Origin of the sequence: Priestia sp. JSM ZJ58 (assembly GCF_044383985.1) — a bacterium.
Taxonomy (GTDB): Bacteria; Bacillota; Bacilli; order Bacillales; family Bacillaceae_H; genus Priestia; species Priestia zanthoxyli.
In genome coordinates this window covers 2,178,716-2,235,314 of sequence record NZ_JBISEM010000001.1, presented here as the reverse complement: position 1 = coordinate 2,235,314, position 56,599 = coordinate 2,178,716, and the positions used below count along the sequence as shown (strand labels likewise).

At 37.9% G+C, this 56,599-nt stretch carries 59 protein-coding genes and 2 riboswitches (2 of these 61 cut by a window edge); of the genes, 18 read left to right on the top strand and 41 right to left on the bottom strand.

Features of this window, described 5'->3' with window-relative positions; genetic code table 11:
• Positions 1-1,214 carry the 5' portion of a class I adenylate-forming enzyme family protein gene (locus tag ACH6EI_RS11910; RefSeq protein WP_108674737.1) on the bottom strand. It extends 220 nt beyond the left edge of the window, so the window shows 1,214 of its 1,434 coding nt (coding positions 1-1,214); its start codon is at positions 1,212-1,214; the stop codon falls past the left edge of the window.
• 153 nt (positions 1,215-1,367) lie between these two features.
• Here ACH6EI_RS11910 and ACH6EI_RS11905 point away from each other — a divergent pair, with 153 nt between their 5' ends.
• The gene (locus ACH6EI_RS11905) at positions 1,368-1,925 is read left to right on the top strand and encodes a biotin transporter BioY (RefSeq protein WP_098113014.1); all 558 of its coding nucleotides are present in this window, start codon (positions 1,368-1,370) and stop codon (positions 1,923-1,925) included.
• A 14-nt stretch (positions 1,926-1,939) separates the two neighbouring features.
• Positions 1,940-3,034, top strand: a complete 1,095-nt coding sequence (locus tag ACH6EI_RS11900) for an acetyl-CoA C-acyltransferase (RefSeq protein WP_098113015.1) — start codon at positions 1,940-1,942, stop codon at positions 3,032-3,034.
• Positions 3,035-3,045: 11 nt separating this feature from the next.
• Here ACH6EI_RS11900 and ACH6EI_RS11895 read toward each other — a convergent pair whose 3' ends face one another.
• The 6 genes from ACH6EI_RS11895 to ACH6EI_RS11870 all read right to left on the bottom strand — a co-directional run bounded on the left by ACH6EI_RS11895 (position 3,046) and on the right by ACH6EI_RS11870 (position 10,727).
• A complete protein-coding gene (locus tag ACH6EI_RS11895; RefSeq protein ID WP_099331046.1) occupies positions 3,046-3,702 on the bottom strand; it encodes an MtnX-like HAD-IB family phosphatase in 657 nt (218 codons plus the stop codon).
• A 17-nt stretch (positions 3,703-3,719) separates the two neighbouring features.
• On the bottom strand, positions 3,720-6,926 hold the full coding sequence (locus tag ACH6EI_RS11890) for a DEAD/DEAH box helicase (RefSeq protein ID WP_099331047.1): 3,207 nt from the start codon (positions 6,924-6,926) through the stop codon (positions 3,720-3,722).
• A 132-nt stretch (positions 6,927-7,058) separates the two neighbouring features.
• Positions 7,059-8,276 carry an MFS transporter gene (locus ACH6EI_RS11885; RefSeq protein WP_099331048.1) on the bottom strand — a complete coding sequence of 406 codons (1,218 nt, stop codon included), beginning with the start codon at positions 8,274-8,276 and terminating at the stop codon, positions 7,059-7,061.
• Positions 8,276-8,815 (bottom strand): NADPH-dependent FMN reductase, encoded by a 540-nt coding sequence (locus ACH6EI_RS11880; RefSeq protein ID WP_049164783.1) that lies wholly within the window; start codon positions 8,813-8,815, stop codon positions 8,276-8,278. The genes ACH6EI_RS11885 and ACH6EI_RS11880 overlap by 1 nt, the downstream gene beginning before the upstream one ends.
• A gap of 139 nt (positions 8,816-8,954) precedes the next feature.
• Positions 8,955-9,593 carry a response regulator gene (locus tag ACH6EI_RS11875; protein ID WP_028413199.1) on the bottom strand — a complete coding sequence of 213 codons (639 nt, stop codon included), beginning with the start codon at positions 9,591-9,593 and terminating at the stop codon, positions 8,955-8,957.
• Between the two features lie 15 nt (positions 9,594-9,608).
• The gene (locus ACH6EI_RS11870; protein ID WP_028413198.1) at positions 9,609-10,727 is read right to left on the bottom strand and encodes a GAF domain-containing sensor histidine kinase; all 1,119 of its coding nucleotides are present in this window, start codon (positions 10,725-10,727) and stop codon (positions 9,609-9,611) included.
• Between the two features lie 341 nt (positions 10,728-11,068).
• On the opposite strand from ACH6EI_RS11870, the gene ACH6EI_RS11865 reads away from it, so the two are divergent.
• Positions 11,069-11,407: a hypothetical protein gene (locus ACH6EI_RS11865; RefSeq protein ID WP_013057201.1), complete on the top strand. Its 339-nt coding sequence runs from the start codon at positions 11,069-11,071 to the stop codon at positions 11,405-11,407.
• 95 nt (positions 11,408-11,502) lie between these two features.
• Positions 11,503-11,787 (top strand): hypothetical protein, encoded by a 285-nt coding sequence (locus tag ACH6EI_RS11860; protein ID WP_014459932.1) that lies wholly within the window; start codon positions 11,503-11,505, stop codon positions 11,785-11,787.
• Positions 11,788-11,831: 44 nt separating this feature from the next.
• On the opposite strand, the gene ACH6EI_RS11855 is transcribed toward ACH6EI_RS11860, so the two are convergent.
• Complete coding sequence (locus ACH6EI_RS11855; protein ID WP_028413197.1) at positions 11,832-12,389, bottom strand: helix-turn-helix domain-containing protein; 558 nt, start codon at positions 12,387-12,389, stop codon at positions 11,832-11,834.
• Between the two features lie 85 nt (positions 12,390-12,474).
• Here ACH6EI_RS11855 and ACH6EI_RS11850 point away from each other — a divergent pair, with 85 nt between their 5' ends.
• On the top strand, positions 12,475-13,452 hold the full coding sequence (locus ACH6EI_RS11850) for a DMT family transporter (protein ID WP_028413196.1): 978 nt from the start codon (positions 12,475-12,477) through the stop codon (positions 13,450-13,452).
• Positions 13,453-13,498: 46 nt separating this feature from the next.
• On the opposite strand, the gene ACH6EI_RS11845 is transcribed toward ACH6EI_RS11850, so the two are convergent.
• On the bottom strand, positions 13,499-14,287 hold the full coding sequence (locus tag ACH6EI_RS11845; RefSeq protein ID WP_028413195.1) for a DUF4240 domain-containing protein: 789 nt from the start codon (positions 14,285-14,287) through the stop codon (positions 13,499-13,501).
• Between the two features lie 295 nt (positions 14,288-14,582).
• Between ACH6EI_RS11845 and ACH6EI_RS11840 the strand changes: the two genes are divergently transcribed.
• Positions 14,583-15,011 carry a GNAT family N-acetyltransferase gene (locus ACH6EI_RS11840; protein WP_028413194.1) on the top strand — a complete coding sequence of 143 codons (429 nt, stop codon included), beginning with the start codon at positions 14,583-14,585 and terminating at the stop codon, positions 15,009-15,011.
• Between the two features lie 67 nt (positions 15,012-15,078).
• Here ACH6EI_RS11840 and ilvD read toward each other — a convergent pair whose 3' ends face one another.
• Complete coding sequence (ilvD, locus tag ACH6EI_RS11835; protein ID WP_013083330.1) at positions 15,079-16,755, bottom strand: dihydroxy-acid dehydratase; 1,677 nt, start codon at positions 16,753-16,755, stop codon at positions 15,079-15,081.
• 225 nt (positions 16,756-16,980) lie between these two features.
• On the opposite strand from ilvD, the gene ACH6EI_RS11830 reads away from it, so the two are divergent.
• Positions 16,981-17,925, top strand: a complete 945-nt coding sequence (locus tag ACH6EI_RS11830; RefSeq protein ID WP_394530709.1) for an alpha/beta hydrolase — start codon at positions 16,981-16,983, stop codon at positions 17,923-17,925.
• An 18-nt stretch (positions 17,926-17,943) separates the two neighbouring features.
• On the opposite strand, the gene ACH6EI_RS11825 is transcribed toward ACH6EI_RS11830, so the two are convergent.
• The 7 genes from ACH6EI_RS11825 to ACH6EI_RS11795 form a co-directional block, all read right to left on the bottom strand.
• On the bottom strand, positions 17,944-18,870 hold the full coding sequence (locus tag ACH6EI_RS11825; RefSeq protein WP_014459925.1) for a manganese-dependent inorganic pyrophosphatase: 927 nt from the start codon (positions 18,868-18,870) through the stop codon (positions 17,944-17,946).
• 255 nt (positions 18,871-19,125) lie between these two features.
• The gene (locus ACH6EI_RS11820) at positions 19,126-19,584 is read right to left on the bottom strand and encodes a hypothetical protein (RefSeq protein ID WP_108674738.1); all 459 of its coding nucleotides are present in this window, start codon (positions 19,582-19,584) and stop codon (positions 19,126-19,128) included.
• A 104-nt stretch (positions 19,585-19,688) separates the two neighbouring features.
• Positions 19,689-19,970 carry a hypothetical protein gene (locus ACH6EI_RS11815; protein ID WP_098113017.1) on the bottom strand — a complete coding sequence of 94 codons (282 nt, stop codon included), beginning with the start codon at positions 19,968-19,970 and terminating at the stop codon, positions 19,689-19,691.
• A 137-nt stretch (positions 19,971-20,107) separates the two neighbouring features.
• Positions 20,108-20,335, bottom strand: coding sequence for a hypothetical protein (locus ACH6EI_RS11810; RefSeq protein ID WP_014459922.1), 228 nt, complete (start codon positions 20,333-20,335; stop codon positions 20,108-20,110).
• A 225-nt stretch (positions 20,336-20,560) separates the two neighbouring features.
• Entirely contained in the window at positions 20,561-21,634 is a 1,074-nt protein-coding gene (locus ACH6EI_RS11805) for a branched-chain amino acid aminotransferase (protein WP_098113018.1), read from the bottom strand.
• Between the two features lie 219 nt (positions 21,635-21,853).
• The gene (locus ACH6EI_RS11800; RefSeq protein ID WP_098113019.1) at positions 21,854-22,339 is read right to left on the bottom strand and encodes a hypothetical protein; all 486 of its coding nucleotides are present in this window, start codon (positions 22,337-22,339) and stop codon (positions 21,854-21,856) included.
• A 20-nt stretch (positions 22,340-22,359) separates the two neighbouring features.
• The gene (locus ACH6EI_RS11795; RefSeq protein WP_098113020.1) at positions 22,360-22,947 is read right to left on the bottom strand and encodes a lysophospholipid acyltransferase family protein; all 588 of its coding nucleotides are present in this window, start codon (positions 22,945-22,947) and stop codon (positions 22,360-22,362) included.
• Between the two features lie 269 nt (positions 22,948-23,216).
• Between ACH6EI_RS11795 and ACH6EI_RS11790 the strand changes: the two genes are divergently transcribed.
• The 3 genes from ACH6EI_RS11790 to uraH are packed head-to-tail and all read left to right on the top strand — an operon-like array spanning position 23,217 to position 25,431.
• Positions 23,217-24,539: a nucleobase:cation symporter-2 family protein gene (locus tag ACH6EI_RS11790; protein ID WP_098999371.1), complete on the top strand. Its 1,323-nt coding sequence runs from the start codon at positions 23,217-23,219 to the stop codon at positions 24,537-24,539.
• Positions 24,540-24,550: 11 nt separating this feature from the next.
• Complete coding sequence (gene uraD / locus ACH6EI_RS11785) at positions 24,551-25,078, top strand: 2-oxo-4-hydroxy-4-carboxy-5-ureidoimidazoline decarboxylase (RefSeq protein ID WP_098999372.1); 528 nt, start codon at positions 24,551-24,553, stop codon at positions 25,076-25,078.
• On the top strand, positions 25,075-25,431 hold the full coding sequence (gene uraH / locus ACH6EI_RS11780; protein ID WP_033579098.1) for a hydroxyisourate hydrolase: 357 nt from the start codon (positions 25,075-25,077) through the stop codon (positions 25,429-25,431). Before uraD ends, uraH begins: the two co-directional genes overlap by 4 nt.
• A gap of 34 nt (positions 25,432-25,465) precedes the next feature.
• On the opposite strand, the gene ACH6EI_RS11775 is transcribed toward uraH, so the two are convergent.
• Entirely contained in the window at positions 25,466-25,966 is a 501-nt protein-coding gene (locus ACH6EI_RS11775; protein ID WP_098999373.1) for a GNAT family N-acetyltransferase, read from the bottom strand.
• A gap of 416 nt (positions 25,967-26,382) precedes the next feature.
• On the opposite strand from ACH6EI_RS11775, the gene ACH6EI_RS11770 reads away from it, so the two are divergent.
• The 3 genes from ACH6EI_RS11770 to ACH6EI_RS11760 all read left to right on the top strand — a co-directional run bounded on the left by ACH6EI_RS11770 (position 26,383) and on the right by ACH6EI_RS11760 (position 29,652).
• Positions 26,383-26,877, top strand: coding sequence for a hypothetical protein (locus ACH6EI_RS11770; protein WP_014459914.1), 495 nt, complete (start codon positions 26,383-26,385; stop codon positions 26,875-26,877).
• A gap of 411 nt (positions 26,878-27,288) precedes the next feature.
• Complete coding sequence (locus ACH6EI_RS11765; RefSeq protein ID WP_098999374.1) at positions 27,289-28,215, top strand: PD-(D/E)XK nuclease family protein; 927 nt, start codon at positions 27,289-27,291, stop codon at positions 28,213-28,215.
• Positions 28,216-28,371: 156 nt separating this feature from the next.
• On the top strand, positions 28,372-29,652 hold the full coding sequence (locus ACH6EI_RS11760) for an Nramp family divalent metal transporter (protein ID WP_098113024.1): 1,281 nt from the start codon (positions 28,372-28,374) through the stop codon (positions 29,650-29,652).
• A 93-nt stretch (positions 29,653-29,745) separates the two neighbouring features.
• On the opposite strand, the gene ACH6EI_RS11755 is transcribed toward ACH6EI_RS11760, so the two are convergent.
• From ACH6EI_RS11755 to ACH6EI_RS11745, 3 genes are all read right to left on the bottom strand, one after another.
• Complete coding sequence (locus ACH6EI_RS11755; protein ID WP_098999375.1) at positions 29,746-30,255, bottom strand: hypothetical protein; 510 nt, start codon at positions 30,253-30,255, stop codon at positions 29,746-29,748.
• Positions 30,256-30,429: 174 nt separating this feature from the next.
• Entirely contained in the window at positions 30,430-30,738 is a 309-nt protein-coding gene (locus ACH6EI_RS11750; protein ID WP_223546629.1) for a hypothetical protein, read from the bottom strand.
• 204 nt (positions 30,739-30,942) lie between these two features.
• Entirely contained in the window at positions 30,943-31,731 is a 789-nt protein-coding gene (locus ACH6EI_RS11745; protein ID WP_098999376.1) for an HAD family hydrolase, read from the bottom strand.
• Positions 31,732-31,929: 198 nt separating this feature from the next.
• Here ACH6EI_RS11745 and ACH6EI_RS11740 point away from each other — a divergent pair, with 198 nt between their 5' ends.
• A complete protein-coding gene (locus ACH6EI_RS11740; RefSeq protein WP_033579104.1) occupies positions 31,930-32,382 on the top strand; it encodes a MarR family winged helix-turn-helix transcriptional regulator in 453 nt (150 codons plus the stop codon).
• A gap of 36 nt (positions 32,383-32,418) precedes the next feature.
• Here ACH6EI_RS11740 and ACH6EI_RS11735 read toward each other — a convergent pair whose 3' ends face one another.
• The 9 genes from ACH6EI_RS11735 to thiT all read right to left on the bottom strand — a co-directional run bounded on the left by ACH6EI_RS11735 (position 32,419) and on the right by thiT (position 42,463).
• Entirely contained in the window at positions 32,419-32,853 is a 435-nt protein-coding gene (locus ACH6EI_RS11735; protein ID WP_013083346.1) for a hypothetical protein, read from the bottom strand.
• Positions 32,854-32,994: 141 nt separating this feature from the next.
• Complete coding sequence (locus ACH6EI_RS11730; protein ID WP_098999377.1) at positions 32,995-34,077, bottom strand: tyrosine-type recombinase/integrase; 1,083 nt, start codon at positions 34,075-34,077, stop codon at positions 32,995-32,997.
• 396 nt (positions 34,078-34,473) lie between these two features.
• Positions 34,474-35,664: a TcaA NTF2-like domain-containing protein gene (locus tag ACH6EI_RS11725; RefSeq protein ID WP_099331050.1), complete on the bottom strand. Its 1,191-nt coding sequence runs from the start codon at positions 35,662-35,664 to the stop codon at positions 34,474-34,476.
• 47 nt (positions 35,665-35,711) lie between these two features.
• Entirely contained in the window at positions 35,712-36,641 is a 930-nt protein-coding gene (locus ACH6EI_RS11720) for a TcaA NTF2-like domain-containing protein (RefSeq protein ID WP_226313297.1), read from the bottom strand.
• Positions 36,642-36,783: 142 nt separating this feature from the next.
• Positions 36,784-38,133 carry an ethanolamine permease gene (gene eat / locus ACH6EI_RS11715; RefSeq protein ID WP_108674739.1) on the bottom strand — a complete coding sequence of 450 codons (1,350 nt, stop codon included), beginning with the start codon at positions 38,131-38,133 and terminating at the stop codon, positions 36,784-36,786.
• A gap of 21 nt (positions 38,134-38,154) precedes the next feature.
• Positions 38,155-38,868, bottom strand: coding sequence for an ethanolamine ammonia-lyase subunit EutC (gene eutC, locus ACH6EI_RS11710; RefSeq protein WP_098626582.1), 714 nt, complete (start codon positions 38,866-38,868; stop codon positions 38,155-38,157).
• A 14-nt stretch (positions 38,869-38,882) separates the two neighbouring features.
• Complete coding sequence (locus ACH6EI_RS11705) at positions 38,883-40,253, bottom strand: ethanolamine ammonia-lyase subunit EutB (RefSeq protein ID WP_108674741.1); 1,371 nt, start codon at positions 40,251-40,253, stop codon at positions 38,883-38,885.
• A 26-nt stretch (positions 40,254-40,279) separates the two neighbouring features.
• Entirely contained in the window at positions 40,280-41,698 is a 1,419-nt protein-coding gene (locus ACH6EI_RS11700) for an ethanolamine ammonia-lyase reactivating factor EutA (RefSeq protein ID WP_099331054.1), read from the bottom strand.
• Between the two features lie 156 nt (positions 41,699-41,854).
• Positions 41,855-42,463: an energy-coupled thiamine transporter ThiT gene (gene thiT, locus ACH6EI_RS11695; protein WP_099331372.1), complete on the bottom strand. Its 609-nt coding sequence runs from the start codon at positions 42,461-42,463 to the stop codon at positions 41,855-41,857.
• Positions 42,464-42,495: 32 nt separating this feature from the next.
• Positions 42,496-42,596, bottom strand: a riboswitch (TPP riboswitch).
• A gap of 173 nt (positions 42,597-42,769) precedes the next feature.
• A riboswitch (Lysine riboswitch) is annotated at positions 42,770-42,954 on the top strand.
• Between the two features lie 102 nt (positions 42,955-43,056).
• Between thiT and ACH6EI_RS11690 the strand changes: the two genes are divergently transcribed.
• Complete coding sequence (locus ACH6EI_RS11690; protein WP_099331055.1) at positions 43,057-44,496, top strand: amino acid permease; 1,440 nt, start codon at positions 43,057-43,059, stop codon at positions 44,494-44,496.
• Positions 44,497-44,532: 36 nt separating this feature from the next.
• On the opposite strand, the gene ACH6EI_RS11685 is transcribed toward ACH6EI_RS11690, so the two are convergent.
• From ACH6EI_RS11685 to ACH6EI_RS11665, 5 genes are all read right to left on the bottom strand, one after another.
• A complete protein-coding gene (locus ACH6EI_RS11685) occupies positions 44,533-44,901 on the bottom strand; it encodes a hypothetical protein (RefSeq protein ID WP_099331056.1) in 369 nt (122 codons plus the stop codon).
• A gap of 103 nt (positions 44,902-45,004) precedes the next feature.
• Positions 45,005-45,496, bottom strand: coding sequence for a GNAT family N-acetyltransferase (locus ACH6EI_RS11680; RefSeq protein WP_033579112.1), 492 nt, complete (start codon positions 45,494-45,496; stop codon positions 45,005-45,007).
• 94 nt (positions 45,497-45,590) lie between these two features.
• Positions 45,591-46,175 carry a cysteine hydrolase family protein gene (locus ACH6EI_RS11675; protein ID WP_033579113.1) on the bottom strand — a complete coding sequence of 195 codons (585 nt, stop codon included), beginning with the start codon at positions 46,173-46,175 and terminating at the stop codon, positions 45,591-45,593.
• Between the two features lie 21 nt (positions 46,176-46,196).
• The gene (locus ACH6EI_RS11670) at positions 46,197-46,505 is read right to left on the bottom strand and encodes a cupin domain-containing protein (RefSeq protein ID WP_013057236.1); all 309 of its coding nucleotides are present in this window, start codon (positions 46,503-46,505) and stop codon (positions 46,197-46,199) included.
• The gene (locus ACH6EI_RS11665) at positions 46,480-47,247 is read right to left on the bottom strand and encodes a YqcI/YcgG family protein (RefSeq protein WP_099331057.1); all 768 of its coding nucleotides are present in this window, start codon (positions 47,245-47,247) and stop codon (positions 46,480-46,482) included. Before ACH6EI_RS11665 ends, ACH6EI_RS11670 begins: the two co-directional genes overlap by 26 nt.
• Positions 47,248-47,399: 152 nt before the next feature.
• On the opposite strand from ACH6EI_RS11665, the gene ACH6EI_RS11660 reads away from it, so the two are divergent.
• Complete coding sequence (locus ACH6EI_RS11660; protein WP_063247899.1) at positions 47,400-48,041, top strand: LysE family transporter; 642 nt, start codon at positions 47,400-47,402, stop codon at positions 48,039-48,041.
• On the opposite strand, the gene ACH6EI_RS11655 is transcribed toward ACH6EI_RS11660, so the two are convergent.
• The 4 genes from ACH6EI_RS11655 to ACH6EI_RS11640 all read right to left on the bottom strand — a co-directional run bounded on the left by ACH6EI_RS11655 (position 48,027) and on the right by ACH6EI_RS11640 (position 54,207).
• Complete coding sequence (locus tag ACH6EI_RS11655) at positions 48,027-48,848, bottom strand: alpha/beta fold hydrolase (RefSeq protein WP_098999381.1); 822 nt, start codon at positions 48,846-48,848, stop codon at positions 48,027-48,029. The two genes, ACH6EI_RS11660 and ACH6EI_RS11655, sit on opposite strands and share 15 nt — an antisense overlap.
• A 212-nt stretch (positions 48,849-49,060) precedes the next feature.
• Positions 49,061-51,487 (bottom strand): DNA topoisomerase IV subunit A, encoded by a 2,427-nt coding sequence (gene parC / locus ACH6EI_RS11650; RefSeq protein ID WP_108674742.1) that lies wholly within the window; start codon positions 51,485-51,487, stop codon positions 49,061-49,063.
• Positions 51,484-53,460, bottom strand: coding sequence for a DNA topoisomerase IV subunit B (gene parE / locus ACH6EI_RS11645; RefSeq protein ID WP_108674743.1), 1,977 nt, complete (start codon positions 53,458-53,460; stop codon positions 51,484-51,486). Before parE ends, parC begins: the two co-directional genes overlap by 4 nt.
• Positions 53,461-53,793: 333 nt before the next feature.
• Positions 53,794-54,207, bottom strand: a complete 414-nt coding sequence (locus ACH6EI_RS11640; RefSeq protein WP_013057242.1) for a CoA-binding protein — start codon at positions 54,205-54,207, stop codon at positions 53,794-53,796.
• A 205-nt stretch (positions 54,208-54,412) separates the two neighbouring features.
• Here ACH6EI_RS11640 and plsY point away from each other — a divergent pair, with 205 nt between their 5' ends.
• Both plsY and ACH6EI_RS11630 read left to right on the top strand, forming a co-directional pair.
• The gene (gene plsY, locus ACH6EI_RS11635) at positions 54,413-55,006 is read left to right on the top strand and encodes a glycerol-3-phosphate 1-O-acyltransferase PlsY (protein ID WP_014459891.1); all 594 of its coding nucleotides are present in this window, start codon (positions 54,413-54,415) and stop codon (positions 55,004-55,006) included.
• 379 nt (positions 55,007-55,385) lie between these two features.
• Entirely contained in the window at positions 55,386-55,676 is a 291-nt protein-coding gene (locus ACH6EI_RS11630; RefSeq protein ID WP_013057245.1) for a HesB/YadR/YfhF family protein, read from the top strand.
• Between the two features lie 42 nt (positions 55,677-55,718).
• On the opposite strand, the gene ACH6EI_RS11625 is transcribed toward ACH6EI_RS11630, so the two are convergent.
• Both ACH6EI_RS11625 and ACH6EI_RS11620 read right to left on the bottom strand, forming a co-directional pair.
• Complete coding sequence (locus tag ACH6EI_RS11625) at positions 55,719-56,141, bottom strand: acyl-CoA thioesterase (RefSeq protein WP_048019239.1); 423 nt, start codon at positions 56,139-56,141, stop codon at positions 55,719-55,721.
• Between the two features lie 78 nt (positions 56,142-56,219).
• Positions 56,220-56,599, bottom strand: partial view of a phospholipase D family protein gene (locus ACH6EI_RS11620; RefSeq protein ID WP_098113033.1) — the 3' portion only. 1,048 nt of this gene lie beyond the right edge of the window; the window shows 380 of its 1,428 coding nt (coding positions 1,049-1,428); its start codon lies beyond the right edge, outside the window — the gene reads right to left on this strand; the stop codon is at positions 56,220-56,222.

Genomic DNA, 56,599 nt, shown 5'->3' with positions numbered 1-56,599 from the left:
TCTGCTACGCTAAAAACGGCTGCTTCGCTAACGCCCGGTATTTGTAGTAGCAGCTCTTCAATTTCTTCAGCATATACTAAGCTTCCGCTGCTTTTGATTACATTTTTGTCTCTTCCTACGATGGTAATGTTTCCGTCTGGAAGCTGAACCGCAATATCATGCGATGTAACATATCCGTTAAAAAATGAGCGGTTCGTTTCTTCGCTGTCCTTAACAAACCCTTCAAATGCTTGAGTTGTTTTCACAAACAGTATTCCTTTGTATCCTTTTTCTACTTCTTTTCCACGTTCGTTCAGGATTAAAACGTCTACACTGTCAACAGGATAGCCTACTGTATGAGGCAGCGTTTCAGCGGTATCTGGTGAAAGTACCGTAACAAATCCCATTTCAGAAGATCCGTAATATTCATAAAGAGAGGAGTTAGAAAACGCTCGTGAAAATTTCTTTCGAACGGAAGGCGATAATTTATTTCCTACTGAAATCACGGTTTTTGGCAAAAGTCGTTTTTCTTTCGGTCTGCTTTGTATGTACCGAAGCAAAGGAGAAATTAACGCGGGTGTAATAGACATACAGCTAGCTTCCTTGTTAAAAACAGCAGAAGGTGTAAACGCTTCTAGCATGATAGCATGCATGCCGCTGCAAAGCGCATGCAAAACCGGATAAAGCTGCGCGGAATACGAAATATGTAAGGGGATAAGTACTTTTTCATGTTTCTGTAAAGAAAATACGTCCGACCATTCTTGAAATGATGAAGACCAAGAATGATGCGATTTTACAAATCCTTTCGGTCTCCCGGTTGATCCAGAGGTAAATCCAAATAAAAATAGATTGGACAGTGCATTCACTTGCCGTATAGGCAGGATTGGTTTTTCTTTTGTTATGTTAGTTAGAGAAGATGTTCTCCATAGCCAATTCGGGGATTGAATAGAAAAATAGGTATCTACTTCAGCATCTGTTAGCTCATTATGTAAAAGCATCACAATTCCACCCGCTTTTAAAATCGCTAAAAATGACACAACAGCTGCTGCATTGTTTGGCATGCTTAAAGCAACGAGCTCTCCTTTTTCCACCCCTTTTTCTTTCAGCCGTTTTTCAGCTTTACATACACGATCCCACATTTGACCGTAGCTTAGCTTATTAACAGAATCCGATAGTGCGAGTCTGTCCGGCGTTTGTTGACACTGATTAAAAACTAGTTCTTCAATTCGTTTCATTACTCCGTAAGCTCCTTTTTATTTTACTTTTAGTATACCGTAAATACGGGTTTGAGAAAAGAAAAATGTAAACTTTAATAAAAATTAAGTTGACTAATTTAAGTTTAATAAGATACGATAGTCATGTTTTATCCTACATAGCGGAGGTTTACGATGAAAACAAAAGATATGACGTACGTTGCTTTATTCACGGCTATAATGGGAGCTCTAGGACTCGTCCCTCCTATTTTTTTATCTTTTACACCTGTTCCAATTACTCTTCAGCCTATGGGTGTTATGCTGTCGGGAGGAATTCTTGGTGCTAGATTAGGAGCTTTAAGTCAATTTCTTTTTTTATGTTTACTAGCAGCTGGCGTTCCTTTACTTGCTGGAGGGCGCGGAGGAATTGGCGTATTTTTGAGTCCGAGTGCTGGGTATATCATTGGCTATGTGTTTGCAGCTTTCTTTATTGGCTGGACACTATCAAGGTTAAGAAATGTAACGGTTGCAAAGGCATTTGCCGTAAATGTGATATTTGGGATTGTGTTAGTATACGCATGTGGCATTCCTATACAGGCAATGCAGCTTCACATTCCATTTCTAAAATCCCTTCAGCTAAGCTTCGTTTACCTTCCAGGTGACTGTATAAAAGCAGTGGTCGCGGCGTATTTAATTACAAAAGTTCGAAAAGCAGTAGCGGTACCTGGCCGTTCGAACACGGCTTCTATGTAAGGAAGTGATGACTTATCTATCAAGCAGCAATTGTAAAAGCGAAGCGTACGGTCATTGGAAAAGAAAACGGTCTACTGAAAGATTTTCATGTTCAAGAGCTAGCAGCTCCTTTATTAAAACAGCTTAGCGCTGGAATTGAACATGAAATTGATGACGTTATTTTAGGAAATGTTGTAGGTCCAGGAGGAAATGTAGCCAGGTTATCCGCTTTAGAAGCGGACCTCCCTTTTTCTATCCCGGGAATGACCATTGATCGTCAGTGCGGAGCTGGCTTAGAGGCGATTCGAATGGCCAGCTATTTGATAAAAGCAGGTGCAGGAACGTGCTATTTAGCTGGAGGCGTTGAAAGTACAAGTACTTCTCCATTTGAAAAACGAGCACGTTTTTCTCCTGATAAAATTGGTGACCCTGACATGGGAATTGCAGCAGAAAACGTAGCTCAGCGATACAATATATCTAAAGATCAGCAGGACAGATATGCTCTTTTAAGTCATGAAAGAAGCTGGGAGGCTTTTGAAAAAAGATGGTTTGAAGAAGAAACGCTTCCTCTTCCAAACGTGATGCACGATGAAGCATTTATGAAAAAACGAAACCTAACAAAGCTGCTGCAAAAAGCCAGCCCCGTCTTTTTAAAAAATGAAGGCACCGTCACCGCAGCCAACAGCTGTGGAATTAACGACGGAGCCTGCATTGCGCTTGTAATGGAAGAGCAAAAAGCACGCGCTTTAGGCTTTCAGCCCGTTTTGCGTTTTATTGACGCTGATATTTCAGGAGTGTCACCTCTTTACCCTGCTATTGCACCAGTTTCTGCGATTAAAAATATCTTGAAGCGAAATTCTCTTACGGTAGATGATATTGATTTATTTGAAATCAATGAAGCATTTGCTGTTAAAGTTGTCGCTTGCATGCAAGAACTGGGAATATCAGAAGAAAAAGTGAATATTCGCGGAGGAGCATTGACCCTAGGACACCCTTACGGAGCATCAGGAGCTATTTTAGCTACGCGTCTTTTTTATGAAAGCAAGCGCCGTGACGTGCGATATGTCATAGCGGCTTTAGGAAGCGGAGGCGGAATAGGAACAGCGGTATTATTTGAAGTCATCAAATAATACCGCTGTTTTTATGCCTTTTTTATTACATTATGTTGCATCAAATATTGCTCAATATCTTTAAATGTATCAACCGGAACAAATGAAACGTTTTGTTCGCGCAGTAAATCTTGCAAAGAATCTTTCGCAAAGGTAACATCTGCATGTTTTGCGGGATGTGAATCCGGTTCGCTGTCTCCAGCAAAATAAATCGTTTCGTATGCCTCTTTTAGTTCTTGAATAACAGCAGATTTATCAATACCGTATCGTTCTGAATGCCATCTGTGAGCAGGATCTAGACGCAAGTGAACGTTGTTTTGATGGAAATATCCTTCATTCGAATAAACTTCCACTTTTTCAACACCGTATTTATCTAACAGCGGTTTAATATAGTACGTTGTTCCAGCGCTTAAAATATAAAAATCTCCGCCGTTTTCCTGAACAATTTTAATAAAAGCGGGCACGTATTTATCAATTGGAATATTCGCTACTTCTTCTAAAATTTTCGGTTCTTCTTGGTGAATGGATTGAAAAACAGTAGATAAAAAATCAATATCTTTCATTTCTCCTGCTTTCCACCGGCGGAAAAGCTCTTCACCTTCTGGAAAATACTTTTCAATCACAATCCAGTAAAAATCTTTTTTTGAAATCGTTCCATCAAAATCTGATACAAACGCCCATTTTTTCATTCCTCACACATCCTTTGCTACATACTAAGCAGTTCTCGGAGCTCTTCTTCTGTCAAACTAGAAAGCATTGTTTCTCCCGGCTGAATAACCTGTTCAATGAGTTCTTTTTTCTTTTGCTGCAAGGCGTAAATTTTTTCTTCGATGGTTCCTTGAGAAATAAGCTTGATGACCTGCACCACATTTTTTTGTCCAATGCGGTGTGCACGGCCTGCCGCTTGTTCTTCAATCGCGGGGTTCCACCATAAGTCATATAAAATAACCGTATCGGCTCCCGTTAAATTTAAACCCGTGCCTCCGGCTTTTAATGAAATTAAGAAAATGTCTTGTTCTCCATTATTAAACCGATCCGCCATTTCCACTCGTTCTTTTGATGGCGTTTGACCGTCTAAATAAAAGTACGAGAGATTTTCTTTTTGAAGCTCTTCTCGAATAATATGAAGCATGCTTGTAAACTGAGAAAAGATTAACAAGCGTTTTCCATTGGCAACCGCATTTCTTGTAATCTCCAGCAGCTGCTCTAATTTGCTTGAATCCCCTTCGTAATTTTCAACGAATAGGGACGGATGACAGCAAATCTGGCGAAGTCTTGTTAATCCCGCCAAGATCTTCATTCGGTTTTTATTAAAATCTTCACCGGCTAAAGATGATTTTAACTGCTCTAAATAGCCTACATACAACTCTTTTTGTTCTTTAGTCAGCTCAGATAAATGAGTGGTTTCAATTTTATCAGGCAGTTCTTTTAACACATCCTTTTTTACTCGTCGCAGTAAAAATGGTCTTACAATTCGGCTGACCTGCTCCGATGACATGTTTTTAAACTGGCGAAGCCCTGGAAATAAGCCAGGAAGAATGGTCTGGAAAATTGACCAAAGCTCATCAAGTGAGTTTTCAATAGGCGTACCGCTAAGCGCAAAACGTTTTTTAGCTGAAATAGTCCTAACAGCTACTGCTGTCTTCGTTGTATGATTTTTAATACTCTGAGCCTCATCTAGAATTAAAGCATGAAAATGAAGATGCTGATACAAATCGATATCTTGACGCAGCGTTGGGTAAGATGTAATCCATACGTCAGCTGTGCGTTTTAGCTTCTCCTCACGCTCACTCGGCGTTCCTGTAATGGTTTGAACCGTTAAATTCGGTGCGAATTTCTCCAATTCGTTGCGCCAGTTATAAATCAAGGAAGCCGGCACAACAATTAAAAAAGCACTGCTGTCTTCATCAAGCTCTTTTTCAGATAAGATATAGGCAATGCTTTGAAGCGTTTTTCCAAGCCCCATATCATCAGCCAGTACGCCTCCTAAAGAGTAGTGAGCCAGCGATTTAAACCACTTAAACCCATTGTACTGATAATCACGCAGTGATGCCTGCAAGGATTCCGGTACTTCCCAATCCATTTCCTCGGGGGATTTAAGCTGTGTAAGTAACCTTTTAAATGCTGAGCCAAATTTAGCAGCTGATTTATCACCCGCACTCATAATCTCTTCCACTTGCATTCCTCTATATAAAGGTACCTGCAATGAGTTATCCTTTAAGTCTTTCTCCGTTACGTTCAGCTCACGAAACAGATTTTGGATATGTTCAAAGCCTTCGTTTTCAAGAGGAATAAACGCACCGTTATCTAGACGATGATAGCTTTTCTTTTCTAAAACAGATTTTAAAACATCTTGAACGGTCTGATGATCAATGTCTCCTAAATCAAAATTAATTTCTAATAGCCCATTGCTATTTTGAATGTCAACCGTTGTTACTGGCGCAGAAAAATCCGTATAAGCATAATCTTTCATCTCATCCGTAATATACACATCCGCTATTTCATCAAGCTTTGGAACAATATGAAACAAAAATTCATATAGAGAGTATTCGTCTTGATTTAAGTACAGCTGGTTTTTATAAATATTTAAAGGAGCCGTTTCAATTAAGTCCATAACGCGGTCTTCTTTTTCTAAATCTCGTATCAAAATTTTATCGTGTTTTTCAGACTGGGGTGAAAATGGATTAATCGAAATCTCTCCGTAGTTGTACCGAAGCGTCACAAACAGCTGTTCATCCTCACGGTCAATAAATACTTTTGCTTTTAGTTCAGGTGCAATAATTTGATGGGATACTTCTTTTGCGATATCCACTTTCCCAACCTTTTTCAGTCCCGGAACGACGTGAGATAAAAAATTGCCCATCTGCTCTTCTGCTATAGGTACGACTGGCTTCAAAGGAGCCGTTTTCCGAAGGCCTTCAAGAAGCATACGCTGATCTTGAGATAGCTCATAAAACGTCCCTTTTAAAAATAGCCAACCGTATCGATCAAAAAATGAAGCTTGATGAAGTTCCGTAAAGTCTAGCTCAAATCCAGCTGCCGAGTGCTTATTTATTTGAAATGAAAAAGGAGCTGAACTTTCAGCAAAGATAATATTTTCATATGAATGCCCTTCATGAATAAATGTAAAGTTCCGATCTTTAAGGAGTTTAAATAACTCTTTGGCTACGATAGATGGAATGATTAGTTCTCTGTTATTTGCGGACGAACGATACATAGAATAGGAGTTTTTATAAAATGATTCATTCGTCATAATATCCATCAGTAGCTCAATGATTTTCTTATCTTCTTCTATAAAAAAATGTTCTGCAGGATCATATTCGAAGCGCTTGGTAAATTCGTGAGTTTGGAATTCTTTAGCGTCTGTTAAAAATTCTTGAATGTTTTTTACTACATACGTCCGGTCGACGCCTACTTTCATTTCAAGCGCTACGTACATTCCTTCTGAACGTAAAAATTCTTCTGAGTAAGACTTGCAAATAAATTCTACTTTCAACGGATCTTTATCTGCATATTTCTTATGGTCGCTTATGGTTTGCTGATAGCTCGAAAATAAGTCGATAAAGTGATTTACATTTTCGTATTCTTTGCTTTGGCGAAAAGGCTTTGTTTTAATTGGCTGCGGCTTTGCGCGCTCATCGCAAATGGTTAATAAAACAGCTACTTCGTGTTTGCATTCTGAAAACTCGTGATAAGCAGGACAATCGCAGAATGAATAAAAAGAATTTCCTTTTTGTTCAACCATTACCGTATACATTTCTGCACCTCGAACGGATGCTGTCCACGTAGTGGTCTGTTCATTGTATTCCAAATCAAGCACACGCCCCTGCTTGTAATACGTGTGTCCTCTATAGTACGTTCTGCTTGAGTACGAATCTTTTAATTGTTCTTTGTTTAATGTTTTATTTATCATCGCTTCACAATCTTCCAATCGCATAACAGTCAATGCTGTTGCTGTTTAATTTCTATTCAGAACAAATAATGTCCAACGTCATAAACGTTGAACATTATTTGTCAATTCTTCTATTATAACATGCAACAGACATTATAAAACACTCTTAAGCAGCGCAGACTGTTTTCGCTGTTTTCTTTTGTAAAGTATCCAGCCTGCTCCGGCGGTTGATAATAAAAACAGGCTAAGCCCTAAAAAAGCAAGTCCTATACGATCATTAGCCGTAACGTACGTAAAGAAGAAAATCAATAAAATACGAATCCCTAACGTGATAAAGCGAAAACAGCTGTCGATTCTTCCCATGATAATATTCGGTATTTTTTGCATCATAAACGTATTTCGAGCTACTCTTGTACCTGCATTTGCAAAAGCAAGAAGAAACACAATAGAAAAGTAAACGGGCAGAAGCTTCATAAAGAAGATGATCGATATTCCAAGTGCAAAAAGGCTTATATTAAGCATAATGGCTAGTTCAGTGCCTGTTCTTTTCATAATAGATACAATCAATATCCCTGCCGTTAACGCCCCGAAACCATATACAGCACTTTCAATCCCGTATGCTGCTGGACTTGCGTTCAATTCTTGAGTCAGATAAATAGGAAACAAATAGTTCGTCATCATCACAGCAATGAAAGGCATAAAAGAAAGCAGTAAAAAAAGAGATACCGAGCGATTTTCTTTTATGAATGCTAATCCCTCTTTCATCGCAGTGTGTTTTTTATCGCTTCTTTCACTACTTTGTTTATATGGAATACTCAATAGAAAAAGGAATGCAGCTATATACGTAGCTGCATCTACTGTTAAAATCCATTGAAGCGACCACCGGGTAATGACTAGACTCGCTGCAGCCCCTGCCAGCATACTCGATAGCTGGCCTTGTATTTCCATAATACTGTTTAATGATTGAAACACATCTTTTGAAAAAACTTCTTGATTTAACGCAAAAATCGTTGGATAAAAAAACGTGTAGTAAAGGTTTCCGGTTCCGTACAAAATGATGTAGTGAATCGTTGAATAATCTGTAACAAAACCAACGATCACAAATAGCATGACCGTGATAAAACCTATCAATTCTACGGTTAACAACATTTTCTTTCGTGACATTCGATCAATAAGAACACCTATATACGGAGTAGCCACAAAGCTAATCACCGTCATAATCAGCATAATCGTGCCAAATAGTTTATTTCCATCTGGAGATGCAACTAACAGTAAAGGAATGGCAAGCATCGTAATGCCAGAACCAATAGAGGATAAAACATTCGCAGCAACTACAGCTTGAAAGCGACGGTCCTTATAAAGCGCCTTCATCAAACATTTTGCTTAGCTTCTAAAATTTGCTTAGACACTTGTGTATACAGAGTCAGCTCATTAACTAATTCATGAATTCCGTCAGCGGCGTTTTTTCGTAAAGTTCCTTTTTCCACGATGTCTGCAGGGTCTAATACCAACTGCTTAGATAGAACATTCGCATACAAAGCGCGTGTAACGGTTCTAAGGTTGTTTAAAGCATTGATACCTCCTTTTCCTCCTCCTGCTACGGCTACAAGTGCTACGGGCTTATGTGCAAAATACGCACTGTTTAAAAAGTCAAACGCGTTTTTTAATGCTCCGCTCATAGCGCCGTGGTACTCAGGCGTCGCAAGTAAGATACCATCCGCTTTTTCTATTGCTTCAGTCAGCACTTTCACTTCTTCTATTTCATACTGATGAGGTTCACCGGTGAATATAGGAAGTGATAATTGACTTAAATCTAGAAAAGAACTTTGATAGCTTTTGTGAAGTTCTCTCGTTACTTGTGTTGTTCGGCCTGTTTCTCTAGGACTTCCGTTAATAATAAGTATATTCATATTTATCTACCCCTCTGTCGTTTGGTTATATGTATAGTATAGGGATGATTGAACTTTTTTTCGTCATGCTATTGATAGAAAGAAAGCTACCAATATAGACTGAGGTGAACAGAGAAAAACCTACAACTAAAGTCGTAGGTTAGGAAATTCCATGCTGAACAGCATATAGAGCAGCTTGCGTGCGGTCTTGAACCCCAAGCTTCGATAAAATATTAGACACATGTGTTTTTACTGTTTTTTCTGTAATATGTAAGGCAGCACCAATTTCTTTGTTGCTTTTGCCTTTTGCAATTTCTTTTAATACGTCTTTTTCTCGTTTTGTTAAGTGATCAATAAAATTGACTTTCTTTTCTCTGCTTTTGGTTAACCGTGTTAGCAAGTGCGTAGTGACTTTGGGATGAAGCTGATTTTCTCCATTCATTAGCTTTCGAATAGCCGTTACAAGTTCATCTGGATCGCTTTCTTTTAGCTGATAGCCTGAAGCTCCTGCTTCTAATGCCGGTATCACGTGATCTTGATCTGAAAAGCTTGTTAGAATCATGACTTGTATATGCGGTGCTTGTTTTTTTAGTTCTTTTGTTGCTTCGATTCCATCGAGAACCGGCATCGATAAATCCATTAACACAATATGAGGCTCTAGAGATGTCGCTAACTTTATAGCTTCTTCCCCGTTAGAAGCTTCTCCTACAACTTCTAAATCAGGCTGCGTTTGTAAGAAAAAGACAAGTCCTTTTCGGACAACGTGGTGATCATCTGCAATTAAAATCTTTATTTTCATGTGCGCTCCTTTCCGTTATGAAAGAGGAATAGATACTTCCACAATCGTTCCGTTTCCTATGCTGCTTGTAACAGATAGTTTTCCATTTAATCTTTTTATTCGCTCGTGCATAGTTTTTAGCCCAAGCGTCGGCAATTCTGCTGAAGGGCTATACATAAATCCATTGCCGCTATCCCGGACTTTCATAATTACTTGGTCTTTGCTTATATTTACGTTTAGATGTACCTCTGCCGTACCCGCATGCTTTCGGCAATTATTAAAAGCTTCTTGTCCGACTCTCCACAGTGTCTCTTCAATCACAGCAGGCAAAACGGACACTCCTTTAATTTGTTCTTTTACGTTAAGCCCTAGCATTTGACCATAGCTTTTTAACGCACTGACAATGCCGTTTTCTAATCCTTGAGGACGAAGCTGCCAAATTAAAGCTTTCATTTCCACTTGAGCATGCTGAGCGGTTTCTTGGATTAAGGAAAAAGTCTCTTTTAACTGCACATCTTTTGCTAAGCTGCTTCCGGCTTTGGCTGTGACATTAATTGAAAACAACAGCTGATTAACAGAATCGTGAAGATCTTTTGCCAGCCTGTTTCTTTCTTCAATAAGTTTTACTTCCTGCTGAGATTGAGTCAGCTTAATCCGCTTGATAGCCGTGCCAATTTGAAGAGCGACGGATCCTAATAAATCAAGCTCTCGCTGTTCAAAATGAATTTTATGAGGGGCAGCTACATTTAATAATCCAAAGCGTTCATCCCCTGCTTGTAAAGGAACCGTTGCATGATGAGTAATGTCATGTGTATCTCCCCACTCATGAATGACGGAATCTTCAAGTCTCTTACACTCCATAATATTAGACGCTTTTTGAAGCCGGCCATCCATATACCGGTCAACACACCAGCAGCTTCCATTACACATAGGCTGAGCGGTTTTATTTAATAAAGCTGGCGGCAAATGCTGAGCGGCAATCATCTCATGCTTTCCATTTTCATCAATAAAAAAGATCCATCCTGTTTGTAAATCTGTGATTTGCAGCAGTTTTAAAAGAGCATCGTGAAGCATGGTATGTAAATTAGTGCCTTCATTTAAAATCTCGGCAATGTCTTTTAAAATCTTCAGCTCTGAAATATGATCTTTTTCCATAGCCTCTCTCCTATATTATATGATGTATTTTCCATTTTTTATTTTATCACAATTAAAGCTGGTTCCGACTCACAGAACGTTATTTTTAAAGCATTTCCGCTTAGATATGTAAGACCTTTTAACATCAATAATAAAATTTTCAAAAAGTATGTCAGGTAGTTTAACAATTAGCTAGAGTCTTTACGTAAAACGAACTATACTACAGATAATTCAAGTAAGAACAGAAAAAATGAAGGGAAATGAGAAGAAAAAAATATTAAAATTAATCCATTGAAAACGCTTCCAAATATGAAGGCATAGTGCTATTATATAATTATTAACAGAATAGGGATGTGAGAAAGATGAATAAATTATTTTTAGAAGAGTTACGATACATTATCTTGTGTGAAGTGCCTATGACAAAGTACCGAGTAGAGCAGCTTCAAGACAAATTTGATCAAAGCCCATACTTAATTAATGAACTTTATCAACTCCTATTCGAAAAGCGTCACATTTTAGCTTTTGTTGATGATATCGAATCATCCCTGTATGACTATATTGTAAATAAAGAAATGATGGATGCTAAAACGTATTACGGAGCTATTGCACATGTAGCAAATCTCTTCGGCGAAACGCCTACATATATAAAATGCAAAATAAAAAAATATAGACAGTCTTCGATTTCAAGTATCAGCGCCTAAAAGGTGCGCACAGCTGATTCAAATAAAAAGCAAAAAAGAAATCCTAGCACAAGGGTTTCTTTTTTGTACCACTAACATATAGGGAGGAAAATAAGATGAAGACATTTTTTATCACAAATCGCTATTCGTTTCTCGAAAAGCAAGTAGATGAATACATGCAATCTTTACTGGTGAAAACGCCTGAGCAAGTTATTTTATATTTCGAAAGACAAATTCGAAAGTATAAAGGGTACTTACAGAAGAAACATCATTATCCAGAGTGTATGGTTCAATCCATCCACCGTTTGATTGAAGAATATTCCTTAATTATCATTAGAGTAAAAAAATATATTAGCTATCAAAACAAGCTGATGAATAAACAGCTATTAGAGCCGCAGTAAAACGAATCATTTTTTATGGTTCGTTTTACTGCGGCTCTGCCGTTTTACTCCTCATATTTTAGCAGTAAATGCAGAACAGCGGGACGTTCTTCAAGATTTTTGTATGAGTGTACATGACTTCCTTCAAATTTTATAGAGTCAAATTGTTTTAGCTCGTATAGCTCTTCTTCTATTTTCATTTCGATTCTTCCTTCCATTACCGTTGCTACTTCAATTAATCCTTTGTGATGCGGTTCAGGACGGTATGTAGCGAGAGGCGCAAGAAAGGCTCGGTACATTTCAATCGTCGAATCCATTTGGTTTTGAAACATAAATTCAATTTTCCAAGCTTCATCTGGCCCTTTGAGAGAAAATCCTTCTCCGCACTTAGATAGGGATACTGAAGGCTCCACTGATACTAATTTGGTTAAAGGAATATTTAAACCTGTGGTTATTTTCCACATCACCCCTAAAGTGGGATTGGTCTCTCCTCTTTCAATTTTTCCTAATGTAAGTTTACTGACTCCTGTCTTTTCAGCTAGTTCATCCAGAGTCAAATGATTTTGCACCCTGATTTTTCGTAATTCACTGCCTACTTTTCTAATCATCTCTTCTGTGTGCATTTCTTCCTTCCTTTCTTTTGTATATTATGATAAACTTTTTTAAGTGATTAACATATTATAATATATTTAATAAGGAGGGTAAACAATGAAAGCAATAATATGGGGACTATTATCTTCCATGTTCTTTTCGGCTACGTTTATTGTTAACCGAGCAATGAATGTATCTGGAACGAGTTGGGCATGGACTGCATCCCTCCGCTTTTTATTCGCTATTCCTATTTTACTCATTTTAGTGCTGCTGCAAAAGAAATTTATGCCTCTATGGCAGGAAATGAAAAAACACCCTTGGGCTTGGCTTGGCTGGGGAACACTTGCAGGAGTAGGTTTTTATTCTCTCTTAAGTTTTTCCTCGCTTTTCGGACCATCGTGGCTGGTGGCGGGAACGTGGCAAGTGACCATTCTAGCAGGAGCTCTTCTTTCGCCCTTGTTTTTTATAAAGGTTCAAACTGCGGAAGGATATAAAAAAGTGAGAGGGAAAATCCCGCTAAAAACGCTTAGTGTTTCAGCGTTTATTTTAGTAGGCGTTATTCTTATGCAGGTGAAAGAAGCAGAAAATATTACGCCTATGCAGTTTATCTTAGGGTTTCTACCTGTGGTTGTCGCTGCTTTTTTATACCCGCTTGGAAATCGTAAAATGATGGAAATATGCAGCGGGAAGCTCGATACGTTTCAACGCGTTTTAGGAATGGCATTAGCAAGTATTCCGTTAAGTATTATTTACGCCATATACGGCTTCTTTACTACAGGTATCCCAAGTTCTCCCCAATTTTCTCAAGCCTTCATCTTGGCAATGAGTTCAGGTGTAATTGCTACGATGACGTTCTTTTACGCAACAGACTTGGCAAAAGAAAATTTAGGTTTGCTTGGAGCGGTTGAAGCAACTCAATCAGGCAGCATGATTTTTACCGTGCTTGGCGAAGTGTTTTTATTAAATGGACGTATGCCAACAGGGATTGCGTTAGCTGGTATGACGATAATCGTAATTGGAATGATTATGAACAGTATGCTAAACAAAAAAACAAAACTGTCTTCGGCCGCCCCGTCACGTACTCTATCAAAATAAAAAAAGAGGAGATGAAAATCTGTTTAAAGGTTTTCATCTCCTCTTTTTAATATTCGAGATGATTGTTCCAATAGCGGCTCCAAAGCACAGGGAATCGCATCTGTAAACCATCCTCATCATCTTCATCCCAATCAAGATCCAATTCTTGCTCATCGTACCACACTGGATCAAACTGGTCATATTTATCATAATAATAGTCGTTATCTAAACCTGTCTTTTCTTCGTAAGCTTCACACGCTACAGAAAGTAATTCTTCTAATTGAGGAGCATAGCCTTCTGCTTCTAATGGTTTAAGTACAGAAATCATCGTCTCAGGAGATTCAACCGCTTTATAATATATGTCTTTTCCCTGATATAAAAGCCACGCTCTAAAATAATCAAAACAATCATCTGAACAACCGCCCATTACAATATAAGCTGCTGCCCACAATGAAGAAGTATAGGATTGATCAAAATGCTGATTTAGTAGCTGATCAAAGCGAAAAATGTCCTTTTCAGAACGCTTCGCTAGCGTGGAGCGGAGCCATTCCATTTGCTCATCGACATCTAATTTTGTCTTCGCCTTTTTTATCAGTTCCCAAAAGAGAGACTCTGACATCGTGCTGTCTTTCATTACTTGCATCGAACAAGTTAAAGGCTTATATCCTTTCTTCAATTTTGCACGAATCAGCTTTTCAGCTTCTGCTTCACAAGCCTCTGCGGAAGCAAACTCTTTCACTTGCATGCGACCGGCTGTATCAACTTTTCCAAAGTGAATGATTAACTTGCTGTCTCTTCTTTCAACTTTCCAAAATTTATTCGATTGCTCATCTTTATACACTAAGGTTATTTGCATGATACATTCCCCTTTTTCATCCCACTACTATTGTGAATAGTTCTCTTTTTACAATTTATGTAGATTCACAGCGCTTCATAATCCATTTTCTTTGCTTTTTTAACATGTTTCAGTTGATCTTACTATTGCTGAGGTCGTTTAAACAGTGAGTAATGACCACAAATTTGTGTAAAATGTTCATTGGTTGCTTTTTGTTGCATTTACAACATTTTATTTTTCCTTTATACTCTTTTTATATCACGTATTTTTATTATACAAAAAAGAAGCCTAAATTCGTAGAAAAGGAAGGATTTTAATGAAAATTAAGCATGTTACAACAAAAGAGCAGCTTGAAGAAGTATTCCATATACGTAAAACAGTGTTTGTTGAAGAACAAGGAGTGCCGTTAGAAGACGAATTTGATGAACATGAGGAAACGGCAAAACATATGTTAATTTATTATAACAACGAACCAGCTGCTTCTGGCAGATTCCGCATAGTAGACGATTACGCCAAAATAGAGCGAATATGCGTATTAAAGGAATTTAGAAAATACGGGCTCGGAAAAGAAGTGGTGACCAGCTTAGAAGAAGCAGCGAAAAAAGAAGGCTTAACTCAATCTAAGCTTCACGGTCAAGTTCAAGCTGAACCTTTTTATCATAAATTAGGGTATAAGACTGCTTCTGATGTCTTTATGGAAGACGGTATTCCACACGTTATTATGAAAAAAGAGTTTACGTGTTAAAAAGGCTTCTTTGCACAGTTGCTTTAGTAAAGAAAAAGGCTCTCCGTAGAGAGCCTTTTTTGTGCTATTAGATTTTCATAATTCCGCCTGTGCTTGCAGAAGTTACAAGTTTAGAATATCTTGCAAGATAGCCTTTTTTCACTTTTGGCTCAAAGCCTTTCCAGTTTGCTTTTCGTTCTGCCCAAACATCTGGAGAAACTTGAACATTCATTGAACGATCTTCAATGTCAATCACGATGTGGTCGCCATCTTCGACAAATGCTAGCGGTCCGCCTTCAGCAGCTTCTGGAGATGCGTGGCCGATTGATAATCCACGTGAAGCGCCAGAGAAGCGTCCGTCTGTTAATAGTGCTACTTTTGCACCTAGTCCCATTCCCATAATTTGAGAAGTTGGAGCTAACATTTCAGGCATTCCCGGTCCGCCTTTTGGTCCTTCATAACGAATGACTACGACATGTCCTTCTTTTACTTTTCCGTTAGCAATACCATGCAGCGCCTCGTCTTGAGACTCAAATACAATTGCTGGTCCTTCGTGGCGAGTAATGCCGTCTTGAACACCGCCTGTTTTAATGATCGCGCCGTCTGGAGCTAAGTTACCAAACAATACAGCAAGTCCGCCTTTTTCTGTGAACGGCTTATCGATTGGATGAATAACGTTATAATCTTTTACATCGCATCCTGCAATGTTTTCGCCTAGCGTTTTTCCAGTAACCGTCATCGTATCTAAATGAAGAGCTCCTTCTTTTTTAGATAGCTCGTTTAAAGCAGCAGATACGCCTCCTGCTTCATGTAAGTCTTCAATAAATACATCCGAAGCCGGAGCGAGTTTTGCCAAGTGAGGCACGCGTTCCGCTACTTCATTAATGCGTTCTAACGGATAATCAATTTCAGCTTCATTTGCAAGAGCTAGCGTATGAAGAACTGTATTTGTAGAACCACCTAACGCCATGTCTAAAGCAAATGCGTTGTCGATTGCTTTTTCTGTTACGATATCACGTGGTTTTAAATCTAATTTAATTAATTCCATAAGCTGTTTAGCTGATTTTTTAACAAATTCTCTACGTTCAGGAGCAACTGCTAAGATTGTACCATTTCCAGGTAAAGCAAGTCCTAACGCTTCAGCTAAGCAGTTCATTGAGTTCGCTGTAAACATTCCTGAACAAGATCCGCATGTCGGACAGCCAAATTGTTCTAATTCAAGTAATCCTTTATCATCAAGTTTACCAGCTTGATGAGCTCCTACGCCTTCAAATACTGAAGAAAGAGAAATCTTACGGCCGTCGCTCGTTACGCCAGCCTTCATTGGTCCGCCGCTAACAAAAACTGTCGGAATATTCAGACGTAATGAAGCCATTAACATCCCAGGCGTGATTTTATCACAGTTTGGAATACATACCATTCCATCAAACCAGTGAGCAGATACTACCGTTTCAACTGAGTCAGCAATGATTTCACGACTTGGTAATGAATAACGCATACCGATATGTCCCATCGCAATACCGTCATCTACACCGATAGTGTTCATTTCAAAAGGTACGCCACCAGCTTCGCGAATCGCATCTTTTACGATTTTACCAAACTCCTGTAAGTGAACATGACCTGGTACAATATCAATATATGAATTGACAACCGCAATAAACGGTTTGCCGAAATCCTCTTCTTTTACACCAGCTGCACGCAGTAGGCTGCGGTGTGGTGCTCTGTCGAATCCTTTTTTGATCATGTTACTTCTTAATTCTGCCACAATAATTCCCTCCGTATTCATCTAACCTATTAAAAACTAAATCTTTTTAAATTGTTTAATAATTTTTAATATAAATACTAATTTAACAAATCACACAAAGGTTTGTAAAGGTTTATGACAAAATAATCATTTTTTATTTTAAAATAGTAAAATCACCTGCATAAATTAGTATAATATATACATATATCCCTTATTTTACAGGAAAACAGAAGGTGGATGCTGAGCATGAAACAATCCTTTTATTACAGAGGTCATCAAGAAAAAGAAATATTTGCACAAAAATGGAATGTTGAAAACCATTCTGCAAAAGGCGTTGTCCAAATAGCCCATGGGATGGCCGAACATATTGGACGCTACGAGTACTTTGCTAATGTATTAACGCAACATGGATATATCGTATATGGGAATGATCACCGAGGTCACGGTCAAACAGCTTTAAAAGATGAAGACAAGCGTTTTTTTGCTGAAGAAAATGGTTTTGATACAGTAGTCTACGACATGATTGCTCTGACTAAGCACATTTCGACGGAACACTCCGACCTACCGATCTTTCTTTTCGGTCACAGCATGGGGTCTTTTCTAACGAGAAGATATATTCAATTGGATACAGAGCACATTCATGGTGTGATACTCTCAGGTACTGGCAGCATTCCTTCCCTTTCACTGCAGGGCGGTATATTAGCTGCGCAAATAGAGATAAAGAGAAAAGGGTTACGATCTCCTAGCCCTTTGCTTGATAAACTCTCTTTTGGACAATACAATAAATCATTTCATCATGCTCGGACACCTTTTGATTGGTTAAGTCAAGATAATGAAGCTGTAGATTTATATGTAAATGACCCTTATTGCGGTGGGGTTTTCACAGCGGGGTTTTTCTATGACTTACTAACAGGAATCAAACAAATCTCTAACTTAGCTAATATAAAGCTAGTTCCATCAAGCCTGCCTATTTATTTGGTATCTGGAGAACATGATCCAGTAGGCAGCTATACAAAAGGCGTAGTCAAAGTATATAACGACTTTAAAAAGGCAGGATTACAGGATGTAAGTTACCGTTTTTTTAAAGAGTGCCGTCATGAATTGCTGAATGAATTAAATAAAGATGAAGTGATAGAAGATATACTAAATTGGCTTAACGTGCAAATAGACAAAAAAACGGTTCGTGTGTAGACACGAACCGTTTTTTTATTAAGCAAATACAGATGTTAATACAGGTACTACTTGTTTTTTACGTGATACAACGCCTTCTAAGACAGCTGTATTGTTTTCAAGCGTTACGTTGTATGCTTCTTCTACTTTTGAAGCAGCAGAACCTAATGCTAATGCAGTAGAGTTGCTGTTTAAAATATCTGTAACAACTAAAAGGAATAATTGTAATCCTTTTTCTTCGATTGTTTTAGTAATCGCTTCTTCCAATTCAACTTTGCGCACTAAAACGTCGTTTACGTCAATTGCATTCACTTGTGCAATTTCAACTTTGCTTGTGCCCATGCTGAATTCTTTAGCATCTAATGAAATTAATTGTGAAGCTGTTTTATCACCTAAGTCAGCTCCAGCTTTTAGCATTGCTAATCCGTACTCTTCTGCATCTACGCCTGCAATTTCCGCTAATTCTTTAGCAGCTGCAACGTCTTGGTCTGTGCAAGTTGGTGATTTGAATAATAAAGAATCAGAAATGATAGCTGATAGCATAAGACCTGCGATGTTAGGTTCGATTTCTACGCCGTTTTCTTTATACATCTTGTTTAAGATCGTTGCCGTACATCCAACTGGCTCTGCACGATAGTATAAAGGATCTGCTGTTTCGAAGTTAGCAATACGGTGATGATCAATTACTTCAAGCACACGAACTTGATCAATATCGTTTGCACTTTGCTGGCGTTCGTTGTGGTCCACTAAAATAACTTCATTTGTTTCTTTAGATACTTCATCAACGAAACGTGGTAGTTCAGCGTTGAACTTTTCAAGAGCGAATTGCGTTTCACCGTTAATATCGCCTAATCGAATTGGTTCAGCGTCTACACCTAATTTATTCTTTAAATCAGCGTATGCAATTGCAGAACAGATTGTATCTGTGTCAGGATTTTTATGTCCAAAAATTAACGTCTTTGCCATCTTAAATCTCTCTCCTTCTTACGTATGTAAATAGCATTCTTGCGTAAAGTTAGTTAATTCGTTCACGCAACATTGCCATTTTAACATAAACTTTTACATTATTTTAATTTTTTTGCGAAAAATGATGTTCATCCGCAGATATTTTGCCATTTTGTATCTTTTTCACAGTAAAAACACCTCTATTTCCGATATAAATAGAGGGTTTTATACGTTCATTATATAAAAGTTAACGATAAAACACAACCTGTCTCTCTATCACTTGATAGATAACTTAAACGCAGTATCTTGCCACTTTTGATAAAGAAAAAGTAGAACAGCAATAACCATCATTAGTACAAATAATAAAAAATGATTCATTCCCTTCAGTGTATAAATGTCTAGTTTTTCAAAGGTAGGACTCATGATAAATGCCTGAAATAAATCGAACGCTGCATTGATAATCATAAACATCCAAAAGCCAGGATAGGTAAAATAAAAAATAAAAAGCGTTCCTATTATAAATATGCCAAAAGGAAAAGGCGTCATATTAACAAAGAAAAAAAGAGTTTCATTGACTTCCCACCAGTTAAAGCGATCTGCAATTTGAAAAACCACCGTTAACAATACCACTCCGAATAGCGATACAGCCATATACCGCTTTACTCGCTCTTTATCAACTGCAAAAAGCAATAGCCAAGGACCGATAAAAAGCACCCACATTACGATTTGCGCCATGAGCTTTCCACCTTTCACTTTCAAAAAGAGAATATATATTATTCTGTCCTTATTTATGTAAAATAACCAAGAAAAGCACCCTTGTTAAAGGGTGCTTTTCTTGGTTATCGTCGCAGTGTAAAGTTGAAATGTTCATTTACTATAGCTCCTAGCTCTTCAAGAAACTGCTGAGCAGTCATTTCCTCTACGCTTTGGGTATACCAAGCAAGCTGAGATTTTTTATGAACATTGTTGTGATATACATCTCTTGACCAATATGTTTTTGATCGGTATGTATAATTAAAGTGAATGAATAGTTCACTCCCGTCTGGACACTGCAACAATACGCGGTAATGTGGATTACGACGATTTTTATCTAAACTCATTTCTTTGATCTGCGCTAACATTATTCACCTCTAAAGCCATTACTTAATCATTTAAAGGTAAATGCCACACCACGCTATGTCCTAGCTCTGCCATCAACTAGAAAATCATATATTTTCTAAAATTCTACACGATATAGGACAAAAGAGGAAGAGATAATTTATTGGTGGACGTGTAAAGTTTCATATAAATCTTTTAGCTGCTCAGGGTATTGAGACCTTACGTAATAACCCGTAGGACGGTGCTCGATTAAATGAGAAGCAAATAAGTAGCCGATGAGCACGTGCATTTGTTCATCTGAAGTTTCTTGGTTTAATTCTCTTTCGAGTCGTTCAGCTAAATGTGAAGCCAGCTGTTTAATTTTTTCATCATGTGATAAAAAAAGCATTTTGTTCTCCCCCTTATAACGAATAAGTAACGCGGCCAATTCTAATAAAGACAAAGTCTTGCTTTTATAAGGATAATTATATTTTATTTTACAATAAAAGTATATAAATAGTTCTAAATATTCAAAATATAATTTGTTTCTTTTGGACTATTCGGCAACAAACAAAAAAAAGAAGCGGGACAGCTCCCGCTTCTTTTACGTAAAAAGATGTTCGATTATCGAAATTTATTCCACTTCCACTGCCCAGCCGAATGGATCTTCCACTGTACCATTTTGAATACCTGTTAGAGTGTCATACAGTTTTTGTGATACTTCTCCCGTGTTTCCACCGTTGATGACCATTTTCTCGTTATTCCAAAATAGTTCGCCAATTGGAGAAATAACTGCAGCTGTACCTGTTCCAAATGCCTCTTCTAGTTTGCCTTCTGAATAAGCTTGCTTAATTTCTTCCATAGAAATACGGCGCTCAGTTACAGGCATATTCCAGTGTTTTAGCAGTTCAATGATGGATTTACGCGTAATTCCTTCCAAAATGCTTCCGTTCACAGATGGCGTTACTACTTCTCCATCGATTTTGAAGAAAATATTCATGCTTCCTACTTCTTCAATGTACTTGCGTTCAACGCCGTCTAACCACAGTACTTGTGAATAGCCTTTTGAGTCAGAAAGCTGCTGAGCTTTTAAGCTTGAAGCATAGTTTCCGCCTGTTTTAGCTGTCCCTGTCCCTCCGGCTACAGCACGAACAAATTCGCTTTCAACCGCAATTTTTACAGGAGCAATCCCTTCTTTATAATATGAGCCAACTGGAGATAGAATAATGATAAATTGGTAGCGGTCAGATGGCGCTACTCCTAAGTAAGGCTCTGTCGCGATGACAAATGGACGAATGTATAGTGATGTACCTTCAGCAGTAGGAATCCATTCGCGGTCAATTTTAATCAGCTGTTTTAACGCTTCTAGCGCTAAGTCTTCGTCAACATGAGGAATACAAAGACGATCGTTTGATTTATTTAAACGTTTGAAATTCTCATCTGGTCTAAATAATAATACTTGCTCTTTTTTTGTTACATATGCTTTTAGTCCTTCAAAAACAGACTGCCCGTAATGAAAGATCATGGATGCCGGATCTAATGTGATAGGTTGATAAGGTACAATACGAGCATCGTGCCATCCTTGGCCTTCTGTATAATCCATAATGAACATATGGTCCGTGAAGATTTTCCCGAATTGCAATTGATCAGATTGCGGCTTTTCTTTTTTTGTTTGACTTAGTGTTACATCGATTGAATAAGTTGTCATAGTTGTTTCTCCTTGCTCTTTATATTTACGGGTTTTTCGCTTAAACCTCTATATAAGTTACATTGTACAACTTTAGGGAAGCGTGTCACAATAGTTAGAGACGAAAAATTCTAAAAATTTTATAAAAATTATAAAGAAATAGCACCTAATCGAATTAAGTGCTGAATTGAAAAGGTTTTCTTTCTAAAAAAATTATTTCTACATTTTATTTACAACCATTTATAAACCAATTTTCACTCGAAGCTTTTCATCCTGTATTGAAAAATGTTTGATTTTCCCTACTGGAATGACTTTCACTTTATCAATTTCATTGAGGTTGATATGAATTTGTTTTTCTTCATACGTAGTAACAGGCGGCTTATGAAAAATTCGATAGTTGATCCAATTTTGATTAAGAGGTTTCATTTCATGGATTTTGAATACAAGCGTACGTTCTTTGGCTTCAAGAGGTTCTAGCACAATAGAAAATGGAATTCTCACCAGAAATTTTTTAATAATTCCATTCACGTGAATATAGGAGTCTTGAAATGAAATAGAAAATTGCTGAATTTGATCTTGCTTTGTCATTTGCTTTTGAAAAATCCGCATGAGCATAGAAGCGGATATAGGAACGGTTACACCGCTTTCAGCCATCTTTTCTTTCATTTTTGCCTGCACATCATCACTAATCACATCGTTTAGCTTTCTCTGTACCCAATCCTTCATGATGCACCTCCGCTATGAAGTTATGTTTCTGTTTCCTCTAACGTACGAATTGAAGCTATTAAGTGATTTGACACGTCGGCGAGCCGATCTTTTGTCAGCTTTCCTTCAGCAAGGTAGATGGGCTTCCCAAAGGAAATGACAACGGGCTCCTTTGAAAATATCTCTTTTACATTTGCGGGTCCTTTGTAAACTGCGGGTACAATAGGAACCTTTGCCATGCTCGCTATAGTGACTGCTCCTCTTTTTAAGGGAACGTCTTCCTCTGTTCGCGTGCCGCTAGGGAAAATCCCGACGATATGTCCTTCTTTTGCTAATTTAATAGGTGTTTTAATGCTGCTGGGTCCCGGGTTGTTACGATCTACTGGGAATGCGTTAAGTTTTTTTAATACATTACTAGTGAGTATATGATTAAAAAGCTCCTTTTTTGCCATAAAATGAATTTGGTGAGGCAAAATAGCCGCACCAAGCGCTACAACGTCTACCCATCCCTTATGCGAACAAGCGATCACAAAACCTGTGTCTGTTGGTAAAGACTCTTTATTCCTTATGTAAAGCTTGCCTCTTCTTTTTAATAAAAATTTACATGCGTGAGCCGCAAGATTATACATAAACATTTCCTCTTCCCTCTATTATTTGAAAATATATACAAAATTATATCACTTGATATTAATATCTGGTACTGAAAACTAAATGTAACATCTTTTTACACGATAGCTTACCTACTTCTCTATATATTGTAAAAAAGTAGATATTGAAACCTCTGTTTTTGGTCAACTTGACTAATGACATCCCTTAAAAAACATTTTACTATTAATGTATCATTCTAAATGTAATATTTATTAACATTACATGTGATATAATTAAAGGAGGTTTTTAGGTGAATAACCAAAATCGGCCGTTTCGACTAGCTTCATTAGGATTACAGCACGTACTCGCTATGTATGCGGGTGCCATTCTCGTTCCGCTGATGGTAGGACGCGCATTAAATTTAAATACACATGACTTAGCCTATCTCGTAGCCATTGATTTACTGACCTGCGGACTAGCTACGCTGCTGCAGGCTTGGACGAACAGGTGGTTTGGGATTGGTCTTCCTGTTGTACTTGGAAGTTCATTTGTAGCGGTGACTCCTATGATTGCGATTGGAACTCAATATGGAATTAGCGCTGTTTACGGAGCGATTATTGCCGGTGGTATTTTCATCGTACTGGCAGCAAGTTTTTTAGGCAAAATTATTAAATTTTTTCCTCCAGTTGTCACAGGAACGGTTGTGACGATGATTGGTTTATCACTTGTACCATCCGCTGTCCGAAATATGGCAGGAGGAGTAGGAAGCAAAGATTTTGGTTCTCTTTCTAATCTTCTTCTATCTTTTGGTGTTCTAGCGCTTATTTTAATTTTAAATCGATTTTTCAGCGGTTTCCTTCGTTCTCTTTCTGTGTTGATTGGAATTGTAGCCGGAACAATAGCCGCTGTATTAATGGGAAAAGTTAATTTCACTAACTTTAATGAAGCTTCTTGGCTGCACATTCCCACTCCTTTTTATTTTGGGATGCCCACTTTTGAAATTGGACCGATTTTAACGATGATTCTCGTATGCTTGGTCATTATTATTGAGTCTACAGGCGTATTTTTAGCGTTAGGAAAACTGTGTGATCGGGAATTAACTGAAAAAGATTTTACAAAAGGCTACCGCGCCGAAGGAATCGCCATTGTTCTTGGAGGGCTATTTAATGCTTTTCCTTACAATACATTCGCTCAGAATGTAGGACTGGTTCAATTATCGAAAGTAAAAACAAAAAATGTAGTGGTAGTAGCCGGCTTCATTCTCGTATTACTGGGGCTTGTTCCGAAAATAGCTGCTTTTACAACCATTATTCCCACCCCTGTTTTAGGAGGAGCAATGGTCGTGTTGTTCGGTTTAGTTATTTCATCAGGCATCAAAATGCTAAGTGCTGTCGATTTGGCCAAACAAGAAAATTTGCTGATTATTGCGTGCTCTCTTTCACTTGGCCTTGGTGTAACGGTGGTACCTGATTTATTCGCTCAGCTCCCAAGTGCTTTGCGCGTAATTGTAAGTGATGGAGTTATTACGGGAAGCTTGGCTGCCATTTTATTAAATCTCTTTTTTAACGCATCAATTGAACGAAAAGTACCTTCTGTCTCTTTAGAGAAGACAGATTATTCGGAAATAAAATAAAGAGGTGTAGTATGAATAACGTATCCGTGCAGTATGTAAATCAGCTTAGCAAGCAGCATTTTGTCTCATTAGTTGGTGATATATTTGAACATTCACCTTGGGTTGCAGAAGAGGCTTATTCTAAGCGCCCTTTCTCGTCCGTTGAACAACTTCACGGAAAGATGAAAGAAATTGTAGCGCAAGCATCTGTAGAAAAACAGCTTAAGTTGCTGAAAGCTCATCCAAATCTAGGTGAAAATATCGCTATGACATCTGCTTCTACTGAAGAACAAACAAAAGCAGGCTTACAAAACTTAACACAAAATGAGTATGAACAGTTTTCTTCTCTTAATGGAATGTATATGGAAAAGTTTCCTTTCCCTTTTATTTTGGCAGTACGAGGTAAACAAAAAGAAGATATTTACGAGGCAATGCAAAGTCGTTTACTAAATACCGAGAAAATAGAGTTTGCTACAGCGTTAGAAGAAGTATATAAAATTGCTTTCTTTCGTTTAACTGATAAAATTACTGAAGATAAGGAGACAAAGAAACGAGCATGACTAAAATTACAACGCATATTTTAGACCTCACTCACGGATGTCCGGCTGCTTTCGTCAAAGTTGATTTCTATCACATCCAGTCAGAAAGTAAACGAATAAAGCTTTCTCATGGTACTACAAATGAAGACGGAAGATTAGCAAACCCGCTCTTCTCTTCTGAAGCGTTTGAATCAGGAGATTATGAACTTTTGTTCCATATTGGGGAATACTATAAAAAACAAGAAGTCCAAACAACAAATCCGCCCTTTTTAAATCAAGTTTCTGTTCGAGTCGGATTGTCTTCTGAACAAGAACATTATCACATCCCTTTGCTTGTATCACCGTGGGGATACCAAATTTATAGAGGAAGCTAAAAAAAGAAACGGCGTCTTTAAACGTCGTTTCTTTTTAATTCAGCAATTTAGACATATAGTACTCATCAATAAACAAACCGCCAATTCGCAGGGAATGTTTTTTCGTTCCTTCAATTTCGAATCCTACTTTATCATATAAAGAAAGAGCCTTTTCATGCTGTACAGCGACTGTGAGCTCAAGACGGTGAATATGGTGTTCTCTTGCCCATTCCTCAAGCGCAGCGAATAAAGCCGTACCAATCCCTTGATTTTGAAACGTTTTTCTAATACCTAATGTCAGAGCAGCGATGTGAGCGTTTCGGTTAGCTTCACCCCCTGTTGCAGCTATATATCCCACAAGCATCTCGCTTTCTTCTGCTACAATAATCGTAGAGTTTGGCTGTTGCTTAAAGATTTCGATGTTTTTCTCCTGCTGATCCGTACTCAGCTTTCGCTCTCCGCTTTCGAACAGCATAAACTTACTTTCTTCTTCAATCTGTTTAAGCAAATCTACAAAGTTTGCAGCATCATGTAATTCTAGTTCTCTAATTTGCATGCTGATCCCCCTTTTTGTGTGTCCCTTTTGTTTGTATATGTATTGGTTCACCTTTATAAAATATAGCTTTACAGTTTCTTACGAAAAATACGGCTTTTTAAGTAGCTGCAGTAGAACGAAAAACCTACTAATCTCCCTTTTTTTGAAATCCTTTTTTCCTCTGTATAATTTTAAATCACTTATCAACTTCTGTAAATTTTTTAGATTCCCTCTTTTAATTTCCATTTATCTTCCTTTTATATGGGTTTGAATTGGATCTAAGGAGACCTTTTATAGAAAACACATGACTATTATCCTGTTTTTTGTGAAGAAAGAAAGCAATAAATGTAATTTTATTTATAATCGTTTAGAATAGAAAAAGTGGAAATTTTATGTACCTATCCTCCTTAATTATTGGTCTGTGAAAGGAAATTATTATGAAAGTACAACCCGCAAAATGTGGTGTATATGTCTTAAGCGGTCTAGGGGCTGTTATGGTGTTCTTCTTACTTTTACTTAAGAACAGTGCTTTCTTTCTAGAGGAAGAATACGATCAAAACAAACCTGAAGCTGCGCTTGCGGTCAACGAACATACCTATCACCTTCACAAAGGTTCTATTAACTGGTCAAACGGCCGTTCAACAACAAAAAAAGAAATAAATGTATATGATTTATATACATACATATCGCAGCAAAAAAGCATACCATTGAAGCAGCAGCAATCAGTTAAGCTCCATTTTTCCAACCTAGACGGCGCTTATATTCGCGGCGTGAACGTGCATATATGGAAAAATAACGGCGAAAAAACCAAGCTGTTTGTCAAAAATAATGAATTTAAGATTCCTAAAAATCAAGGTTTTTACGTTGTAGATATCGTGATTAACTCTACAAGAGGAACCATGCAATATGCGGCAAATGTGCAAATACAGTAAGTTTGGTTGCAGTAAGTAAAAGGGGCAGAAATTATAGAAGGGATCAAAAAGTTATCACAAAAAAAGAGAGCAATATGCTCTCTTTTTTATAAAATGAAAAAGACGTCCACGCAGGACGTCTTTGATGCGTTTGTGGCGGGGACCGTGTGACCACATTCACACGTTTAGCTCGAAAGCATGTCCTTCGACTTACACAAATTAGCTCATCGCTTTATTAATATAACATCCGCCATAGAAAAAAGCAATCAATTTTTAAATAGTTTTTTCTATTTATACATATTTCGCAAGAATCCACAAAATAATATGCATGCGTAGCTATTCAATCTCTCCATTTTTAGTCTATTTTATCCCTTATTCGAATACACTAATAGACCAACCTATGCGCAGTTTTTGAAAAAGGATGTGAATAGCTTGTTTCAAATCACTGATTTCCCTGAATTTTCATGGTCGTACTCTAGGCATAAAATGATCACACAGTGCAAACGAAAGTATGCATATCATTATTATGTCTCACACAACGGATGGCTCGACAGCGCTTCTGCACAGTCTCAAAGCGCTTATCGTTTAAAAAAGGTTTCTACTTTATCTATGTACGCAGGACAAGCCGTCCGTCAAGTGATTACAGAAGCCATTTCTGACTATACATCTACACAGCTTGTCCCGGATGAACAAAATTTAGTGAAGAAAGTGCAGCAGCTACTAAATAACGCACTGCGTGACTCTACTGACTACGGAGAGCTTTGGTATCATAAGCCCGCTCAGTATAAAATGCTTTTAGAATTCTACGAAAATGGCTATATTTCTAAAAAAGATCTTAAAGACATGCACACACGGGTACAAATTTGTATACATCACTTTTTGCAAAGTAAATCGTTTTGCGACATGGTATCTTTACCTTTAGAAGTAGAGTCTCATCAGTCATTTCGTTCTATAAATGTGTATGATCATAAAGTATATGCTCCCTTCCATTCTCTTTTTAAGCATACAAATACAGAAGAATTTACGATTGTTGATTGGAAAACGAGTAAACAAACAAAAGATGATTTGTTTCAACTGGCGATATACGCCCTCTACGTGCTAGCCGAATACAATATTTCCGTTGATGGGATAAAAGTCCGAAACGAATACTTGCTTTCGGGCAGTTCGCGTACGTATCAGCTTACCCTTCACGAAATTGAAGCTGTTCTTCGGCAAGTTGATACAAGCATTGATTATATGAAAACTTTTTTGGAAGACTCAGAGGTAAATCAGCCTCTTCCGCTTGAGCATTTTCCTAAAGCAGATACGCCTGCCTCCTGTCACGGGTGTGCATTTAAAGAATTGTGCCAAACGGGATAAAAAACAGCTGAAGATGATTTATATTTTTTGCTAAACTTTTTTATTGTCAAAAGAACCTTTACTAGCATATAATTTGCATTAAGGAAACATTTTATACTTCATATAAAAAAATTAGCTTGGGCTATTTATTGTTCATCAAAGAAAGGAGCACTAGACATGAAAGATCAAAACGGCAGTAAAGCATTATCAGCTATGCAGCTAAGTGCTCAAGACGTATTGTCGGGTAAAACAAAAGGAATTAAGCGATTATTACCTTTCTTAGGGCCTGCCTTTATCGCAGCGGTTGCTTATATTGACCCAGGTAATTTTGCTACTAACATCGCAGCAGGCTCTCAATACGGATACATGTTGCTTTGGGTTGTATTAATTTCTAACTTAATGGCTGTCTTAATTCAATCGTTATCAGCTAAATTAGGTATTGCAACAGGCTTGAATTTACCCGAGATAGCACAGGAACACTTCCCGTCCTTCGTTTCTTTTGGGCTTTGGATCCAAGGGGAATTAGTCATTATGGCGACGGATTTAGCAGAATTTATTGGGGCTGCTCTTGGAATTTATTTATTATTTCATATTCCTTTGTTCCCAGCTGCACTCATCGCAGCGGTAGGTTCTTTTGCTATTTTAGAGTTACAAAGACGAGGTGTTCGACTGCTAGAAGCAGCGATTGCGGCAATGGTTTTTATTGTGGTATTAGCTTTTGGGACTCAAATGTTTCTTGCGCATCCAGACGGCGCAAGTGTTGTCCAGGGCTTATTTGTCCCTCAGTTTCACGGGACAGACAGCGTGCTGTTAGCTTCTGGGATTTTAGGTGCTACAGTTATGCCGCACGCGATTTATTTGCACTCAGCTCTTACGCAGCGCCGCGTGGTAGGAACTACAGAATCGGAGAAAAAAGCGATTTTCCGCTTTGAATTTATCGATATTGTGATTGCCATGATTATCGCTGGTGCAATTAATGCAAGCATGCTGATTGTCGCAGCCGCTCTATTCTTTAAAAACGGACTAAACGTGCAAGATTTGGACGTGGCTTTTACACAATTTGAACATTTAATTGGTCCTTTTGCAGCTATTGCGTTCGGTGTTGGATTATTATCTTCAGGACTTTCAAGTTCTTCGGTCGGAACAATGTCTGGAGATGTCATCATGCAAGGATTTATTAAACGCAGAATTCCTTTATATCTTCGTCGTTTCATTACAATTATTCCGCCGCTTTTGATTATCGGACTTGGCGTAAATCCAACAAGTGCACTAGTTGTCAGTCAAGTTATTTTATCGTTCGGAATTGCATTTGCGCTTGTACCTCTTATCATGTTTACAAGTAATAAAAAAATCATGGGCGGGTTGGTTAATCATAAAGCAACAACTACTGTAGCTTGGGTGATAGCTGCATTAGTCATTTGTTTAAATATCTTTTTGATTTATCAAACGTTAGCATAGTAAATAAATCAAACTTTCAAGAAAAAACAAAAAAGAGACCCTGAAAAGTTAGATATAGTCTAACAATTGGGTCTCTTTTTTATTATTTTTTTATTAAACGATAGTAAAAATGAAGTAGACGAGAGTTCCAATAATGGCCGACAGTACTAAGCAACCCAGTGGATATAAATAAGAATAGTTTTCTTTACGGATTGAAAGAAGGCGATCCACAATAAAAATAAGAATGACGCCCAACATTCCGAATTCAAACATTAATAACCCAAAAATGGCGTGAAATATGAATGACATGATAAAATCAATTTTTTTACTACGGTCTTTTACAAAAGCACTGACTAATAAATCAACGATAACCGTGCCTAACGTCCCCATTATTAAAAAGAAGGGTGTAAAAAATAAAAGGTATAAAGGAAATAATTCGCTGAAATGCGAACTGTTTTTCTTTATAGTAAAATTGGGAATTGACTCTTTTATCCCTGGTATAAAACAAAAAAGCAAAGCAAAAAGAAAGGCAGCTATGATAGCCGCTGATAGTTTTCTATTTAAATGCATGTTTATTTTTTTATTACTGAATTCAGTATTTGTTTTTGTATGTTTATGATTCATATGTCTTTAACGTGATGTACGCACCTTTTCCTTTCTCGTAACTTTTTATCCACATTTTATGTCCAACTTTTGTTACCAGCACTTACAATGATACACGTTCTTTTTAAAATTGACTACATTAACACGTTTAATGTCTACTTTCTTTTTCTATAAAACAAAAGACAGGCGTTTTTTCTATATGTAATTAATACTCTTGTTTAGCTCCTTTAACAGGATAAAATTGTGCATCCGTTGTGAAACATAATATTGACCGTGTTTTGATTGTTCGCCAAACGCTAATCGATCATCGGTTTCATCTTCTGTCGCTACCCTGCTTACAGGCGCCATCGTTTCATCTGTTGCTGAAATGGTGTCTGCTCCAGGGGCATGTTTAGGTTGAGGGTTTTTGTAAGTGACGTGCGTATCGCCTTGTTTGTCTTCACAAGCGGCGAGACTTGTGAACAAAACAGCCGCTACAAGGCTTCTGGTAACTATTTTCTTCATGTTATTCCTCCAATGACTAGTCTATATACTATGCTACATGGTATTTATCTGGGAATCGAGGATAAGATTGGTTTACTATGCAGGAAGAAGAAAAAGTGACTGAAGTCAGTGAGATTTGGAACGGATATAGGACTTTCAGAGACTTTTGTTCTTGTTTTTACAACAAAAAAAGAGACGATTTACGCCTCTTTTTGTTTGTTCGTATTACGAATTTAGTTCATCTAAAATTGAATGCAGTTCACTTAAATGGGTAATTTCATAAGTAGGAATGACTTCATTTCGCTCTTTATCGTGACGATTAATCCATACAGATTTCATTCCAACGCGAGAAGAACCCAGTATATCTGTCATTAAATTATCTCCAACCATGATCGCTTCATCTTTCTTTAAATCCATAAGTGATAAAGCATGGTCGAAAATAGATGGATCAGGCTTACCCTGGCCAAATGCCCCTGAAATCACAATCTCATCAAAATATGGAACTAGTTCTGATGTAATATCTAATTTGGTATTTTGTAAGTCAGGTGAACCGTTTGTTAACAGCAGCAGCTTGTACTTTCCTTTTAATTGATCAAGCACTTCAAACGTTTCTTCGTATACAAACGGTGTTTTGCGGCGCTCTAAAGGAAAACGTTCAGCTAATTCCGCTCCAAAAGCATCGTCGTGAATTCCTAGAGCACGAAGGCCTCGAGTCCAAGCTTCTTTGCGATAAGTAGGAACAATATCTTTCATTTTGCGGAATTCATCATGATCGTCTAAAAAATTTCCCCATAACCCTTCAAATGGATTAATGCCAATCATTTGCGTAAATTCATAGGTTTCATACGAAGCATATAATTCTCTTGCTTCCTTACGCACCGCTTCTTCTAGTTCTTCAGGTTTTAGATTATATTTTTCACTTGCATATGTACATGTTGCAACGAATGCTTCTTTTACGCTTTTTTGATCCCAAAGTAGCGTGTCATCTAGGTCGAAAAAAACCGCTTTAATCATGGATGTGTGTACCCCCTACTGTTTTTGAAAAAGTTTAACTATTCTTACACTAGATTACAAGGATACACACAATAAGTCTAGTGTATTTGCAATTTATTGTGTAAATTTATTTTTATAAAGGATCACCTTTACAAACAAATTTACAGAAATAAAAACAGCTGATATAATCACAGCAGGTATATATGCAGGAGGTTTTATATGGAATCGTTAGAAGAAATATTCGGCATTCCCACCGTTCGTACAAGTAAGCGCTTAAGCAGAGTCGTTGCCGCACACTTACGTCCTTTTGGGATTACGCCAGAACAGTGGACCGTTTTAAAGCGCGTATCAGAAGCTGAATATAGTACACAGAAGCAATTAGCTGAGCGAGCAGATAAAGATCAAGCGACGCTGACTAAAATTTTAGATTTACTAGAAAAACAAAATTGGATTCAGCGTGTTAGAAATCCAGAAGATCGCCGCTCGTTTTTTATTCAAATAACAGAAGACGGCCTGCGTTTAAAAACAGAAGTGACGCCTGCTGTAGAACAGGTATTTTCCGAATTAACGTCTCAGCTAAACGAGCAGCAGGTAAAGATTTATACCGACACTTTACAAAAACTTGAATTCCGCGCCGAACAATTGCTTCAAGACGCAGAAAACCTGCGTTAAATACCCAAAACCCCACAGGTAACATTCTGCGGGGTTTTATACGTAGTTGGCAATACATAATACTTCTTTAATTTTTGAAATCACTTGTTTGGTTTCATCTGTTAAAGAGGTGAATTTAAACGCGATGGATTCTGCATTTGGATTAATGAAGGGTTCTTTATTTGTGTCTTTGCGGTAGTCTTCAATTTGTTCTAAACAATATTTTAAAATAAACGACAAGTTTGCACGTCGAAATCTCAAACTGACGGTAGAAGGCCATCTTTTTTGAAACTGATTGCTCCCTTCATATTGAATCGCTCCGATGTAGCGTTCTCCGGATAAAAAAGATTCTTTACTTCGATATAGCTGAACGGTTTGGGCTGTTCCGCTCCAGTCAATATAAATACCTGCTGTTTCACAAACTTCGTATATGTAATGAAAAAGCTCCGTTACTTCTCCGAAATGGTAGTGAAGCGGATGTTTAGCCGTCATAGGTAGCTCCCTCCTTTATCGACTTTCTACCATTATATTGTAGGAAAAGTAACTTATTCATTTATACAACTTATTTCATACGCATGAGCAGTAAAAATGAAAATATATATTTTTTAGTTTACATAAAAATATTATAAGTAATTAGCGATAGCCCGACTTTCGAAACGCGTCGTATACCGTATCCTCTTGAAGTTTTTCAAGATAAACGTTCGTTGTAGCAATAGAAGAATGCCCCACTACTTGTTTCACAACCGCAAGCGGAACGTCATTAGCTAAACTGTTTGTAATAAAGGTATGACGAAACCAATGAGGAGAAATAGACGCGTTTCCTTTTACTTTATAAACAGCTGACTTAATCGTTCGATACAATGTTGTATAGGATAATCGCTTCTTTTCGCCGGTACGATAATACTCTTTAATAGAGTAAAAAAGCGGTTCAGTGTCAAAAGGACTTAGTTCGGTGCTTTCGTTTAACGCTTGCCGATAAGTGAAAAGTGTTTCTTTCACATCATCAAACACGGGAATAGTGCGTTCTTTTTTTCCTTTACCAATCACATCTACAACCAAATTTCCGCGGCGGTCTTCGCGGAAGCTTCCCCAATTTAAACTTAGCAGTTCACTTGAACGCATTCCACTCATATACAAAAGCATTCCCATTAAGCGGTTGCGCGCTTTAAATTCCTTTTCATGCTGGCGAATGCGCACGACGGATTCTAACGCATTTACAATTACCTGTGCTTCGCGATCGGTTAGCTCTCGGTATTCGGTACGATTTTGTTTTTCCTTATCACTGTAATGTCCTTTTGCGATAGATGGTTTTTCAATCCACGTCGTATACAGCGAAGGATAAAAATGAGTAGCGTGTCCAAACTCTAGCATTCTTCTAAAAAATTCTAGTTTTCTTGCAGCGGTGCGATTGGCATATTGATTCATCATTTCTTCATTAAATAATTTGACTTCCATAAATCCAATCGATTTTAATGTAATCTCTCGTTCATAAAAAAAAGACAGAATCGTTTTCATGTCTTGATTGTAAGATCTGATCGTATGAGGAGAAAGTGATTTTTTGATAATACGCATTGAAAAAAAGAGCTGAATAAATTCTTCATCTGAAACGTGCTTTAAATTCAAGTTGTTATCTTCATCTAACAGCTCTGCCTCTTCCCACTGCTCTTTTAGCTGGCGAAACGAATTTTCCGCAGGCGATAATTCAAATTCTTCCATTTCAACCCTCCTAATTACCACAAATAAATGAATACCTTTTAAATGATCCAAAATGGTATATAACGAGTTTTTATCAAACTGCAACAAATACCATTAAAATTTTTCAAAAACCTCTCAAAACTCAATTTAGAAAGCCGTTTTTTAAAGATTTTAATAAAAACATCCATTATATGTAAAATAAATTCTATTTTCTGCTTATTACTCTACTTTATCATATGAACGCTTGATAAGGAAGAGTTATCTTGCGTTAGTTAACTAAAGGATTCTATTTGTGTTATACAGTAGAACACTATTAGAAGTTTAAGCGGTACTGACTTTGGATAATCAGTAAATTAGATTGACGTCCTCAAAGGAGCCTCTTTACAAATAAAAACATCACGCTTGGCGTGATGTTTTTTAAAGTGATTCAATTTTAGTCAGGTGCAGCTGTTTGTTGCTGTAAGAAACGGTATACGTTCGGTAATACTCTTTTTCTTGACTTTGACCGTTCGTTGTAATGGAAATGACTTCTTTCGTTTGGATTGTATAGACCGCTTCGTCCTCTTCTTCACTCACAGATTCCACGTCTAATACCGAATAATCAACGAGTTCTTCTCGAATGTCTCTTTCATACAGCATTTTCACAAGTTGCTTTTGATCATTCCATAAAACACTATCCCGCTGGATATAAGGCTGTACGTGTTCAAATTTATTCGTGTTAATGGACTTTGTTAAATCTTGCAAATAATGTTCAATAAAAATATCTGCTGTTTCTTGATCAACCTTTTGGATGTTTTTAAAATTAAAATCTTTTTCATCCTTCTCTTCTTTTTCTTTTTCACCTTCGGTAAAATCGTCGATTCGCTGAGAGCTGATTTTGCTGATGGCATATTTTTTATTGTTCTCTTTAAAAATCAAAATTTCTTCCTTTTCCCCTTTTTCATTTGTACGAGTGGTTTCACCTTGGTATGAAATATCACTCGAAGGATTAATTGACTTTACGTATTCGATATATTCATCGGCCGTAATGTTCAGGTATTTTTGATGATAGGTAACTTCATCCCATTCATTTAACTTCCAGTGCTTATTAACGTATTTAAAATTCATGTAAATGGTCAGGCCGCCGCTTCCTTCTTTACTAATTGGCTCAATGGCTGATACTGAAAATTGTCCAGCGTGGTTGTTAATAAGTTCAAAGCGAATAAGGTGAGTTACATCAGGAAAAAAGCTCATATTACATTCTTTGCAGTAATAGTTAGTAGAGATACTTTTTAACTTTGTTGCAATTAAAGACGATGTCGCATATGGCGTTAGCGCTTTTTTTAATGTTTCATACTCAGCAGGGTTAGATTCATTTTCCCATTCATACTCTTCACCCAATTCTTTATAGGTACTTGAAATTTTGTTCATCGTCTCAACCGCAGTTTTTTCTGCTTTTTTTTCTGATACAAGATCAGGTGGAAGAGAGGACTTAGCTTGATCTTTTGGGATCACTTCATCTGAGGAAGGTTCGGTTGGTTTGGATAACTTAACTGTTTCTTTTTCTTCACAGGCTGTCAAAACCATTAGCAGCAGTAGAACGAATGCAATCGTCCATTTTTTATGCATAAGGTGTCCTCCTCAATGCCGAATTTAGTCTGTTTTAAAAATGATCTTTAATTCTCAAACGTATCGAGCACGTAATCACCGCTTGGAATTCCCCACTTTGCCTTTTTATTTTGATCTGTTTTAGCAAGTAATGAAATCGAATTTTCTTTGAGCGTAATGACAATTGTTCCTTTATTTCCTTGTCCATCATTTTCATATTCAATGGCTGCTTGGTTATTTTCAAAGCGAATATTTTTTTGTTCAACGGTTGACACGCGGATTTTGCTAGGTGGCTGGTACGAATTTATTTTAATCGTTGCTTCCGAGTTGGATGTAGCAAGAAATTGAATGATAGGAGATCCGTTATCATTGCCAGTGGTCCATTTTCCATCGTAGTCGTGTAAATCTGTTGTTTGTGTAGTGGGAGTTTCAGTGCTTGCATTTGGTTTAGATGAAAAGTCAAATGGTTCTACACTGGATAACTTTAACGTATCGTTTTGATAAACGGCTGTATAAAGGCGGTCACAAATTTTAGTATAAGGATCTTTACCCGGCTGCTTTAATAAGCTTTCTTCGTGGGTTTGTATTTTGAACACATGGTTAGGTTCTTCATACCAATTGACAATATGAAACGTTTGCTTCTTCTGCTCGATGCCTTGGCGTGTGAAATTTTCAACAAGAAGGTTCTGCTCTTTATAAAAAGAACTGTCTGTTTTCAAAAAAGCTTTTAGATCATCAAAGGAGTTTTGATCAACTGCTTTTCCAAACGCTGAAAAGTAATCAGTCATCCACGCTGTAATAAATTTTCCGGTTATTGCTTCTTTATCTAAATCAATCGATTGAATGCTTTCTACCTGTGTTTTTGGTTCATTTAGTACTTTTTTTGCATCTTTTTCTACTATCATGGTATTTCCGTCTTTTATTGTCTCTTCTTGCTGACAGGCTGATAACAGAATAGATGAAACAACCGTGATAATGATTGTATTACGTTTGTTCATCATAATTGCCCCTTCTTTATCTAATATAAATGTATGTATATTCTTCCAACAAACAGACCTAGTATATCATTCTACAAAAAAACGCTCAACCCTTTAATTTCACAAGAAAAACGGCTTGCCTTTACAGCGAGCCGTTTTTTTCCTATTTAATTGATGCTTCTTGATACGAATTGGCTCCTTCTTTTTTGAGCTGTCTAGAACCATAAAAGACATAGTAAATAATTGAAAGAAGGAAAATTCCAAGAATCACATACATTAAAGGTAGAGAAACGCCAAACAACATTAAACTTGTTGTAAGCACACTGTATTTTATAATGCTGTATAAGCACAGAATCCCTAATACTAAGGCAATGCTTGGCACTACCGGGTAATTTACTTTAAAAGGACGAGACAAGTTAGGTTCTTTTTTGCGTAAAATAAAAAGAGAAACTAAACTGATGCAGTACATCATCATTGCTCCGAATACAGATAAGATAATAAGGGCATTGGCAAACGTGGCAGATCCTGCACAAATCACACCGATTGCTCCCGGAATCAACAAACCACCGACAGGAACTCCTTTTTTATTCGTTTTAGCAAGAAATTTAGGGAAGTAACCATCTCGTGCAAGCGCATAGGTTTGTCTTGAAAATCCCATGATGATTCCATTTAAACTAGCAATCAATCCGAATAGCCCGATAATAGCAACAACGGTTGAAATGCCGTTTCCGTATACAGAAGACAGTGCCTGTGGAAGTGGATAATCAGCTAGCTTTCCGCTTCCTCCGCCAAGTCCTGCTGTTACAAATAGTGTAAACAACGTTGCGGTTGCAAGAGTAATAATCGCTCCAATAAATCCTTTAGGAATGTTTTTCTTAGGGTTTTCCACTTCTTCCGCTGCCATTGCTCCGCCTTCTATTGCAAGATAGAACCAAACAGCGAATGGAATAGCCGCTAGTACCCCTGTTGGCCCGTTAATAAATGAATGATCGTTGAAAATATTTGATGTTTGTACATGAGGCAAACCAGCTACATAAAAAATAGATAAACCAATTAGTGCAACAATGGTAGCTGTAAGCTCAATCACCGCTACTTCTTTTACCCCGATTAAATTTAGTAAAACAAAGAAAATAAAGGCACCTACCGTTGCATATACAGGGTTAAAGGCTGGGATAAGAAAGTGCAGGTATGCTCCTGTTGATACCGCAATAGCAGGAGGAGCAAAAATAAATTCAAGCAAGCATGCAATTCCGGCGATATATCCGCCAAAAGGTCCAAGTGCTCTTCTTGCATAAGCTGAAGGTCCACCAGCTTGCGGGATAGATGTTGAAAGCTCTGCATAGCTGAACATAAACGTTGTGTAAAACACCGTTACAATTAAGGTTGCAATTGCAAGTCCGATAATCCCGCCTTGTTCAAACCCGTAGTTCCACCCAAAGTATTGTCCTGAAATAACCATACCAACTGAAATAGCCCATAAATGAATAGGTTTTAATTGTTTTTGTAACGCCATACGTTCTCCTCCTTTTGATGTTTAGACAATAAGATGTACACCGCTTGTTTGCTGCTTAATCATTTTGTCAATCATGGTACCGATATGTGCGGCTGCCTCAATAGGAGGCGTTCCTCTTTTATGAATATTAGAAATAACCATACGATCAGACTCTTTTTTGCCTTTGCTAGGTTCATAGCACATGTAAGCACTCATGGATTCAGCACTGACCAGCCCAGGTCGCTCTCCAATCAATAGCACAAGTGCTTTTGGCTTTATGATTTCACCAATTTCATCCATACATGCAACTCGTCCTCCTTTTACAAAAAACGAAGTCCCGATACGAAGTCCATATGACTCCAGTGAATCAATTAAAGCAGGATACACGTCGCTCATGTTTTCTTCAATTGCCTTAGCGCTCAGTCCATCTGATACCACTACTTGTACATCAGGCTGTGGCACGCAGTTTTTTAAAATCTCTTTCTTAGCGTCATCTGCTAATAACCTCCCTTGATCCGGCCGTTTTAAATAATGTTCTTTTGACTCCGCGCGTGTATTCACAGAAAAAAGGTTAAACTCAGATAGAATATCTTCTGAAACTGAGCCGTATACAGAGTCTACGGCTGCGGCATGATCTGTGCGAAAAGATAAAACGTCTTTTGTTAGCGGCCTTGTTCCCGTACGACCAACACCTATGCGGGCAGGGGTAAATTGTTTAAGTGTTTCAAGCGGATCGCGATTTGACTTTGGTATCATAGTAAGCACCTTCCTTAAATCAAATTCATAAAAATAGTTGGGTCTCCAGCTCTTGATGTGAAGCGTCCGTTTTCCATAATACGCTGATCTTCAAGCCATTTTTGAAATAACGGCGTTGGGGTACGGCCAAGTACATTGCGCACGGTTGCGATATCATGATAACTAAGAGACTGATAGTTTAGCATGCAGTCATCAGCCATGGGCACTCCTATTACAAAGTGCACCCCAGCTGTTCCTAGAAGCATACTTAAATTATCCATATCGTTTTGATCAGCATCCATGTGGTTGGTGTAACATACGTCTACTCCCATAGGCAAGCCGTGCATTTTTCCCATAAAGTGATCTTCTAACCCAGCCCTTAGAACTTGTTTGCTGTTATATAAATATTCAGGTCCAATAAATCCAACAACCGTGTTAACTAAGAAAGGCTTGTAGTGGCGAGCTAAGCCGTAGCATCTAGCTTCGAGCGTTACTTGATCAATATTATAGTGGGCTTCTGCTGACAGTTCAGAACCTTGTCCTGTTTCAAAATACCAGCGGTTCGGACCTTTTGCTGTCCCTTTTTCATGAATTAACGCTGTCGCTTCATCGAGCATAGACAGTGAAATCCCAAATGAATCATTACCAGCTTCTGTGCCTGCTAAACTTTGGAAAATCAAGTCAGCAGCTGCTCCTTTTTCGATTGCTCTCATTTGACTCGTCACATGTGATAATACACAGTTTTGAGTAGGAATTGACCATTCGTTGATTATATTTTTTGTTTCATTTAAAAGCGCGTAGATATTATCCGTTGTATCAATAACAGGGTTAATTCCGATAACCGCATCTCCAATTCCATAGCTTAACGCTTCGTAGAGAGATGCTCTCATTCCTTTTAAGTTATCTGAAGGATGATTAGGCTGGGCTCTTGAAGCCAATACGCCTTTTTGACCGATAGTCGTTTGACAAGTAGTTTGCACTTCTATCTTGGCAGCTCCTTGAATTAAATCTAAATTGGACATAATTTTAGTAGCTGCCGCAATCATTTCGCTGTTTAATCCCTTGCTAAGCGCAAGAAGGTCTTCTCCGGTATGCTCATCAGATAAGATGTATTCTCTTAACTCCCCTACTGTCCAATTTTTAATAATGTCGTAAACCGATGAATCAATCTGACTTTCGATTAATGCCGAGACGTTGTCTTCATCTGCGCTTAGCAGCGGGTAATTTCGAATATCAGCAAGTGTGATATCAGCTAGCACTTGTTTGGCTGCCATTCGTTCTTTCATTGACTCAGCGCTAACTCCTGCGAGCTGATCTCCAGAACGTTCTTCGTTTGCTTTGGCCATAATTTCTTTCAAGCTATAAAATGAAAATGTTTCTCCTAACAACCGGGTAGTTTTAAACATCTTTTCCTCCTTGTATGTTCAGTTGATTATGATGAAAAAGCGAGTGTTTTAATCGAAACAGAGATTGCCTCTCCAGCTACGGGTAACCCTAGATCGATATAATCTCCGTGGGTAAAGTCAATTTGATCTAAACAAATAATTTCTAATTCGTTCTCCTGTTTGGCTAGTGCTTGTCCTAAAGCTTTAGCAATATCCTGCTCGCATAAAACAACGAGGCACTTAGCTCCTTTAAAACAAGCACCAAATTCAGCGCTTATTACTTTTGCTAATTCTTGCAGCATTCTATAGCTGCAGTAAGGGAAATGAGATAAAGCAATAGCAACGGGAGGATCTTCTGCGCTGAAAACAGTTGAAGCCTGCATACATGCCGTTCGAGCTCTTTCTTGAAACAGCTGCGGATTCCACTCCTCCTCTTGCTGTACGGGTATCTCTATAATCGGAATATTTTTTAGCGGCAGCCGCTTTGATTTAATGTATACGGTTGATCCGCTAACTTCTGTATTTTGCATACCAGCTCCAATGACAGTGGCTCGCGTTGTTTCAGCGGCTTGAGATACCTGTATGGCTTGAAACTGATAAGCTAGCAGCGGACCAATGTCTCCGTGTATGGCCACTTCCTTCACTGTTTTTGGTTTCTCCTTCTCTATCATGGCTCCTACTCCTCCCGAGACCATGATTGTCTCTGGCCGAGTAGAAGATCTTGTATGAGGGGAAACGAGCAGCAAAGAGGTTTGCTTCAGTGCGCTCACATAATCCACGGTTTCTTTAGCTAGCAATTTGCAAATAGACGAGAGTTTTTCAAATGTTGCTTTTTCGCCTTCTTGAAGCATCAGAGAATTATTTTTTAAAAATTCAGTTAAATAAGACGAAACGTAGGTAACAATACCATCTTCGTTTAGTCGAATTAATCTTCCGCCTACATGCAGGGTAAACGTTTCAATCACTTTTCCATTTTGACATAAGGCGATGTTAGCAGTGCCTCCACCTACATCAATATTGGCAATCACTTTATTGGTTTCAGCAGAATGTTCGATTGCTCCCGATCCTTTTGCCGCTAACATTCCTTCTAAGTCAGCACCAGCTGTTGCAACAACAAAATTCCCAGCGTGTTCAGCTAGATAGTGAACGATACTCTCTGCATTTTGCTTCCGAGCCGTTTCTCCTGTGATGATCACAGCACCCGCCTCCACTTGATCTAAGGAGATCCCTGCTTTTTTGTACTCTTTTTCTAGTAATAGCGTTAACCTTCGAACATCGATTTCCACCTCGTTTACCATAGGTGTTGTATAGATGGAACTTGCATACGTTACGCGACGATCAATAATTTGACAGCCTGGCAGCGTAAACTGATTTTGTTGATTTGCTATTAACAGTTTGCTTACAATCAGTTTTGTTGTGCTTGTTCCAATATCTAAACCTATGCTCGTGATCCATTTCTGTAGCATACGATCAATCCTTTATCTCGTTTGAATATGTTGACTATCATAAAACAGTTTTTTGAATATTTCACTAACTATGTTATCAAACCTGACACACTTTTGTGTAAACAAAGGTGACAAATAAGAAAAAAGACTAAATCTTGGCAGATTTAGTCTTTTTTCTTATGATGAGTGTGATTTAGTTACAATCATTCTTGATGCCGATGGGATTAACAGTGAAAGGATAATTAGACATGATAGCAACGACCCAATCATCGAAATCCCATTCATGGAGAAAGAATACCATAGAACAGGCATTCCTTTTGGTGCAGCAAATCCCCAAAATATTAAACCTGCAATAAAATGGCAAAAATAACGAGCAAAACTTCCTATAATTAAAGATAAGATAATAAAAAAGAAAGCTTTTGATCTTTGATTATTAGCTAAATATCCTTTAATAGAACTAGAGAAAATCCCGCCAAATCCAATAAAGGTAACAGCGATAATATACTCTATAAAAGCTTGCAACGGGGTTAAAATATACGCATTTCCTAAAGCTAGTTGTAATATTCCCCATAGAAATCCAGATAAAGCTCCTCCTTTAACTCCCCATCGAAAACACATAATAAAGATAGGAACCATAGAGAACGAAATGCTTACACCTATTGCAATTTTTATAGAAGGTAAAAGATCAATCAAAAAAGCCAATGCTGCAAAAATAGCTATTTCAATTTTAGCCTGTAAAGGTAATGCTTTATTCACGTTTCTCACTCCTGTTTTTGAATCATTCATATCAAACGGTTTACACAGGAGTAAGCAAATATATGCTACTATTCCCACATTCCTACGCTAGCGTTAACTAACAGGTTCGAAGGGTCTGAACATTTCGTTCACTCTCAGCACGGCGGCTCCCCCTGTGGTACGTTTGGATATTTATGTAGTATAAAGACAATGTTTATTATACCATACGTAACAAAATAGATTCGAGAGATTTCAAAGATGTTTCTATTTTCTGAATCTATTTTTATAATGACAATCGTTTTAGTATTTGTTATACTTCTTTTATGTCAATTGAATATAAAAAACCCTCATCCTAATCGATGAGGTAGAGGTCGCAGTTTTTAATAGTAAAGTAACGGAAATGCAGAGAACATTGAGGATGTTGCTTGAAAGGAAAAATTGCCGAAGTTTAAATCACTTCTCGGTTGATTTAAGCTGGGGCTGTCTCCGAACAGGAACAGAACTGTCACATCATGCGAGTGATGTGAAGAGCTATCTTCACGGAAGGTTGACGCGGTTTTCAGATTTAAAAGCGCGCACATATACTGCGGGCTTTTTTTATGTTATCCCGTCTCTTTCCGTACATTCGAAAGGAGTATTTATCTATGCAAGAGCAGCAAGAATTAAAACGTGGGTTGAAATCTCGCCACTTAACGATGATTTCATTAGGAGGAGCCATCGGAACCGGCTTATTCCTAGCAAGTGGTGGAGCAATTCACACAGCAGGACCTGGGGGAGCGCTTTTAGCTTACGCTATTATTGGCGTAATGGTTTACTTTTTGATGACCAGTCTAGCAGAGCTCGCAGCTTATATGCCTGAAGCTGGTTCATTTAGTACGTATGCGTCTCGTTTTGTAGATCCATCCTTTGGTTTCGCTCTCGGCTGGAACTACTGGTATAACTGGGCTATTACGATTGCAGCTGAATTATCTGCTGGAGCCCTTATTATGAAATTTTGGTTCCCGAACTCTTCTTCTATTTTATGGAGTGCCCTGTTTTTATTAATTATGTTTGGGCTTAACTACCTTTCTGTAAAAGGATTTGGTGAATCTGAATTTTGGTTTTCGTTAATTAAAGTAATAACGGTTATTATCTTTTTAGTTATTGGTATTATGATGATTTTTGGTATCTTTAACAATGAAGCACCAGGTTTTAAAAACTTCACGCTTGGTGATGGACCGATTCACGGTGGATTCTTCACTGTACTAGGTATCTTTATGGCAGCTGGTTTTTCATTCCAAGGAACAGAGTTGCTTGGAGTCGCAGCTGGAGAAAGTGAAGATCCGGAAAAAACGGTTCCTCGCGCAGTTAAACAAGTCTTCTGGCGCATCTTGTTATTTTATATTTTAGCTATTTTTGTTATTGGAATGCTTATTCCATACACAGCGAATTCATTAGCAAGTGATGACGTGCGAGTAAGTCCGTTTACTTTAATATTCGAACGAGCAGGTCTGGCGTTTGCAGCATCAGCGATTAATGCCGTTATTTTAACAGCTGTTTTATCTGCTGGTAACTCAGGAATGTATGCTTCTACGCGTATGCTGTGGAACTTAGCGAAAGATGGAAAAGCACCAAGGTTCTTAGCAAAAGTGAATAAACGAGGCGTTCCAGTTAATGCCTTAATCGCAACGGCACTTGTCGGTACACTTGCATTTGGTGCTTCATTTTTTGGAGACGGTGCGGTATATACGTGGTTACTTAACGCTTCTGGTATGTCTGGTTTTATTGCTTGGTTAGGAATTGCGATCAGCCACTATCGTTTTAGAAGAGCATTTGTTGCTCAAGGTCATGATTTGAGTGAACTTCCATATCATGCAAAACTTTTCCCATTTGGCCCTATCTTTGCCTTTATTTTATGTGCCGTTGTTATTTTAGGCCAAAACTATTCGGCGTTTATGGGTGACTCGATTGACTGGTACGGTGTACTTGTTTCTTATATCGGACTTCCTTTATTCTTAATTGTTTGGTTAGGATACAAATGGACGAAAAAGTCGAAGCTTATCCCGTTAAAAGAATGTCAAGTAACAGTGAAAAAATACGAATAAAAAAAGCTCTCTATTCTTTTGAATAGAGAGCTTTTTTTATATGAGCTGATCGGCAAAATGAAGAGATATATAAGCGGATTGGTTTTTCATAACAAGCATATAACCTTTGAGGGGACGGTTATAGTAATCAGCAGCTTCGATATAATAAATACGCTGAATTAACCTGCTTAAATGAGTTGCAAAAGATGGAAGTTGGTGATTAGGAATGGTTTGGATGTAGTCTATGATTTCTTGTTTAGTTTGAAGGCCTGAACGGGTACATTCTAACAGATGAAAAAGCGGATCTGCTGCTATAGTAGATAGTTCAGAATTGTGTTTGATTCTATTCAGCTGGATATGCAGTTCATTTTGGGACCATTTTTTCGGCACAGCTCTTAGATGTTGATATTGAAAATGTGTACTCATGATAGCTAACACCTTTCGTATTAAAATAATAAAACAACTTATTATTTTAATAACCTTTACACATGAAACTAAAACGTTACAATGTGTAAAGGTGTCATACATCTTATAAAATAAGCTGATAAAAAAGTACATCTTGCCACTGATCAAATTTCCAGCCCACTTCTTTAAACTCTCCGCAAAATGTAAAATTAAATTGCTCATGCATTTTGATACTGATATCATTCCCTTTTGTAATTCCTGAAATGACAACGTGATGGTCGAGCTCTTTAGCTAATTCCAAAATGCGCTTCATAAGCTGTTTCCCAATACCATGCCCTTGTTGATTTTTATCAATATAAATCGATAGCTCTACTGTTTGAATGTACGCTTCTTTATCTCGATACGAGGAAAGCGAAGCATAGCCCGCTACTACTCCATCTTTTTCCGCGACAATAAGTGGAAAAAGTTCATTGCTAATATGATTATTAAACCAGCCCCTTCTTTGTTCTACTGTTACAGGCGTTAAGTCAAAAGTAGCAGCACTTGTTTGAACGGATTGATTATAAATTTCAACAAGCATAGGTAAATCTTCTTCTTTAGCATAACGAATGATCATATGTACAAACTCCTTATAGTATAGAATTATCTTTATTTTACTTCTTTTAAGAAACATAATCTACATAAAAAACCGATGTGCGCATGCACATCGGTTATTGGTTTTGGGCATATTGAAAGGTTTGAAGGACTTGAAGAGTCTCTTTTGTAGAAACGACCGTTGCAAACTCTCCGTGCAAGGAAGACAGTGCGAATGTATGTACATCTTCTGCAAGAAGTCTGGTTTTTCCATCGTAGGACATACAATCAAAACAGGCCGTTGCATCGTTCACAACATACGTCCTATACCCTAGATTTCCAGCCATGCGCGCAGTCGTAGAGACGCAGTGATTAGTAGTTAGTCCTATTAAGATAAGCGTATCATAGCCATTTGCTTTTAAATAGCTATCTAGCTCTGTTCCAATGAAACAGCTGTTCACGTGCTTGCGAATTAAGTATTCGTCTTCTTGTGGACCAAATCCTTCTTTGAACTGAAACCCCTTTGAACTTGGATGTAAAGGAGAGTCTGGATTTTCTGATGCATGCTGCACGTGAATGACAGGATAGTCTTGGCGCCTCCATGCTTGCAGTAGCGTCAGCATATTCTTTTCTGCATCTAAATTGTTTCTTTCTCCCCACTGGGGTGAATAAAACCCTTCTTGTACATCGATAAGTAGCAACACTGGCCGGGAACGTAGCATAAGCATCATCTTCTTTCGTCTTTATTTTAAAATGGAAATAACGTATGTGCATCCATCAGGACCGGCTTTTGAAGAATGAACCGTTTGTTTCGGTAAATGTATCCGATCTCCGGCCTGACATAGAACCGTATCACGTTCAACTGTAAAGTAAATAGATCCTTCAAGGATATGAAGAATTTCATCAGTTGGATGCGTATGAGACGGATGTGTTTGAAAAGCAATATCGTGCTGTACTTCAACGTATCCAGTATACGCCGGAAGCAGCTCTTTAATTACTTCTTCAAACTTTCCGCCAACTCCTTTTTTAATAGAGGCTTTTTTTACGTCCATGCTGCTCACTCCTTTTTAATTTAAATGGACACTGTCCGGTAGTATGGTTATTATCATCGTGTAAAAAATATTGTTTCCACTCTCTGTTTTCCTGCTGTCCATACCAGCCTAACTCAGGGTGAGCTGATACGTCATCATATGTTTTTAACCGATCGCGGACGACTTTTTGTACATGCTTCCCTATTTTTGAATCTCCTGTCATACCTTCAAACACCCACCGCGGCTGAAATGTAATCATAAATCCTCTGCTCTTACGGCTTTTACGTAGAGAATGAGCAGGCGTATTACAGACGACAAAAATAGGTTCTCCGTGAAAACAAAATTCCCATAATGCATCTTTTGGGTCTTTCGGAATATCTTGCGGCCATTTCTTTTGATCAATTTGATGAAGAAACGTCAGCGTATCCCAAAACATCGTTTCGTACTCTTCCATTGACCGTTCTTTATGTTCAGGCTTAAAGAATAACACAAAGGATGTATAGCGACCTATGGTCTTAAATGTATCTATGTATTCTCTAAGTGCCGCCGCTGCATGTTTAATATCTTGATAGTTATAAGGAGTCGTCACAAATGAAAAACGCAGTAAATCTTTTTTAAAGCCTTCTACCCCTAATATACAGGGAAATGGATTTTCTTCTGATAATATATCGCTTTGGAAATATTGAAAAGCATCTTTCCCCCAGAACGGGACGTGCGTTGACTCTAAAATCTCATTAGCTCGAAAAAGCATTTTTGATACCATTAAAACCCTCCTTATGGAACTCAACGTTACATGTGTATTAAAAAAAAGAAAGTTTATGAGTATTTTTAACTAAATCTCGCTTCTAAATTATAAAATTCTAATCTATATATATATAAGCTACTATTGGACAAGTTAGAAAGGAGGCTGTGTTTGTGGAGTGGTTTTTGATTGCTATAAAACAAATAATTCTAGGTATTAGTCTCGCAGCACCGGTAGGCCCAATTAATATAGAGATGATTAAAAGAGGTCTGACAAAAGGATTTTGGGCTTCTTGGCTAGTTGGTTTAGGAGGAATGACAGCCGATATCTTATTTATGCTTCTCATTTTAATAGGGTTAACCCCTTTTGTTCAGATGCAGGCTGTTACGGTTGTCCTGTATGCAACGGGTTTTGTCATGCTCACATTTGTTGGCTTTCAAAGTATGAAACAAGCTGTCTCTCGTTCCTTTTCAGTAGATGTAAATAACCCCTCTGCTAAAAAAGATAAGTCGTTTTTTACAGGTTTTTTTATTGCTCTTATGAACCCTTTAAATATTGTGTTTTGGTTCGGTGTATTTGGATCAAGCTTAAGCGAAAGTCTTCAAAGTCAAACGTGGCTATCCGTCTTTTTTCATAGCTTCTTTATTATTTTTGGCATCATTCTTTGGAATTTAAATATTGCGGGCAGCATTCATTTTACAAGAAAATTTATCACGCCTAAGCTTTTTCGCCTCATTACGTTAGGTGCTGGTTTTTTACTTTTTTTATTTGGCTGCCAATTCGGTTTTAAATGTGTATCCTTACTTATCGGCTGAGCTTTTATTGATGAGTTCAATAAGGGTGTCGTTTACTTTCTCACGTTCATCATAAAAAAGACCGTGTCCACTATTTTCAAATGGGATCAGTGTAGAAAATGAAATGTGGCGATTCATTACTTTTGCAAGATCAAATGGACAAATTTGATCTTTTTTTCCGTGTAATATATATGTCTCAGCGAAAATTTGACTCAAATCTTCCCGTAAGTCTTCGTCTCGTAAAGACACCGCAGTTTTAATCGTTCCATGGCCAGATGCCTCTAAACCTAAATCTTGAAACCATCCTCTAAAAGCTGCGCTGGCAGGCTGATTAAAAAATTTTTTCCCAAAGTCTTCAAGCATGTTAGGACGATCTCTATACGTATTTTGAATAATTGTATTTACTTCTTCAGAAGGAAGTCCGTATGGAAAATCAGTTTTTTGAATAAAGCTTGGAGCCGCTGCCCCTAATAAAATTAACTTCTTCACGCCATATCCTAAGTGTCTACTCATATATCGAATGGCAATGGCTCCCCCCATAGAAAAGCCTACTAGCGTATAATTTTTAAGTCCTAATTTTTCTACTAACATACGAATATCATCCGCTAATTGATTGTAAGAATAGCCGGTGAAAGGCGCATCTGATTTTCCAAATCCTCGAAGATCAGGAGCAATACACCGAATACCGCAGGCCGGCAGCGTTGTAAATTGGTATTCGTACATTTTAGCATTAACAGGCCACCCGTGAAGGAAAAGAACGGGTTCCCCTTTTCCAATATCCCGAACAAAAAGTTTAGTCTTAGGAGTTACGTGAATAAAATAGTTCATATATAACACCTCCTAGATGTTCTTATATATATATGTTTTGGACAATTTGAACATTCAAAAGTTTCTTATAGGCTTGTGTAGGAGATGCATGATGTTCATTTGGAATGAGGAGTAGGAAAATCATTTTACATTGTTTATTTAGAACATAGTTCATTTTAAAAATATTGGGTAAAAAAAGTAGTAAAGCTTTAAAAACTTTACTACTTTTTTTGTTATTTTTCTTCCAGCCACATATCAACTAAATTGCCAGCTTCGCTTTGGTCCAATACGAATGAACCGTTGCTATATCGGTCACTAGCTCGCATTGTAGATGGATCAACCTGCTCGATTTGACCTTTAGATGATTCCACTATCATGTAATGTTCTTTAGAGATTACTTTTACTTTTGCAATTTGATGCGGATTAGATTTTAGTTCTCGGACCATCACTAGCCCTCGTTTTGCTCGTGCTGATTCTTCAAACTCAGCAATTTTTGTCTTTTTCACAGCTCCTCGCTGCGTGGCGATAAATAATTCAGTTGATAGAGCTTCATCTTCATCGAAGATAACGCCGCTTACAACATAATCATCGTCTTTTAAGTTAATTCCTTTTACACCAGAAGCGCGAGTTCCTACAATATTAATTTCTTCTTCCCGGAAACGCAGTCCGTAGCCAGAGCGAGTGGCAATAAACACTTGTTTTTTACCATCCGTTTGATATACATCGACTACTTCATCATCGCCTTTTAAATTAAGAGCGACAAGAGCTTTGGAGTAGCGCTGTGCTTTATATTGAAGTAATTCTGATTTTTTGACCATACCATTTTTCGTAAAGAAAAGCAGATACTGATTTTCTTTAAATTCTTTTACCGGTATCGCTCGTACAATCTGCTCTTCTTTATCAATTGGAACAATGTTCATGATATGCTGACCCATGTCTTTCCACCTGATATCAGGAAGTTCGTGCACTGGCATATATAAATAATTCCCTTTGTTTGTGAAGATGAGCAGCGTTTCGGTTGTATTAATTTCATACTTCGCTAAAATTCGATCCGTATCTTTCATACCGAAGTCTTGCCCGTTAGACGCGGCGTAAGAACGAAGACTTGTTCGTTTTACATATCCGTCTTTTGTGACTGTTACCATCACTTCTTCAGATGGAACCATCACTTCTAGATTAATTTTAATCTCTTCGATTTCCGCTTCAATTTTTGAGCGGCGTTCTGTACTGTATTGCTTTTTTACACGGCGTAATTCTTTTTTGATTACATTAAAAAGTTTTTTCTCGCTATGTAAGATTTCTTCTAACTCGTTAATTTTAGCACCTAGCTCTTCAGCTTCCGCTTGTAGAGCTGTAATGTCCGTGTTTGTCAAACGGTATAATTGAAGCGACACAATCGCTTCTGCTTGAGGTTCTGTAAATTCATATTTGCCAATTAAATTATTTTTAGCGTCGCGCTTATCTTTAGAAGCTCTAATCGTCGCAATAACTTCATCTAAAATCGACAGTGCCTTAATCAATCCCGCTACAATATGTTCACGTTCACGTGCTTTTTGCAGTTCGTATTTAGAACGATTTGTTACTACTTCTTTTTGATGATCAATATAAGCATCAAGAATGTTAGCCAAACTCATAAGCTTTGGTCGCTTTTTAGCAATGGCAACCATGTTAAAATTATACGGTACTTGCAGATCCGTATTTTTATAAAGGAAGTGAAGTACTCCTTGAGCATTTGCGTCTTTTTTTAATTCTACTACGATGCGCAGACCCGTACGATCCGTTTCATCGCGAACTTCAGCAATACCTTCCACTTTTTTATCTAAACGAAGCTCATCCATTTTCTTCACAAGGTTGGCTTTGTTTACTTCAAACGGAATTTCCGTAATGACAATTTGCTGTTTTCCACCGCGAATGGACTCCACTTCCGTTTTTCCGCGAATAATAATTTTCCCTTTACCTGTCTCGTAGGCTTTCTTAATCCCGTCTACACCTTGAATGATTCCCCCTGTAGGAAAATCAGGACCTTGGATAGCCGTCATTAATTCTTCAATTGTACACGTTGGTTTATCAATTCGCATGATCGTTGCGTCAATTACTTCACCTAAATGATGAGGAGGAAGTTCTGTAGCATAACCAGCTGAAATACCCGTGGATCCATTCACTAGCAAGTTAGGAAACATAGCTGGTAACACAGTTGGTTCGCTGCTTGTATCATCGAAGTTAGACACAAACTCAACCGTTTGTTTGTCAATATCTCGTAGAAGTTCTGCAGCAATCGATGAAAGGCGAGCTTCTGTATAACGCATTGCTGCTGGGGGATCTCCATCAATACTTCCGTTGTTTCCGTGCATTTCGATTAATACATTTCTAACTTTCCATTCTTGACTCATTCGAACCATGGCATCATATACAGATGAATCACCATGAGGGTGATAGTTACCAATTACGTTCCCTACAGTTTTGGCTGACTTACGAAACCCTTTTTCTGCTGTATTTCCATCTACGTGCATTGCATATAAAATACGACGCTGAACGGGTTTTAACCCGTCTCTTGCATCCGGCAGTGCACGCTCTTGAATAATATATTTACTGTATCGACCAAAACGGTCGCCTAGTACATCCTCAAGAGGTAAATCTAAAAAGCGTTCTGTTTGTGTCATTGTACGTCCTCCTCTGCGACCGTTAATACATTTTCATTATCTAAAATATTTGGATCTTCTTCTAATCCAAACGCTACGTTGCTTTCAATCCATTTTCTGCGTGGTTCTACTTTATCGCCCATCAAAGTGGTCACACGACGATCAGCGCGAGCAGCATCATCAATACGAACACGAATCAGCGTACGCGTCTCTGGGTTCATTGTTGTTTCCCAAAGCTGATCTGCGTTCATTTCACCGAGACCTTTATAGCGTTGAATCATATACCCTCTTCCTACCTTATCGATAGCACCTTGCAACTCTTCGTCACTCCATGAATATTCAACCACTTCCTTTTTACCTGACCCTTTACTTACTTTGTAAAGCGGTGGAAGAGCAATAAACACTTTTCCTGCTTCCACAAGCGGTTTCATATAGCGGTAGAAAAACGTTAGAAGAAGCACTTGAATATGAGCCCCATCCGTATCCGCATCGGTCATGATGACTATTTTATCGTAGTTAATATCATCGATTGTAAAATCTGCGCCTACTCCTCCGCCTATCGCGTGAATGATCGTACTAATTTCTTCGTTTTTAAAAATATCTTGAAGTTTGGCTTTTTCGGTATTGATAACTTTCCCTCGCAGCGGCAGCACAGCTTGAAAGCGGCGATCCCTTCCTTGTTTTGCTGAACCTCCGGCGGAATCCCCTTCGACTAGGTACAGTTCGTTTCGCTGAGGATTTCTTGATTGCGCAGGCGTCAACTTCCCGCTTAGAACGGTTTCTTGACGCTTTCGTTTTTTCCCGTTTCTTGCGTCTTCTCTCGCCTTACGTGCCGCTTCACGCGCTTGAGCAGCTTTGATTGCTTTTTTTACAAGAAGAGAGCTTACGTCTGGATTTTCTTCTAGGAAATAGGCAAGTTTTTCAGAAATAACTGCATCTACCGACGAACGAGCTTCACTTGTACCTAACTTTCCTTTGGTTTGTCCTTCAAACTGAAGCAACTCTTCAGGTATTCTAACGGAAACGATGGCTCCTAATCCTTCTCGTATATCCGTTCCTTCTAAGTTTTTGTCTTTTTCTTTTAGCAGGCTTACTTTACGAGCGTATTCATTAAACGCACGCGTCATAGCGCTTTTTGCACCGGACTCATGCGTTCCCCCGTCTTTGGTACGAACATTATTAACAAATGATAAAATGGTTTCAGAATAACCATCGTTAAATTGAAACGCAAATTCAACTTCAATATTATGATGAATCCCTTCAAAAAAGACGACTGGATGAAGTGAATCTTTTTCTTCATTTAAATATGAAACGAAGGCTTGAATACCTGTTTCATAATGAAAGATATCTTGACGATCATGCCTTTTATCGATTAACTCTATTTTGAATCCTTTTAATAGAAAAGCCGATTCGCGGAGCCGTTCACAAAGCGTATCATAATTGTACACGGTTGTTGAAAAAATCGTGGCATCCGGTTTGAAATGAATCGTTGTTCCCGTTTTTTTTGTTTTCCCTATTTTTTCTAGCGTCGTAACCGGCTTTCCTCCACTTTCAAAACGCTGTTCATAAATAAATCCATCTCTATGAATGGTTACAGTCAACCATTCAGACAGCGCATTTACAACAGATGCACCTACTCCGTGTAAGCCTCCGCTTGTTTTATATCCACCCTGTCCGAATTTACCTCCTGCATGCAAGATGGTTAAAATAACTTCAGGCGTTGGTTTTCCTAGTTTATGCATGCCCGTTGGCATACCTCGACCTTTATCTTGTACAGAAATTGAATTATCTTTGTGAATGGTTACAATAATTTCTTCTCCGTAGCCTGCTAGAGCTTCATCGACAGAGTTGTCGACGATTTCATATACTAAATGATGCAGACCACGTGTATCCGTACTTCCAATATACATACCAGGACGTTTACGAACGGCATCTAATCCTTCTAGTACTTGAATTGCATCTTCATTATAATTAAATTGTTGTTTCCGAGCCATTCATACTACCCCTTTCATCACAACGAACATTACTACATTATGTATGAAACACAAACGTTTGCGCTTCGTGTCTAAGAATAAATGATCATGTATCCTATCTTTTAATTTTATAGTGTTCGCATCAACAGAACGTATGTTTCTATTTTTGCGTACTTACAAGATTTTAGCACAAATTTCCGTATTATAAAAGCAATATCTTGTGTATTCATGGATTATAAGCCTTATAAAGCTAGCTGTCTAACGTCTATTGTAGCGGAAACTCTCTTACTATTTCAACGCATGGTGAAACCCATGCAAGCAGTGTGCATGGGTTGGTTGTTCTGCTTATAGATCTTACTTTGTTAAAGCATGCTCGACTTTTATACAACGATCCATAACTACAGTATACCCTTTTTTAGCGAGCAGGTCATATGCTTCTTCATTAATTAAACCAGATTGTGCCCAAAATACGTCTGCATCTACTTCTAAAAACTCTTCTGCAACTTCAAGCAAATGCTCAGAGCGACGAAATACATTAACGATATCAATATGCCCTTCAATTTCTTTTAATGAAGATACGGCTTTTACGCCGAGCGCTGAGTTGATTGTTGGGTTCACCGGAATTATCTCGTAACCTTGCTGCTGCATGGCTTCTGAAACCATATAAGACGTTCGATGAGGATTATCTGATAAACCTACTACAGCAATGCGCTTGCTTTTTTTTAATATTTTACCAAGCTCTTGACGGGAAGGAATTTTAATGGACATGTCTATTACCTCTCTTAGCTATATAATATGTACTGAACAACATTCGCGATTTACAGTTGATTTCCTGCATATAGTACCCGTTTTCTCTATTTTTGTAAACGTCTTCTTTTTTTAAAATAATTGTCTCTCACCCAAAACTAACTATGTTTTTTTAAGTATCTCATGGTAAAATAGAAACGATATAGAAATAAAGGAGCTTTCAAACATGAATTATTTATTACCTATTCTTGCCTATATCTTGGGCTCTATTCCTTTTGGACTAGTTGTTGGAAAACTAGGATACGGCATCGATATACGAGAGCATGGAAGCGGCAATTTAGGCGGCACCAACTCGTTTCGTACATTGGGTGTAAAAGCCGGAATTATCGTTACGCTTGGAGACATTCTAAAAGGCACCCTAGCAGCTTCTTTACCGCTTTTATTTGATACAAATCAAAACATTCTCTTCATTGGTTTATTTGCTGTCATTGGTCATATTTTTCCTATTTTCGCGAAATTTAAAGGCGGGAAAGCTGTTGCCACATCCGCCGGAGTGATTTTATGTTATGAACCTCTTTTATTTGTTTTCGTGCTATTATGTTTTTTTATCTGCTTATACATAACGAAATATGTATCACTGTCATCAATGGTTACTGGGGTATTAACCTTTATCTACACGCTATTTAAACAAGACTACATGCTTATTATGATTATTGGTGTAATTGTAGCCTTTGTCATTTACAGACACCGCGCAAACATTACGCGAATTCTTAACAAAACAGAACCGAAAGTCACATTTTTATCAGGTAAAAAGAAATAAGAGGCTCTTCCTCTTATTTCTTTTTTTATAACCACTTTGTAAGCGAATACATTTCTTGTTTATTAGTTATACTGATACTAAAATAAGGAGGTGAATAATGTGAAGAAAAAATGCCCCATTTGCAAACGTAATAAGAAAATGGATTCACAGCTAGAAGGAAGCCGCTACTGCGTTCACTGCTGGGAAACCATTGGAAAACAATATGATTTTAAATGAAAGAATGAAACGATTTAATATAGAAATGAAGCATTCGCCTCTATATTAAATCGTTTTATTTTATTTTATCTTATTCCTTCCTAGCTGGATTCGTATATATTGGTAATTTATCTATCTTTCTACTATAATAAATGTATCCGCAGTATTGGAAGGAGCATAATTAATGAAATTAACAGTAACAGAAGCAGCAGCTACGTGGTACAAAGACGAAATGATGCTAGAAGGAAACGAAACAATTCGCTTTTTTGTTCGCTACGGCGGATGCAGCAACGTTCAAAAAGGTTTTTCTTTAGGTGTAAACACAGATTCTCCTAAAAACGTTGGCGTTGAAACAAAAGTTGACGGTTTAACATTTTTCGTAGAAGATGAAGACCTTTGGTACTTTGATGGTCATGATTTGACCGTAAATTATAATGAAGAAACAAAAGAACCTGACTTTCATTACGAAGCGTAAGAATAAAAAGCATCGATTTATCGATGCTTTTTATTCTTACGCTTAACCCTGCTTTTTGGCGTCTTCATAGGCTTTATGCCATTCCGGATAATTACGGCGAATCGAAATAGGCTTAAAGTTTTCTTTTTTTACACATACGTGTGACGATGTTCCTGTTAACGCAAGTTCTTCATCTGAATTAAAAATTTCGTATCCGTACACAACGCGTAGACCGTCATAGTTCTCAACCCAAGTATGTACCACAGCTGTCTCGCCATAATGAAGCGGCTTTTTATATGATGCCTGTATATCAATAACTGGCGACAGCACACCGTCTCTTTCCATTTGTGCATAGCTAAAACCTAAATCACTGATAAACTGTGTTCGGCCTATTTCCATCCATACTAAATAGTTAGCATGATACACAACGCCCATCTGATCGGTTTCTGCATAGCGCACTTCGATTTCTTTCTTCGATACTAGCATGATTCTACCTCCTCTTGCACTGTTCCTGTTTTATCTTACCATATAAGGAGAATATACTCCTACTAGTTTGGTTATTACTCAATATGTTGTAAGACTAAGCGCATCTTGAATACGATATATCAGTGTTTCCAGCCTCGTCATCTTATTTTCATACCTTTTATAAGGAAGTGTGTATGTGTAGTCTTTATTTGTCCATAGGCGGTCAAAATAAGCGTTTAGTTCCGTCATAACCTTTTTGTTAGGAGGTCCTGATACTTTAATATCCGTTTCTAAGTTCAAATCATCCAAATTTCGTTTTGTGAAATTTGCTGCTCCTGCAATAATCATTGCCTTTCTTTTGTTTCGAATAAATAAAGTTTTGGGATGATACTGCTCTTTTCCCGTATGATACCAGCGAACTTTAATATCGCCTTTAGATTTTTTCACAAGTTCTGCTGCGACTGGACGGTTAGGCAGTC

Excerpts from the sequence above, each read along its gene's own strand:
- ACH6EI_RS11720 (WP_226313297.1), bottom strand. The coding sequence starts at position 36,641 with ATGAACAAACGTAATACAATCATTATCACGGTTGTTTCATCTATTCTG.
- ACH6EI_RS11675 (WP_033579113.1), bottom strand. The coding sequence starts at position 46,175 with ATGCTACGTTCCCGGCCAGTGTTGCTACTTATCGATGTACAAGAAGGG.
- ACH6EI_RS11845 (WP_028413195.1), bottom strand. The coding sequence starts at position 14,287 with ATGCAAATAACCTTAGTGTATAAAGATGAGCAATCGAATAAATTTTGG.
- uraD (WP_098999372.1), top strand. The coding sequence starts at position 24,551 with ATGAATAACGTATCCGTGCAGTATGTAAATCAGCTTAGCAAGCAGCAT.
- ACH6EI_RS11860 (WP_014459932.1), top strand. The coding sequence starts at position 11,503 with ATGAAGACATTTTTTATCACAAATCGCTATTCGTTTCTCGAAAAGCAA.
- ACH6EI_RS11815 (WP_098113017.1), bottom strand. The coding sequence starts at position 19,970 with ATGTTAGCGCAGATCAAAGAAATGAGTTTAGATAAAAATCGTCGTAAT.
- uraH (WP_033579098.1), top strand. The coding sequence starts at position 25,075 with ATGACTAAAATTACAACGCATATTTTAGACCTCACTCACGGATGTCCG.
- ACH6EI_RS11670 (WP_013057236.1), bottom strand. The coding sequence starts at position 46,505 with ATGGACGTAAAAAAAGCCTCTATTAAAAAAGGAGTTGGCGGAAAGTTT.
- ACH6EI_RS11690 (WP_099331055.1), top strand. The coding sequence starts at position 43,057 with ATGCAAGAGCAGCAAGAATTAAAACGTGGGTTGAAATCTCGCCACTTA.
- ACH6EI_RS11725 (WP_099331050.1), bottom strand. The coding sequence starts at position 35,664 with ATGCATAAAAAATGGACGATTGCATTCGTTCTACTGCTGCTAATGGTT.
- ACH6EI_RS11890 (WP_099331047.1), bottom strand. The coding sequence starts at position 6,926 with ATGATAAATAAAACATTAAACAAAGAACAATTAAAAGATTCGTACTCA.
- thiT (WP_099331372.1), bottom strand. The coding sequence starts at position 42,463 with ATGAATGATTCAAAAACAGGAGTGAGAAACGTGAATAAAGCATTACCT.
- ACH6EI_RS11755 (WP_098999375.1), bottom strand. The coding sequence starts at position 30,255 with ATGAATCATAAACATACAAAAACAAATACTGAATTCAGTAATAAAAAA.
- parE (WP_108674743.1), bottom strand. The coding sequence starts at position 53,460 with ATGGCTCGGAAACAACAATTTAATTATAATGAAGATGCAATTCAAGTA.
- ACH6EI_RS11805 (WP_098113018.1), bottom strand. The coding sequence starts at position 21,634 with ATGACAACTTATTCAATCGATGTAACACTAAGTCAAACAAAAAAAGAA.
- ACH6EI_RS11700 (WP_099331054.1), bottom strand. The coding sequence starts at position 41,698 with ATGCTACAGAAATGGATCACGAGCATAGGTTTAGATATTGGAACAAGC.
- ACH6EI_RS11830 (WP_394530709.1), top strand. The coding sequence starts at position 16,981 with ATGAAACAATCCTTTTATTACAGAGGTCATCAAGAAAAAGAAATATTT.
- ACH6EI_RS11795 (WP_098113020.1), bottom strand. The coding sequence starts at position 22,947 with ATGTATAATCTTGCGGCTCACGCATGTAAATTTTTATTAAAAAGAAGA.
- ACH6EI_RS11735 (WP_013083346.1), bottom strand. The coding sequence starts at position 32,853 with ATGACGGCTAAACATCCGCTTCACTACCATTTCGGAGAAGTAACGGAG.
- ACH6EI_RS11775 (WP_098999373.1), bottom strand. The coding sequence starts at position 25,966 with ATGCAAATTAGAGAACTAGAATTACATGATGCTGCAAACTTTGTAGAT.
- ACH6EI_RS11740 (WP_033579104.1), top strand. The coding sequence starts at position 31,930 with ATGGAATCGTTAGAAGAAATATTCGGCATTCCCACCGTTCGTACAAGT.
- ACH6EI_RS11655 (WP_098999381.1), bottom strand. The coding sequence starts at position 48,848 with ATGAACTATTTTATTCACGTAACTCCTAAGACTAAACTTTTTGTTCGG.
- ACH6EI_RS11640 (WP_013057242.1), bottom strand. The coding sequence starts at position 54,207 with ATGTCCATTAAAATTCCTTCCCGTCAAGAGCTTGGTAAAATATTAAAA.
- ACH6EI_RS11680 (WP_033579112.1), bottom strand. The coding sequence starts at position 45,496 with ATGATCATTCGTTATGCTAAAGAAGAAGATTTACCTATGCTTGTTGAA.
- ACH6EI_RS11630 (WP_013057245.1), top strand. The coding sequence starts at position 55,386 with ATGAAATTAACAGTAACAGAAGCAGCAGCTACGTGGTACAAAGACGAA.
- parC (WP_108674742.1), bottom strand. The coding sequence starts at position 51,487 with ATGACACAAACAGAACGCTTTTTAGATTTACCTCTTGAGGATGTACTA.
- ACH6EI_RS11850 (WP_028413196.1), top strand. The coding sequence starts at position 12,475 with ATGAAAGCAATAATATGGGGACTATTATCTTCCATGTTCTTTTCGGCT.
- ACH6EI_RS11880 (WP_049164783.1), bottom strand. The coding sequence starts at position 8,815 with ATGAATATACTTATTATTAACGGAAGTCCTAGAGAAACAGGCCGAACA.
- eat (WP_108674739.1), bottom strand. The coding sequence starts at position 38,133 with ATGGCGTTACAAAAACAATTAAAACCTATTCATTTATGGGCTATTTCA.
- ACH6EI_RS11885 (WP_099331048.1), bottom strand. The coding sequence starts at position 8,276 with ATGAAGGCGCTTTATAAGGACCGTCGCTTTCAAGCTGTAGTTGCTGCG.
- ACH6EI_RS11905 (WP_098113014.1), top strand. The coding sequence starts at position 1,368 with ATGAAAACAAAAGATATGACGTACGTTGCTTTATTCACGGCTATAATG.
- ACH6EI_RS11825 (WP_014459925.1), bottom strand. The coding sequence starts at position 18,870 with ATGGCAAAGACGTTAATTTTTGGACATAAAAATCCTGACACAGATACA.
- ACH6EI_RS11705 (WP_108674741.1), bottom strand. The coding sequence starts at position 40,253 with ATGTTTAAAACTACCCGGTTGTTAGGAGAAACATTTTCATTTTATAGC.
- ACH6EI_RS11820 (WP_108674738.1), bottom strand. The coding sequence starts at position 19,584 with ATGGCGCAAATCGTAATGTGGGTGCTTTTTATCGGTCCTTGGCTATTG.
- ACH6EI_RS11760 (WP_098113024.1), top strand. The coding sequence starts at position 28,372 with ATGAAAGATCAAAACGGCAGTAAAGCATTATCAGCTATGCAGCTAAGT.
- ACH6EI_RS11865 (WP_013057201.1), top strand. The coding sequence starts at position 11,069 with ATGAATAAATTATTTTTAGAAGAGTTACGATACATTATCTTGTGTGAA.
- ACH6EI_RS11625 (WP_048019239.1), bottom strand. The coding sequence starts at position 56,141 with ATGCTAGTATCGAAGAAAGAAATCGAAGTGCGCTATGCAGAAACCGAT.
- ACH6EI_RS11875 (WP_028413199.1), bottom strand. The coding sequence starts at position 9,593 with ATGAAAATAAAGATTTTAATTGCAGATGATCACCACGTTGTCCGAAAA.
- ACH6EI_RS11730 (WP_098999377.1), bottom strand. The coding sequence starts at position 34,077 with ATGGAAGAATTTGAATTATCGCCTGCGGAAAATTCGTTTCGCCAGCTA.
- ACH6EI_RS11840 (WP_028413194.1), top strand. The coding sequence starts at position 14,583 with ATGAAAATTAAGCATGTTACAACAAAAGAGCAGCTTGAAGAAGTATTC.
- ACH6EI_RS11895 (WP_099331046.1), bottom strand. The coding sequence starts at position 3,702 with ATGAAAAAATGGGCGTTTGTATCAGATTTTGATGGAACGATTTCAAAA.
- ACH6EI_RS11770 (WP_014459914.1), top strand. The coding sequence starts at position 26,383 with ATGAAAGTACAACCCGCAAAATGTGGTGTATATGTCTTAAGCGGTCTA.
- plsY (WP_014459891.1), top strand. The coding sequence starts at position 54,413 with ATGAATTATTTATTACCTATTCTTGCCTATATCTTGGGCTCTATTCCT.
- ACH6EI_RS11750 (WP_223546629.1), bottom strand. The coding sequence starts at position 30,738 with ATGAAGAAAATAGTTACCAGAAGCCTTGTAGCGGCTGTTTTGTTCACA.
- eutC (WP_098626582.1), bottom strand. The coding sequence starts at position 38,868 with ATGATACCAAAGTCAAATCGCGATCCGCTTGAAACACTTAAACAATTT.
- ACH6EI_RS11855 (WP_028413197.1), bottom strand. The coding sequence starts at position 12,389 with ATGCACACAGAAGAGATGATTAGAAAAGTAGGCAGTGAATTACGAAAA.
- ACH6EI_RS11800 (WP_098113019.1), bottom strand. The coding sequence starts at position 22,339 with ATGAAGGATTGGGTACAGAGAAAGCTAAACGATGTGATTAGTGATGAT.
- ACH6EI_RS11870 (WP_028413198.1), bottom strand. The coding sequence starts at position 10,727 with ATGGAAAAAGATCATATTTCAGAGCTGAAGATTTTAAAAGACATTGCC.
- ACH6EI_RS11685 (WP_099331056.1), bottom strand. The coding sequence starts at position 44,901 with ATGAGTACACATTTTCAATATCAACATCTAAGAGCTGTGCCGAAAAAA.
- ACH6EI_RS11810 (WP_014459922.1), bottom strand. The coding sequence starts at position 20,335 with ATGCTTTTTTTATCACATGATGAAAAAATTAAACAGCTGGCTTCACAT.
- ACH6EI_RS11745 (WP_098999376.1), bottom strand. The coding sequence starts at position 31,731 with ATGATTAAAGCGGTTTTTTTCGACCTAGATGACACGCTACTTTGGGAT.
- ACH6EI_RS11665 (WP_099331057.1), bottom strand. The coding sequence starts at position 47,247 with ATGGTATCAAAAATGCTTTTTCGAGCTAATGAGATTTTAGAGTCAACG.